The 56233-nt window shown below is 58.8% G+C and carries 51 protein-coding genes and 9 pseudogenes (2 of these 60 only partly in view); 23 read left to right on the top strand and 37 right to left on the bottom strand.

The genetic code is table 11. The features are described 5' to 3' along the window. The 5 genes from PSQ19_RS08510 to ygfZ all read right to left on the bottom strand — a co-directional run. Nucleotides 1–49: the beginning of an HD family hydrolase gene (locus tag PSQ19_RS08510; RefSeq protein WP_282220650.1), read on the bottom strand. Its footprint begins 536 nt before the window's first position; 49 of the gene's 585 nt are visible here — the first part of the coding sequence; the start codon lies at nucleotides 47–49; its stop codon lies beyond the left edge, outside the window. Between the two features lie 148 nt (nucleotides 50–197). After that, on the bottom strand, nucleotides 198–2507 hold the full coding sequence (locus tag PSQ19_RS08505) for an autotransporter outer membrane beta-barrel domain-containing protein (protein WP_282220421.1): 2310 nt from the start codon (nucleotides 2505–2507) through the stop codon (nucleotides 198–200). Between the two features lie 488 nt (nucleotides 2508–2995). Further along, on the bottom strand, nucleotides 2996–5539 hold the full coding sequence (locus tag PSQ19_RS08500; RefSeq protein ID WP_282220420.1) for an autotransporter outer membrane beta-barrel domain-containing protein: 2544 nt from the start codon (nucleotides 5537–5539) through the stop codon (nucleotides 2996–2998). An 82-nt stretch (nucleotides 5540–5621) separates the two neighbouring features. Beyond that, entirely contained in the window at nucleotides 5622–5825 is a 204-nt protein-coding gene (locus tag PSQ19_RS08495) for a hypothetical protein (RefSeq protein ID WP_282220419.1), read from the bottom strand. Between the two features lie 117 nt (nucleotides 5826–5942). Beyond that, a complete protein-coding gene (gene ygfZ, locus PSQ19_RS08490; protein ID WP_282220418.1) occupies nucleotides 5943–6761 on the bottom strand; it encodes a CAF17-like 4Fe-4S cluster assembly/insertion protein YgfZ in 819 nt (272 codons plus the stop codon). Between the two features lie 74 nt (nucleotides 6762–6835). Here ygfZ and PSQ19_RS08485 point away from each other — a divergent pair, with 74 nt between their 5' ends. Next, nucleotides 6836–8170 carry a dihydroorotase gene (locus PSQ19_RS08485; RefSeq protein WP_282220417.1) on the top strand — a complete coding sequence of 445 codons (1335 nt, stop codon included), beginning with the start codon at nucleotides 6836–6838 and terminating at the stop codon, nucleotides 8168–8170. Nucleotides 8171–8178: 8 nt separating this feature from the next. On the opposite strand, the gene PSQ19_RS08480 is transcribed toward PSQ19_RS08485, so the two are convergent. From PSQ19_RS08480 to PSQ19_RS19800, 4 genes and pseudogenes are all read right to left on the bottom strand, one after another. After that, a complete protein-coding gene (locus PSQ19_RS08480; RefSeq protein ID WP_282220416.1) occupies nucleotides 8179–8457 on the bottom strand; it encodes a hypothetical protein in 279 nt (92 codons plus the stop codon). 107 nt (nucleotides 8458–8564) lie between these two features. Then, complete coding sequence (locus PSQ19_RS08475) at nucleotides 8565–8927, bottom strand: TIGR02301 family protein (protein WP_282220649.1); 363 nt, start codon at nucleotides 8925–8927, stop codon at nucleotides 8565–8567. A 48-nt stretch (nucleotides 8928–8975) separates the two neighbouring features. Continuing rightward, a complete protein-coding gene (locus tag PSQ19_RS08470) occupies nucleotides 8976–9194 on the bottom strand; it encodes a hypothetical protein (protein ID WP_282220415.1) in 219 nt (72 codons plus the stop codon). A 55-nt stretch (nucleotides 9195–9249) separates the two neighbouring features. Beyond that, a pseudogene (locus tag PSQ19_RS19800) lies at nucleotides 9250–9399 on the bottom strand (NUDIX domain-containing protein); the annotation flags it as partial. 65 nt (nucleotides 9400–9464) lie between these two features. Here PSQ19_RS19800 and PSQ19_RS08460 point away from each other — a divergent pair. Next, nucleotides 9465–10271 carry an SOS response-associated peptidase gene (locus PSQ19_RS08460; protein ID WP_282220413.1) on the top strand — a complete coding sequence of 269 codons (807 nt, stop codon included), beginning with the start codon at nucleotides 9465–9467 and terminating at the stop codon, nucleotides 10269–10271. Here the strand turns inward: PSQ19_RS08460 and PSQ19_RS08455 are convergent. The 4 genes from PSQ19_RS08455 to PSQ19_RS08440 form a co-directional block, all read right to left on the bottom strand. Continuing rightward, nucleotides 10194–10757, bottom strand: a complete 564-nt coding sequence (locus PSQ19_RS08455; protein ID WP_282220412.1) for a hemerythrin domain-containing protein — start codon at nucleotides 10755–10757, stop codon at nucleotides 10194–10196. The two genes, PSQ19_RS08460 and PSQ19_RS08455, sit on opposite strands and share 78 nt — an antisense overlap. A 117-nt stretch (nucleotides 10758–10874) precedes the next feature. Beyond that, nucleotides 10875–11375: an SRPBCC family protein gene (locus PSQ19_RS08450; RefSeq protein WP_282220411.1), complete on the bottom strand. Its 501-nt coding sequence runs from the start codon at nucleotides 11373–11375 to the stop codon at nucleotides 10875–10877. Next, nucleotides 11368–11739 carry an ArsR/SmtB family transcription factor gene (locus PSQ19_RS08445; RefSeq protein ID WP_282220410.1) on the bottom strand — a complete coding sequence of 124 codons (372 nt, stop codon included), beginning with the start codon at nucleotides 11737–11739 and terminating at the stop codon, nucleotides 11368–11370. The genes PSQ19_RS08450 and PSQ19_RS08445 overlap by 8 nt, the downstream gene beginning before the upstream one ends. 55 nt (nucleotides 11740–11794) lie before the next feature. Beyond that, entirely contained in the window at nucleotides 11795–13333 is a 1539-nt protein-coding gene (locus PSQ19_RS08440; protein ID WP_328517749.1) for an FAD-binding oxidoreductase, read from the bottom strand. Here PSQ19_RS08440 and fabI point away from each other — a divergent pair. From fabI to aroC, 3 genes and pseudogenes are all read left to right on the top strand, one after another. Continuing rightward, nucleotides 13308–14115, top strand: a pseudogene (gene fabI / locus PSQ19_RS08435) (enoyl-ACP reductase FabI). The gene PSQ19_RS08440 and the pseudogene fabI overlap by 26 nt on opposite strands. A 61-nt stretch (nucleotides 14116–14176) precedes the next feature. After that, nucleotides 14177–14812, top strand: a complete 636-nt coding sequence (locus PSQ19_RS08430) for a histidine phosphatase family protein (RefSeq protein ID WP_282220409.1) — start codon at nucleotides 14177–14179, stop codon at nucleotides 14810–14812. A gap of 58 nt (nucleotides 14813–14870) precedes the next feature. Next, a pseudogene (aroC, locus tag PSQ19_RS08425) lies at nucleotides 14871–15993 on the top strand (chorismate synthase). Nucleotides 15994–16137: 144 nt separating this feature from the next. On the opposite strand, the pseudogene PSQ19_RS08420 reads toward aroC, so the two are convergent. The 6 genes and pseudogenes from PSQ19_RS08420 to PSQ19_RS08395 all read right to left on the bottom strand — a co-directional run. Next, nucleotides 16138–16695 (bottom strand): annotated as a pseudogene (locus PSQ19_RS08420) (SH3 domain-containing protein); the annotation flags it as partial. 155 nt (nucleotides 16696–16850) lie between these two features. Beyond that, nucleotides 16851–17441 carry a peptidase inhibitor family I36 protein gene (locus tag PSQ19_RS08415; RefSeq protein ID WP_282220408.1) on the bottom strand — a complete coding sequence of 197 codons (591 nt, stop codon included), beginning with the start codon at nucleotides 17439–17441 and terminating at the stop codon, nucleotides 16851–16853. 112 nt (nucleotides 17442–17553) lie between these two features. Next, nucleotides 17554–18186, bottom strand: a complete 633-nt coding sequence (locus tag PSQ19_RS08410; protein ID WP_282220407.1) for an SH3 domain-containing protein — start codon at nucleotides 18184–18186, stop codon at nucleotides 17554–17556. 224 nt (nucleotides 18187–18410) lie between these two features. Further along, nucleotides 18411–19052 (bottom strand): SH3 domain-containing protein, encoded by a 642-nt coding sequence (locus PSQ19_RS08405; protein WP_282220406.1) that lies wholly within the window; start codon nucleotides 19050–19052, stop codon nucleotides 18411–18413. Between the two features lie 86 nt (nucleotides 19053–19138). Beyond that, a complete protein-coding gene (locus tag PSQ19_RS08400) occupies nucleotides 19139–19531 on the bottom strand; it encodes an acyl-CoA thioesterase (RefSeq protein WP_407649119.1) in 393 nt (130 codons plus the stop codon). Continuing rightward, nucleotides 19528–20125 (bottom strand): annotated as a pseudogene (locus tag PSQ19_RS08395) (thymidine kinase). The gene PSQ19_RS08400 and the pseudogene PSQ19_RS08395 overlap by 4 nt, the downstream one beginning before the upstream one ends. Nucleotides 20126–20477: 352 nt before the next feature. Here PSQ19_RS08395 and PSQ19_RS08390 point away from each other — a divergent pair. Then, nucleotides 20478–20879 (top strand): DUF2147 domain-containing protein, encoded by a 402-nt coding sequence (locus PSQ19_RS08390; RefSeq protein WP_282220405.1) that lies wholly within the window; start codon nucleotides 20478–20480, stop codon nucleotides 20877–20879. Nucleotides 20880–20886: 7 nt separating this feature from the next. On the opposite strand, the gene PSQ19_RS08385 is transcribed toward PSQ19_RS08390, so the two are convergent. Next, complete coding sequence (locus tag PSQ19_RS08385) at nucleotides 20887–21801, bottom strand: DMT family transporter (RefSeq protein WP_282220404.1); 915 nt, start codon at nucleotides 21799–21801, stop codon at nucleotides 20887–20889. Nucleotides 21802–21925: 124 nt separating this feature from the next. Here PSQ19_RS08385 and PSQ19_RS08380 point away from each other — a divergent pair, with 124 nt between their 5' ends. Both PSQ19_RS08380 and PSQ19_RS08375 read left to right on the top strand, forming a co-directional pair. After that, complete coding sequence (locus PSQ19_RS08380; RefSeq protein WP_282220403.1) at nucleotides 21926–22303, top strand: MerR family transcriptional regulator; 378 nt, start codon at nucleotides 21926–21928, stop codon at nucleotides 22301–22303. Continuing rightward, on the top strand, nucleotides 22290–22673 hold the full coding sequence (locus PSQ19_RS08375) for a carboxymuconolactone decarboxylase family protein (protein ID WP_282220402.1): 384 nt from the start codon (nucleotides 22290–22292) through the stop codon (nucleotides 22671–22673). The genes PSQ19_RS08380 and PSQ19_RS08375 overlap by 14 nt, the downstream gene beginning before the upstream one ends. Nucleotides 22674–22713: 40 nt before the next feature. Here PSQ19_RS08375 and PSQ19_RS08370 read toward each other — a convergent pair whose 3' ends face one another. The 3 genes from PSQ19_RS08370 to PSQ19_RS08360 all read right to left on the bottom strand — a co-directional run bounded on the left by PSQ19_RS08370 (nucleotide 22714) and on the right by PSQ19_RS08360 (nucleotide 24840). After that, the gene (locus PSQ19_RS08370) at nucleotides 22714–23736 is read right to left on the bottom strand and encodes an aminotransferase class V-fold PLP-dependent enzyme (protein ID WP_282220401.1); all 1023 of its coding nucleotides are present in this window, start codon (nucleotides 23734–23736) and stop codon (nucleotides 22714–22716) included. Continuing rightward, a complete protein-coding gene (locus tag PSQ19_RS08365; protein WP_282220400.1) occupies nucleotides 23723–23953 on the bottom strand; it encodes a hypothetical protein in 231 nt (76 codons plus the stop codon). The genes PSQ19_RS08370 and PSQ19_RS08365 overlap by 14 nt, the downstream gene beginning before the upstream one ends. A 194-nt stretch (nucleotides 23954–24147) precedes the next feature. Further along, nucleotides 24148–24840 (bottom strand): Spy/CpxP family protein refolding chaperone, encoded by a 693-nt coding sequence (locus PSQ19_RS08360; protein WP_282220399.1) that lies wholly within the window; start codon nucleotides 24838–24840, stop codon nucleotides 24148–24150. Nucleotides 24841–24966: 126 nt separating this feature from the next. Here PSQ19_RS08360 and PSQ19_RS08355 point away from each other — a divergent pair, with 126 nt between their 5' ends. Further along, nucleotides 24967–25353, top strand: coding sequence for a GNAT family N-acetyltransferase (locus PSQ19_RS08355; RefSeq protein WP_282220398.1), 387 nt, complete (start codon nucleotides 24967–24969; stop codon nucleotides 25351–25353). Nucleotides 25354–25371: 18 nt separating this feature from the next. On the opposite strand, the gene PSQ19_RS08350 is transcribed toward PSQ19_RS08355, so the two are convergent. Further along, nucleotides 25372–25800 (bottom strand): CBS domain-containing protein, encoded by a 429-nt coding sequence (locus tag PSQ19_RS08350; protein WP_282220397.1) that lies wholly within the window; start codon nucleotides 25798–25800, stop codon nucleotides 25372–25374. 116 nt (nucleotides 25801–25916) lie between these two features. Next, nucleotides 25917–26216, bottom strand: coding sequence for a hypothetical protein (locus PSQ19_RS08345; protein ID WP_282220396.1), 300 nt, complete (start codon nucleotides 26214–26216; stop codon nucleotides 25917–25919). A gap of 156 nt (nucleotides 26217–26372) precedes the next feature. Here PSQ19_RS08345 and PSQ19_RS08340 point away from each other — a divergent pair, with 156 nt between their 5' ends. From PSQ19_RS08340 to PSQ19_RS08330, 3 genes and pseudogenes are all read left to right on the top strand, one after another. Continuing rightward, a complete protein-coding gene (locus tag PSQ19_RS08340; RefSeq protein WP_282220395.1) occupies nucleotides 26373–26792 on the top strand; it encodes a DUF4864 domain-containing protein in 420 nt (139 codons plus the stop codon). A 26-nt stretch (nucleotides 26793–26818) separates the two neighbouring features. After that, complete coding sequence (locus PSQ19_RS08335) at nucleotides 26819–27640, top strand: hypothetical protein (protein ID WP_282220394.1); 822 nt, start codon at nucleotides 26819–26821, stop codon at nucleotides 27638–27640. Between the two features lie 66 nt (nucleotides 27641–27706). Next, nucleotides 27707–28910 (top strand): annotated as a pseudogene (locus PSQ19_RS08330) (pyridoxal phosphate-dependent aminotransferase). A gap of 1105 nt (nucleotides 28911–30015) precedes the next feature. On the opposite strand, the pseudogene PSQ19_RS08325 reads toward PSQ19_RS08330, so the two are convergent. From PSQ19_RS08325 to PSQ19_RS08310, 4 genes and pseudogenes are all read right to left on the bottom strand, one after another. After that, nucleotides 30016–30909: pseudogene (locus PSQ19_RS08325) on the bottom strand (LysR family transcriptional regulator). A gap of 95 nt (nucleotides 30910–31004) precedes the next feature. Continuing rightward, entirely contained in the window at nucleotides 31005–31955 is a 951-nt protein-coding gene (gene trxB / locus PSQ19_RS08320) for a thioredoxin-disulfide reductase (protein WP_282220393.1), read from the bottom strand. Nucleotides 31956–32107: 152 nt separating this feature from the next. Then, nucleotides 32108–32581: a transcription elongation factor GreA gene (gene greA, locus PSQ19_RS08315; protein WP_282220392.1), complete on the bottom strand. Its 474-nt coding sequence runs from the start codon at nucleotides 32579–32581 to the stop codon at nucleotides 32108–32110. 262 nt (nucleotides 32582–32843) lie between these two features. Next, nucleotides 32844–33053, bottom strand: a complete 210-nt coding sequence (locus PSQ19_RS08310; RefSeq protein WP_282210666.1) for a cold-shock protein — start codon at nucleotides 33051–33053, stop codon at nucleotides 32844–32846. 305 nt (nucleotides 33054–33358) lie between these two features. Between PSQ19_RS08310 and PSQ19_RS08305 the strand changes: the two genes are divergently transcribed. Both PSQ19_RS08305 and ltaE read left to right on the top strand, forming a co-directional pair. Beyond that, nucleotides 33359–34282, top strand: a complete 924-nt coding sequence (locus tag PSQ19_RS08305; protein ID WP_282220391.1) for a methyltransferase domain-containing protein — start codon at nucleotides 33359–33361, stop codon at nucleotides 34280–34282. Nucleotides 34283–34359: 77 nt separating this feature from the next. Next, nucleotides 34360–35382: a low-specificity L-threonine aldolase gene (ltaE, locus tag PSQ19_RS08300; RefSeq protein WP_282220390.1), complete on the top strand. Its 1023-nt coding sequence runs from the start codon at nucleotides 34360–34362 to the stop codon at nucleotides 35380–35382. On the opposite strand, the gene PSQ19_RS08295 is transcribed toward ltaE, so the two are convergent. Continuing rightward, nucleotides 35379–36167 carry a sulfite exporter TauE/SafE family protein gene (locus PSQ19_RS08295; RefSeq protein ID WP_282220389.1) on the bottom strand — a complete coding sequence of 263 codons (789 nt, stop codon included), beginning with the start codon at nucleotides 36165–36167 and terminating at the stop codon, nucleotides 35379–35381. The genes ltaE and PSQ19_RS08295 overlap by 4 nt on opposite strands. Before the next feature lie 156 nt (nucleotides 36168–36323). Next, a pseudogene (gene carB, locus PSQ19_RS08290) lies at nucleotides 36324–39638 on the bottom strand (carbamoyl-phosphate synthase large subunit). 297 nt (nucleotides 39639–39935) lie between these two features. Between carB and PSQ19_RS08285 the strand changes: the two are divergent. Next, a complete protein-coding gene (locus PSQ19_RS08285; RefSeq protein ID WP_282220388.1) occupies nucleotides 39936–40811 on the top strand; it encodes a methyltransferase domain-containing protein in 876 nt (291 codons plus the stop codon). Nucleotides 40812–40875: 64 nt separating this feature from the next. Next, the gene (locus PSQ19_RS08280; protein WP_282220387.1) at nucleotides 40876–41049 is read left to right on the top strand and encodes a DUF1328 domain-containing protein; all 174 of its coding nucleotides are present in this window, start codon (nucleotides 40876–40878) and stop codon (nucleotides 41047–41049) included. A 6-nt stretch (nucleotides 41050–41055) separates the two neighbouring features. On the opposite strand, the gene PSQ19_RS08275 is transcribed toward PSQ19_RS08280, so the two are convergent. The 3 genes from PSQ19_RS08275 to PSQ19_RS08265 form a co-directional block, all read right to left on the bottom strand. Then, nucleotides 41056–42690, bottom strand: coding sequence for a PilZ domain-containing protein (locus PSQ19_RS08275; protein ID WP_282220386.1), 1635 nt, complete (start codon nucleotides 42688–42690; stop codon nucleotides 41056–41058). A 198-nt stretch (nucleotides 42691–42888) separates the two neighbouring features. Continuing rightward, nucleotides 42889–44403, bottom strand: a complete 1515-nt coding sequence (locus PSQ19_RS08270) for a hypothetical protein (RefSeq protein ID WP_282220385.1) — start codon at nucleotides 44401–44403, stop codon at nucleotides 42889–42891. Then, on the bottom strand, nucleotides 44400–45152 hold the full coding sequence (locus PSQ19_RS08265) for an ABC transporter ATP-binding protein (RefSeq protein ID WP_282220384.1): 753 nt from the start codon (nucleotides 45150–45152) through the stop codon (nucleotides 44400–44402). The genes PSQ19_RS08270 and PSQ19_RS08265 overlap by 4 nt, the downstream gene beginning before the upstream one ends. 204 nt (nucleotides 45153–45356) lie before the next feature. Between PSQ19_RS08265 and PSQ19_RS08260 the strand changes: the two genes are divergently transcribed. The 3 genes from PSQ19_RS08260 (at nucleotide 45357) to PSQ19_RS08250 (ending at nucleotide 47573) form a co-directional block, all read left to right on the top strand. Continuing rightward, nucleotides 45357–46841, top strand: a complete 1485-nt coding sequence (locus PSQ19_RS08260; RefSeq protein ID WP_282220383.1) for a hypothetical protein — start codon at nucleotides 45357–45359, stop codon at nucleotides 46839–46841. A 74-nt stretch (nucleotides 46842–46915) separates the two neighbouring features. Continuing rightward, nucleotides 46916–47110, top strand: coding sequence for a hypothetical protein (locus tag PSQ19_RS08255; RefSeq protein WP_282220382.1), 195 nt, complete (start codon nucleotides 46916–46918; stop codon nucleotides 47108–47110). 151 nt (nucleotides 47111–47261) lie between these two features. Further along, nucleotides 47262–47573, top strand: coding sequence for a hypothetical protein (locus PSQ19_RS08250; protein ID WP_282220381.1), 312 nt, complete (start codon nucleotides 47262–47264; stop codon nucleotides 47571–47573). Nucleotides 47574–47618: 45 nt separating this feature from the next. Here the strand turns inward: PSQ19_RS08250 and PSQ19_RS08245 are convergent, their stop codons facing one another. Continuing rightward, nucleotides 47619–49598: a bifunctional 2',3'-cyclic-nucleotide 2'-phosphodiesterase/3'-nucleotidase gene (locus tag PSQ19_RS08245; protein ID WP_282220380.1), complete on the bottom strand. Its 1980-nt coding sequence runs from the start codon at nucleotides 49596–49598 to the stop codon at nucleotides 47619–47621. 237 nt (nucleotides 49599–49835) lie between these two features. Between PSQ19_RS08245 and ypfJ the strand changes: the two are divergent. After that, a pseudogene (gene ypfJ, locus PSQ19_RS08240) lies at nucleotides 49836–50764 on the top strand (KPN_02809 family neutral zinc metallopeptidase). Nucleotides 50765–50839: 75 nt separating this feature from the next. Here ypfJ and carA read toward each other — a convergent pair. Further along, entirely contained in the window at nucleotides 50840–52045 is a 1206-nt protein-coding gene (gene carA, locus PSQ19_RS08235) for a glutamine-hydrolyzing carbamoyl-phosphate synthase small subunit (protein WP_282220379.1), read from the bottom strand. A 194-nt stretch (nucleotides 52046–52239) separates the two neighbouring features. Here carA and PSQ19_RS08230 point away from each other — a divergent pair, with 194 nt between their 5' ends. Continuing rightward, entirely contained in the window at nucleotides 52240–52695 is a 456-nt protein-coding gene (locus tag PSQ19_RS08230; protein WP_282220378.1) for a GatB/YqeY domain-containing protein, read from the top strand. Here PSQ19_RS08230 and PSQ19_RS08225 read toward each other — a convergent pair. Then, entirely contained in the window at nucleotides 52681–53880 is a 1200-nt protein-coding gene (locus tag PSQ19_RS08225; RefSeq protein WP_328517748.1) for an MFS transporter, read from the bottom strand. The genes PSQ19_RS08230 and PSQ19_RS08225 overlap by 15 nt on opposite strands. A gap of 181 nt (nucleotides 53881–54061) precedes the next feature. On the opposite strand from PSQ19_RS08225, the gene PSQ19_RS08220 reads away from it, so the two are divergent. Both PSQ19_RS08220 and dnaG read left to right on the top strand, forming a co-directional pair. Next, nucleotides 54062–54625 carry an HdeD family acid-resistance protein gene (locus tag PSQ19_RS08220; RefSeq protein ID WP_282220377.1) on the top strand — a complete coding sequence of 188 codons (564 nt, stop codon included), beginning with the start codon at nucleotides 54062–54064 and terminating at the stop codon, nucleotides 54623–54625. A 45-nt stretch (nucleotides 54626–54670) separates the two neighbouring features. Continuing rightward, on the top strand, nucleotides 54671–56233 hold the 5' portion of the coding sequence (gene dnaG / locus PSQ19_RS08215) for a DNA primase (RefSeq protein WP_282220376.1). The gene runs 396 nt beyond the window's last position; only the first 1563 of its 1959 coding nucleotides appear in the window; the start codon lies at nucleotides 54671–54673; its stop codon lies beyond the right edge, outside the window.

The raw sequence follows: 56233 nt of genomic DNA, 5'->3' as shown, positions 1-56233 counted from the left end.
CATCAAGCGGGGAGGGATCGAGAATATCGAGCCGCCGACCCGACAACATGCGTTGCCAGGCGCGGGTTTTTTCGCGTGCCACAATCAGCCCCCTATCACTGCGCTGCTGGAGATTGAGGCTAAAGCGCGGGCGGCGATTCGCCAAATGGCTTTGGTGGGCGAGGGGTTACCCGACCGGCTTCCCGGTCGGATAAAGCCTAGAAGTGACCCTTGGCACCGACATTGGCAGAGACGGTGAAGGCGTTGGTGGTGGAATAACCGGCTTCGACCCCGGCGGTGAAGTTGATACCGTTATAGGCGTTAAAGGCAGTGTCGAGACCGACAAAGCCACGTGCTTCGCTGGTATTGGTGCTGCCCGCGAGCGTCAGGCCAGTGCCCAGCAGATTGGCGGTGATGGCGTCGCCTCGGGTGAAAATGCCATCAACACCAGCGCGAACCGAGGTATTGTGATCGCCATTTTCAGTGTGGCGGGTGTCGAGCGCTGCATTGACCTGAGCCCGCACTTCAAACACATGGGTGTTTTGATTGCCAATTGTCAGATTGGCGATCGAGCCGGTTTCGCTATAGCCGTTCTGGAACAGACCCGCATAGCGCAGGCGCAGGCTGGGGGTGATGACCATGCCCTTGACCTGCTGGTCGATCCCGACGGTAACCGAGGGGCTGATGAAGAAGCCATTGAAATTGGCGCTGGCGGTATCAACGCCGCCGGGAGCCAGATTGTTGAGCACCTGCCGGTTGCTGTTGTTGAGCATGACGCCACCGGTAACGGCGAATTTGGCGAACAGGGCTTGCACCCGCTGATCGAGATAGGCACCGCCAAACAGGCTGGTGCTGTCGATGCGGGTGGCGGTGCCCTGAGGGCGGCCGGTTGCCGCACCAACAAAGACGCCTGCAGTGGTGTTGGGCGCCAATGATCCATCCAGACCGGCAATGACGCCGCCCTGTACATAATCGCTATTGCCCTGATGACGATAGCCGCCAAAGACGTCGCTCCACCAGGCCAGACCGTTGGCGGTGGGCTGGCCAGCGATGGCCATGACGGCAGCCGCGTTAGTGGCCTGATTGTCGTTGCTGGCGGCATAGCCAAGAGCCGAGGACGGGCCGGTGCCGCCGCTGGCCGGGGAGGCTGTGTGATTATCAATCACATCGGCAATGGCGCGGGTGCTTTGGGTCAGCATGGTGCTGGCGCCATCAAAGCCGGTGGGATCGACCAGCGCCACAATATTGCCGCTGACCACATAGGGCTGGCCATTGGTATTGATGGTTGTCGGCATGCCGGTCAGGGTAAAGGCAGCATTGGCAAAGCCGGGACCGATATCAAGGGTTGCCGTGCCGGGATCACTAAATGCGATGCCGCCCTGAATGAGGGTGCCGGGCAGCAGGTTCAGCGTGCCATTGTTGCTGTCAAATCTGACGGCATTGGACTGCTGGCTGATGAGCGTGCCGCTATTGGTGACGGTGGCGTTGAGGTCGGTGGCATCAATGCTCATGGCGTTGAAGCCCGTCGCTTTGATGGTGCCGCTATTGGTAATGGTGACAGTGTCGCGGTTGGAACGGATGCCGGCGGCGTTGTCGCCGGAGGTGCTGATGGCGCCGCTATTGGCGACGGTGGCGGTGCTGCCGTAGGCATAAATTCCACTGGCGGCCTTTCCGGTCGTATTGACGGTGCCGTTATTGGTGATAACCGAGTTGCTACCGGCGGAATAGAGGCCCAAGGCGCCGATGCCGGACGTATTGACGGTGCCATTATTGACAATGGTGGCGGTGGCGCCGTTGGAATAGACGCCCAAGGCGCTATCGCCTGAGATGCTGATGGTGCCGTTATTGGTGATGTTGGCGGTAACGCCGGCGGAAAAAATGGCGTAGGCGTTATCGCCCGCGGTGCTGATGGTGCCGCTATTGGTGATGGTGGCGGCGGGGCCGTTGGAATAGATGGCGTTGGCGTACTGGCCCAAGGTGCTGATGGTGCCACTATTGGTGATGCTGGCAGTGACGCCGGCGGAAACAATGCCGGCGGCGTTATTGCCCGCAGTGTTGATGGCGCCACTATTGGTGATGGTGGCGGTGGCGGCGGTACCGCTGGAATAAATGCCGTGGGCGGCGGCGCCCGAGGTGCTGATGGTGCCGCTATTGCTGATGGTGGCGGTGGCGCCGCTGGAATAGATGCCGTTGGCGCTGTTGCCGGACGTATTGACGGTGCCACTGTTGGTGATGGTGGCGGTGGCGCCGCTGGATGAAATGCCGTAGGTGGCGGCGCCCGAGGTGCTGATGGTGCCGCTATTGGTGGTTGACTGGCCAGTACTGAGCATTAGGAGAGCGGGGTTAGCGCCGGTTGCAAGGGTGCCGCCCGCCTCGATCGTACCGGTGTCGTTGGGATCGCTGAGGGTCTGCGTGGTGGTTTCGGTTTGGCCGTTGATGATGGTGAAACTGGCGGCCAGCGCGGTGGCGGTGAGCAATAGCGGCAGGATTGCGGTGCCGATTAACAAATTGCGCTTGGACAGAACCATTGTGCGTAACCCTTAAAATGCAGCGACCAAGGGCGGCGTACCAATTGCCAGCCTGCCCCCAAGCGGCCCAAAACAAAATCAAATAATTTCTTATATAATCATTAGTATGCAAAACCGCTGACATTGCAATAGATGCGGCTAAAATGAGGCGAGAAAGGTAAATGGGTGCGGCCTAAAGATTAAGCGTCGACGGCGAGACTATTTATCTGATTTCTATAGTTTTTTTGAACAGGCGCGTACTGGCGCGGCAAATTAATGCCAAACGCGCCAGCAGCGGTTGGATCAAAATTCGTCGATGCGTGGCGATTAAGCAACAGTATATTGGTGTTGTTTTTCAGAAATCTGAAGAGGTTAATGCCGATATCGGGATCAATACTGCAATATTGGGCGAGTCCGCCCGTAAACTATTGTTCGGCGGCGATGTTTTGGCTGGCGTTATATTTAGCAACGAAGCTGCCCGACCGGTTTTCCGGTCGGGTCTGAATGCTTTAGAAGCGGCCTTTGGCACCGATATTGGCGGAGACGGTGAAAGCGTTGGTGGTGGAATAACCGGCTTCCACCCCGGCGGTGAAGTTGACACCGTTATAGGCATTAAAGGCAGTGTCGAGGCCGACAAAGCCGCGTGCCTCGCTGGTATTGGTGCTGCCGGCCAGGGTGAGGCCAGTGCCCAGCAGATTGGCGGTGATCGCGTCGCCTCGGGTGAAAATGCCATCAACACCGGCGCGCACCGAGGTATTGATATCGCCATTTTCGGTGTGGCGGGTGTCGAGCGCGGCATTGAGTTGGGCGCGCACTTCAAGCACGTGGGTGTTTTGATTGCCAATTGTCAGATTGGCGATCGAGCCGGTTTCGCTATAGCCGTTCTGGAACAGACCGGCATAGCGCAGGCGCAGGCTGGGGGTGATGACCATGCCCTTGACCTGCTGGTCGATCCCGACGGTAACCGAGGGGCTGATGAAGAAGCCGTTGAAATTGGCGCTGGCTGTATCAAAACCACCGGGGGCCAGATTGTTGAGCACCTGCCGGTTGCGGTTGTTGAGCATGACGCCACCGGTAACGGCGAATTTGGCGAACATGGCTTGCACCCGCTGATCGAGATAGGCACCGCCAAACAGGCTGGTGCTGTCGGTGCGGGTGGCGGTGCCCTGAGGGCGGCCGGTTGCCGCACCAACAAAGACGCCTGCAGTGGTGTTGGGCGCCAATGATCCATCCAGGCCGGCAATGACGCCGCCCTGCACATAATCGCGATTGCCCTGATGACGATAGCCGCCAAAGACGTCGCTCCACCAGGCCAGACCATTGGCGGTGGGCTGGCCAGCGCTGGCCATGGTGGCGGTTGCGCTGGTGGCCTGATTGCCGTTGCTGGCGGCATAGCCAAGAGCCGAGGACGGGCCGGTGCCGCCGCTGGCCGGGGAGGCGCTGTGACTATCAATCACATCGGCAATGGCGCGGGTGCTTTGGGTCAGCATGGTGCTGGCGCCATCAAAGCCGGTGGGATTGACCAGCGCCACAATATTGCCGCTAACGACATAGGGCTGGCCATTGGTATTGATGGTTGTCGGCATGCCGGTCAGGGTAAAGGCGGCATTGGCAAAGCCGGGACCGATATTGAGGGTGGCCGTGGCGGGCTGCTCAAAGGTCATGCCGCCCTGAATGAGCGTGCCGGGCAGCAGGTTCAGCGTGCCATTTGCGGACCCAAAATGGAACGCGTCGCTTTGCTGGCTAATGACGGTGCCGCTATTGGTGACCGTGGCGGTCACGCTTCCGTCTGCATCGATGCCGATGGCGTCGACGCCAGTCGTGCTGATCGTGCCGGTATTAATGACTGTGGTGTTGGCAGAACCCTTGGTGCTGACATCGATGCCGTGGGCTCCCTCGCCGGTGGTGCTGATGCTGCCACTGTTGGTGATACTGGCGGAATTGCCGGTATAGATGCCTCTAGCAGATTGACCCGCAGTGCTGATGCTGCCGCTATTGGTGATGGCGGCGTTGGCGCCCGAGGAATTGATGCCGTAGCCATACTTGCCGGTGGCGTTGATGCGGCCACTGTTGGTGATGCTGGCTGTGGGGCCCTCGGAATTGATGCCGATGGCATCCTCGCCGGTGGTGTTGACGGAGCCACTATTGGTGATGGTGGCGTTCAGGCCATCGGCATAGAAGCCGTAGGCATCCTCGCCCGCAGTGCTGATGCTGCCGCTATTGGTGATGGTGGCGTTCAGGCCATCGGAATAAATGCCGTAGGCATAACTGCGCGCAGTGCTGATGGTGCCGCTATTGGTGATGCTGGCGGTGTCGCCGGAGGAATCGATGCCGCGGGCACTGTTGCCGGTGGTGTTAATGGCGCCGCTATTGGTGATGCTGGCGGTGTCGCCCTCGGAACGGATGCCGTAGGCATCCTCGCCGGTGGTGCTAATGCTGCCGCTATTTGTGATGCTGGCAGTGGCGTCGGTGGAATAAATGCCGCTGGCATCGTCGCGCGTGGTTCTGATGGTGCCGCTGTTGCTGATAGTGGCCGTGGCACCGTTGGAAGCAATGCCGAAAGCGGAGTTGCCTTTGGTGCTGATGGTGCCACTATTGGTGATGCTGGCGGCGAGGGCGCTGGAATAAATGCCGCCACTGCTGTCGCCGGTGGTGGCGATAGTGCCGCTATTGGTGATACGGGCGGTGGCGCCGCGGGAGTAAATACCGAAGGCGTTTTCGCCCGTGATGCTGATGCTGCCACCATTAGTGATGGTGGCGGCGGAACCGCTGGAATATATGCCGTCGGCGTTTCGACCCGTGGTGCTGATGCTGCCACTATTGGTGGTGGACTGGCCAGTATTGGACATTTGGACAGCGGGGTTGTTAATACCCGTGGTGCTGACGGTGCCGCCAGACTCGATTGTTCCGGTGTCGTTGGGATCGCTCAGGGTCTGCTGCGTGGTTTCGGTTTGACCATTGCTGATGGTAAAACTGGCGGCCAGCGCTGTGGCGGTGAGCAGCATGGGCAAGATTGCAGCGCCAGCGAACAAATTGCGCTTGGACAGAACCATTGTGTAACCTTTAAAATGCAGCGACCAAGGGCGGCGTACCAATTGCCAGCCTGCCCCCAAGCGGCCCAAAACAATAAATCAATCAGATTTCTATCCGATCATTAGCATGCAAAACCGCTGACATTGCAATAGATGCGGCTAAAATGAGGCGAGATAGTAAAAGAGCGCGGCTTAAAGATAATGTGCCGGTGGTGAGCCAATTTCTTTGATTTTTAGGATCATTTTTGAGCGGACGGGTGCTGGCGCGGCAAACTAATGCCAAACGCGCCAGCAGCGGTTGGATCAAAATTCGTCGATGCGTGGCGGTTTAGCAACAGATTATTGGCGTTGTTTGCTGCAACCCGAAGATGTTGTTGCCGATATCCAGAATGATACTGCGCTTTTGGGCATATCTACCGCCGATCTATTGTTCGGTGGTGGAATCGCCCAACTGGTATGTGGCCCAATCGGGGACGGCGAGGGCAGTGGGCGTGTCGGCGGCGGTGATGGCGGTGGGATCGGTCAGGCGATCAAGGCGAAGGATGGCGACGGCCTGATGGTTGAGGACGCGGCCGAGGGTGCCCGCCTCGCGACCATTGGCCATGACCGGGGTACCGCTGGGGGCGGTGGTATTGGTGATCAGAACCGGGCGGCGGCGGGCGGTGCCGCGGTGTTTCATGCGGCTGACGACTTCCTGACCGACATAGCAACCCTTGGCAAAATCGATGCCGCCCAGAATATCCATGGCGATATCATGGGCGAAAAGCTGGTTGGGTTCGAAATCCTGACCCAGTTCGCAAATTCCCGCTCTGATGCGGGCGCTGGCATAGGCTTTATCGTCGGCCCAGTCGGTGGTTTGCTCAACCGGGGCGATGAGACGCCAGCCGAGATTGACCGGGCCGATCTGCTGGCGGTGGGCAAGATGGCTCGGGCCTTCGGCATAACCGAGGCGGTGGGTCACGCGCAGATCCTCAATCTCGGCCTTGGCGCGGAGGCGGTACATTTTCAAGCGCTTGAAAAAATCGTCGGCGACGGCGGCGTGCACATCAAGCCAGAGGGCGTCATCAGCCCAGCCGGCCATGCCTTCGGCCAGAATTTTACCCTGTGGCGACAACAGCGCCCACCAGGCGGCAATGTCGCTTGAAGTGGGGATATGGCCCGTGACCACATCGTTGAGCAATTTGTGGGCTTCGGGGCCGGAAAATTTGAAAATGGCGCGATCGGCACGCAAAGAAATACTCATACTCGCTTGCCCCTTTGGCGCAGCATCCGCTAAACCGGCGCCACAGCCCCACTATTTGCGAACGGACCCCAGACATGGCGCACTATGACGTGATTTTCAAGAACGGTACGCTGGTCAATCACGATGGTGAAGGGTTGGGCGATGTCGGGGTGCGGGGCGGGCGGATCGTGGCGCTCGGCGCGCTTGGGGACGACAGCGCCGACCGGGTCGAGGATTGCACGGGGCTGCATATTCTGCCGGGCGTGATTGACAGCCAGGTGCATTTTCGCGAGCCGGGTGGTGAATATAAGGAAGATCTGCAATCGGGATCGCTTTCGGCGGTGATGGGCGGGGTGACTGGCGTTTTCGAAATGCCCAATACCAACCCGCTGACGGTCACCAAGGCGGCGTTTGACGACAAGATTGCCCGGGCCAGCAATCGCATGCACTGCGATTTTGCGTTCTATATTGGCGGCACGCACGACAATGTTGGCGAACTGGCGATGCTGGAAAAGCTGCCGGGGTGTGCGGGGGTCAAGGTTTTCATGGGGTCGTCCACCGGTTCTCTGCTGGTGCAGGACGATGATGGGGTTGAAGCGATATTGAGCGCGATTTCGCGGCGGGCAGCGTTTCATTCCGAGGATGAATATCGGCTGGAGGCGCGCAAGCAATTTCAGGTCGCCGGGGATGTTTCGAGCCACCCGGTGTGGCGTGATGCGGAAGCGGCGATGCTGTGCACCAAACGGCTGGTGGCGCTGGCGCACAAGACGGGCAAGCGCATTCACGTGCTGCATATTTCGACTGCCGAGGAAATGGTGTTTCTGGCTGAAAACAAGGATGTGGCCAGTGTTGAAGTCACCCCGCACCATCTGACGCTGGACGAGACGGCTTACACCAGATTGGGCACTTATGCGCAGATGAACCCGCCGGTGCGCGACGCGGCACATCGGGCCGGGATATGGGCGGGGGTAGATAATGGGGTTGCCGATGTCTTGGGGTCCGATCATGCCCCCCATAGTCGCGCGGACAAGGCCAAATCCTATCCATCTTCGCCATCGGGCATGACCGGGGTGCAGACGCTGGTGCCGATTATGCTGGATCACGTCAATGCCGGTAGAATGAGCCTGGCGCGGTTTGTCGATATGAGTTCGGCAGGACCGAACCGGCTGTTTGGCATTGCCAAGAAGGGGCGGATTGCCGTGGGTTATGATGCGGACCTGACCATTGTTGATCTCAAACGCACCGAGACGATCACCAATGATTGGGTGGCGAGTAAAACCGGCTGGACGCCCTATGACGGGGTGTCGGTTACCGGCTGGCCGGTGGGCACGATTGTGCGCGGACAGACCGTGATGTGGCAGGGCGAATTGGTGACGCCGTCAATCGGCCAGCCAATGCGATTTCTGGAAGCGCTATCGGCTGAGGGCTGAAACCGCGACTATTGCAGGACGCGATCCAGGTTGTATTCGCCGGCGCGGATGCGATCAGGCAATTGCTCGACCAGGGCAGCGGTTGCGTCATCACCATGCATTTTGACAAAGGTCGCCAGCGCCGCAAACAGGGACGCATGGGCCAGCGCCAGGGTTTCGACGCCCTCGTCTTCAGCCGTATTCCAGGCTTCGGCCAGATATTCGAGCGCCAACTGGCGTTCGGACTGGTCCTGATCCAGCGGGCCATCGACGGGCGATGATGGTGGTGTTGGTTTTATGACGCTCATAAGGACTGGGTAGCATGGCTCCCGGCGGCAGGCCCGCAAGAAGTCACTCAAAGGTTAACGCCGGTCGGCAAATTGCTTCCTGCTGTGGAAAACCGCGTGGTCGGGCATCATTCGGCGTAGCGGGCATGAATGGTGCGCGCCAGCTTTTCCGCCTCGCTCAAGAGCCGGGTCAGCGCCTCACGGGCGGACGGTGTGCAGCTGTGATGAAAGCGGGCATAGGCGGTATAGCCCTGATTGAAAGCGCCGGCGAGGCGCTGGCGCCGGTCTTCGTCGGGTTCATCGAGATTGATCAGGTCGGCCATCTGAGCGCGCCAGTCGTCGGCGTCGGGCTGGCAAAGCGGTTGCAGAAAATAGAGGCTGCCCATGATCTCGGACAGCCGCTCCATCTGGCGCTGATAGAGCGGATCAAGGGCGGTGGCGGGGGCGGCGAGGGCAAGAATGATGGCCACAGGCAACAGGATTTTTGACATGATGGGCAAGGCGGTTTCCGGATATTGGGATCAAGACTGTCTAGCAGGTCAGCGGCTGAGCGCGAAGGCCGCTTGGAGCACAGAATCGAGACGTGTTGTGGTGCGCAAAGCGCCGATGACCGACGGGGCGATCCATTGATGGGCCTTGATTTCGTTTGAAGGCAGGATCCGGCCTTCGAAGCTGGTGGTGGTAAAAACTGCCAGTTGGAATTGCTGGTTTTGCCCCAGGGCCTGCGTCAGGACCGGGGTGAGGTTGAAAACGGTCAAACCCAGTTCCTCCTTGAGCTTCCCGGGCGGCGCACTGCTCGATGGTTTCGCCGGGCTCGATGCGGCCGCCGGGCAGGGTCCAGAGGTTCTGATAGGGAGCGAAGGCGCGTTGAATCAGCAAAACCTTGTCGAGCCGGATCAAGGCGACACTGGCGGCGCTGGGAACGGCTGAGACGGGTGGGGTGGCAATGTACGGGCTGGACATGGGCGATCCATTTGCGATTTCGATACCGACAGATTAGCGCTAAAAGATGAACGAAGGAGCCAGATATGTGCGGACGCTATGCCTCGACGCTGTCACCAGAACTGATGGCAAAGCTGTTCAGGCCGCTCAACATGATTCCGCTGGTGTCGCGCTTCAATATCGCGCCGACCCAGCCGGTGCCCGCGATCTGGGAAATTTCGGGCGAGCGGCAGGTGCATCTGGCCCGTTGGGGATTGATGCCGCGCTGGGTCAAGGACCCGCGCGACTTTCCACTGGTGATCAATGCGCGCAGTGAAACCATGGCGGAAAAACCGACTTTTCGCGATGCGCTCAAGCACGGTCGATGCATCCTGCCAGCCAGCGGCTATTATGAATGGCACACCGGACCGGACAAGAAAAAGCAACCCTATTATATCACGCTGGCCAATGATGAGCCGCTGGCGCTGGCTGGGCTTTATTCGACATGGGTCGGGCCAGAGGGAGAGGAAGTGGATACGGTGGCCACCATTACCGTGCCCGCGAACGCCGATCTGGCGCATATTCATGACCGGATGCCGGCCATTCTGGACCAGCAAGGGGTTGATGAGTGGCTCAATGTGCGCGAGGTCAATGCCAAGCGCGCGGTGCAGTTGGCGTTGCCGCTGGGACCGGGACTGGTCAAGTTCCACCCCGTATCAAGCCGGGTCAATTCAGCGCGCATCGATGAGCCGGGGCTGATCGAGGCGGTGACGCTCGACCGGCCCGAGCCATCGCCCACAAAGCGGGTCGGGGGCGGCGGGCAGGCTCGACTTGTTTTAGACGCCGATTTCGAAATAGCCCAAAGCGTCGCCGATGGACTCTTCCTCGTAGCCGAGATGGGAGAGCAGGACTGATTCCAGCTTGTGATAGTGATCGCGGGCGGCAGTGAAATTGGCTTCGTCCGGGTCGCGGGCCAGCGCATTGAGGGCGTCGACCAGCTTTAGCAATAGTTGATGTACAATGACATGTTCTTCCTGCAAGCGATTGGCGATTTTAGAAAAAATATCGCCCTGTTTGGCCAATTCAGGAAAGATGGCATAGTCTTCGATGGAATGGTGGGTGTTGACGATCTGGCAATGCTGGCCGCACAGATTACCGAACCGACGATAATTATGGACCATGCTCAGCGCTGCTGTTTCGGCTTCGATCTCGGCGGGCGTCACGGTGCCGGCGCTGGCGCGTTCGATCATCTTGCCGAGCACGTCCATATTCTGGCGCAAATGATCGTGGATCATTTTGAGATGCTGGCCGGGCGCTTTTTGCGCTTCGGTCAGACCCTCAAGTTTTGGCGGCTGGGGACGCGTGGCGTCGTCCAGATATTGGATTTCATCGTCGTGCATGAAAATTCTCTCAGATCCGGTGGATGCGAGATGGGACGTCGGAAGGGCATGATCAAGGGGTGACACGCCCGCCATGGCGGCGGACGCTTGTTTGGCGCTGTTGAGCGTCGTGGTCTGCTATTTGCCGGATGCGAGTTCGGCAAGCATCTCATCGATGATCTTGTAGCCGCTGGCCCAGCCATTATCCATGCCGGACATTTTTTCGGCAAAGCAGGCGATTTCGGCCTCGGTCGGATCAATGGGGATCTGGGTGAGGCGTACCTTGGTCTGGGCGTCAGCGTCCGAGAAAGTGACGGTGGTCAACAGGGTGCGCGGCCAATCCGGCATCATCGGATTGGCAGCAATATTCCAATCGGCATCGGTTGAGGAATGGTGCCAGACCAGCTTTTGTTCGGTCTGGACTTGCTTGAACAGGGCCTTGCTCTTGATGGATTTGTCGGCCCATTTCATTTCGTTGAGCCAGACCCCGCCGGGTTCGAGATCGAATTGGTGAATGATGGTTTCCACCCCCGGACCGTACCAGCGCGCCAAAAGTTCCGGCTCGGTCCAGGTGCGCCAGACAAGGGCGCGGGGGGCGTTAAACAGACGGTCGAGCTGATATTCCGGGAGCTTACTCATGGTTTTGTTCCTCGGTGGGTTTTGATTGCAGGTCGACCAACACATCGTCCAGCCGATCAAAGCTGGTGCCCCAAAAGGCTCTGAATTCGTCGAGCCAATTGACCGCCAGCGCCATATTGTCGGCGCGCAAGCGGGCGGGGCGGCGTTGTTCGTCGACTTCGCGCTGGATCAGGCCGGCTTTTTCAAGAACTTTCAAATGGCGCGAAACGGCAGGCTGGCTCATCTGGAAGGGAGCGGCCAATTCGTTGACCGAGGCCTGACCGGTGGCCAGACGCGACAATATTGCCCGCCGGGTCGGATCGGCGAGGGCGCCAAATATGATGTCGAGGTCGGGCTGTTGGTGTGTATAACCGTTTTCTTCCATAACAAAAAGGTTATATAAATTGCAACGCCGAGTCAAGACTTGGCCAGTCTGGCGATCAGGTCAGCATCTTGCCGGGGTTGAGGATGTTGTTGGGATCGAGCGCCTGTTTGATGGCGTGCATCATTTCGAGCGCGACCGGGTCTTTGACTTGTTTGAGCAATTCGGTCTTGAGCTGGCCGATGCCGTGTTCGGCCGAAACGGAGCCGCCGAGTTTGAGCACGATTTCGTAAATGGCCGTGTGGATGGGATCAGCACCGGCCCTGAAGGTTTTGGGATCGGCCCCAACGGGCTGGCTGAAATTGAAGTGAATATTGCCATCGCCCATATGGCCGAACGGCACGGCGCGAATGCCGGGGACAAGGTGTTCGACGGCCTTTATGCCCTCGGCGATCAGGGCGGGGACATTGGCGATGGGCACGGACACATCGTGCTTGATCGAGGCGCCTTCGCGGGACTGGCATTCGCTCATCTGTTCGCGGAAGGCCCACATGTGGGTGCGGTCGGCCAGCGATTCAGCCAGCACGGCATTGGTGATCCATTCCTGCTCAAAGGCGGTTTCAAGCGCTGCCTGCAGCGTGCCGGTGGGGCCGCCTTTCATGCGAGAGACTTCGATCAAGCCGTACCAGGGTGATGTGTCGGCGGTTGGATCGGCGTCGAGCATCTTGTGGCGCAACTGGATATCGAGGCCGATCCAGGGGATCAGTTCAAAGGCATTGAGGCGCGCGCCGGTGCGTTCGCGCATGGCCTGAAACAGGGTGAGCGCCGCGTCGGGCGAAGTGAGGCTGACGAGCGCTGTTTCATAATCTTCGGGTTGGACGAAAATCTTGAGGGTGGCGGCGGTGATGATGCCAAGGGTGCCTTCGGCGCCGACCAGAAGGTCCTTGAGATCATAGCCGGTATTGTCTTTTTTCAGGGAGGTGAGACCGTTATAGAGGCGACCATCGGCCAGGACCGCTTCAACGCCCATGCAGAGTTCGCGGGCATTGCCATAGGCCAAAACGTTGACCCCACCGGCGTTGGAGGAGAGGACACCGCCAATGCGGGCTGAGCCTTGCGAGGCGATCCACAGGGGGAACATGGCCCCTTCGGCTTCGGCGGCCTTGTGGGCTTCTTCAAGGATGAGACCGGCCTCAACGGTCATGGTGCCGGCAGCGACATCGATGTTGCGCACGCCATTGAGGCGGGCGAGGGAAATGATCACCTCGTGTCCGCTCAAGGGGACCTGTGCGCCGACAAGGCCGGTGTTGCCGCCCTGGGGAATCAGCGCAACGCCATTGGCGTTGGCATAGCGGGCGATGGCCTGAACTTCGGCGACGGCGCCGGGCAGAACGACCGCCAGGGCTGGTTGGTGGAAGCGCTTGCGCGGTTCGTTGAGATAGGGGCCCATCTGTTGGGGCTGCGAAATCAGGTGGGCGGGGCCGACAATGGCGGCGAGCGCGGCAATAATCTGGGAAGGGGGCAATGACATGGGCGCACCATAATCGCAGGCGGAGATTGGGAAAAGCGAAACCTTGCCGGTCTGGGCGGGCTGTGGCACAAGCGAGACAAACAGGAATGAGGAAATTACGATGACCAACGGTTTGATGGTGGGCAAGCGCGGCTTGATCATGGGGCTGGCGAACAATCGGTCAATCGCCTGGGGCATTGCCAAGGCCCTGCACGCGCAGGGTGCGGAAATGTGTTTTTCTTATCAGGGGGAGGCGCTCAAGCGCCGGGTTGAACCACTGGCAGCCGAAGTCGGGTCGGATTTTCTGGTCGAGTGCGATGTCAGTGACGAAGCGGCAATGGACAAGACATTTGCCGAGATCAAGAACCGTTGGGGCAATCTGGATTTTGTCGTTCATGCCATCGGTTTTTCCAACAAGGAAGAGCCTTGAGGGGCGCTATATCGACACCAGCCCCGACAATTTCGCGCTGACGATGAATATCTCGGTCTATTCGTTCACGGCAGTGGCCAAGCGGGCTGAAGCGCTGCTCAATCCGGGCGGATCGCTTTTGACGCTGACCTATTATGGCGCGGCCAAATATGTGCCCAATTACAATGTGATGGGCGTGGCCAAGGCGGCGCTGGAAGCATCGGTTCGCTATCTGGCGGTCGACATGGGCAAGAAGGGCATTCGCGTCAATGCGATTTCTGCGGGTGCGATCAAGACGCTGGCGGCATCCGGTATTTCGGGGCTGCGCGACATGTTGCACTGGCAGGAAGCCAATTCGGCGCTGCGCAAGAATGTGACGACCGACGAGGTCGGCGGTTCAGCGCTTTATCTGCTCAGCGATCTGTCGAGCGGGGTAACTGGCGAAATCCATTATGTGGATGCCGGTTTCAATGTCGTGGGCATGAAACTGATGGATCAGGACGCCCCCGCAACTGAATAGTCGTATCGCTGCCATACCGTTGCGGTAAACGCACCAGACATCAACCAAGTGAGCCCGTTAAATGACTGCCCTGGTCTGGCCCGAAATCTATTTCATTCGCCATGGGGAAACCGCTTGGAACGCGGAGCGCCGCTATCAGGGGCGGCGTGATATTCCGCTGAACGAAAAAGGACAGGGGCAGGCCAATCAGAACGGACGCACGCTGGCAGCGCTCTTCGCGGCGCGGCAAATTGATCCGGCGGGGCTGGAATGGCACGCATCGCCTTTGGGGCGGACGCGCGAAACCATGGAGCGGGTGCGCGCATCGTTCAAGACGGATTTACCCGAGGTCATCATTGATGAACGGCTGGTGGAAATATCCTTTGGGGCGCTCGAAGGGCTGCTGCACGAGGAACTGGACCAGCACCTTGCGGTTGCCCCGGGAAAACGCGATGCCAGTTACTGGGAATTTCGCCCCCAAGACGGCGAGAATTACGTCGATGTGGAAGCCCGGATCAGTGATTTTGCACTGGGCATGGGCGGTCCATCAGTGGTGGTGGCCCATGGCGGGATTGCGCGGGTGTTGCGCGTATTGATCGAGCATGCGTCGATCAAAAAAATTCTGAACTGGTCGCCGCCTCAGGATGTGATCCTGCATTTCAACGAAGGCAAGGTCGAATTCATCGGCTGGGATGATGTGGCGGGCACCAAGGGCTGATTGACCTTGGCGGTGGCGGTGCCTAGAAAGCCCTATCGCGCGCAAAGGGTTTTTTGCCATGTCGTTCAATACATTTGGCCAGATGTTCCGCTTTACCACCTGGGGCGAAAGCCACGGACCGGCGCTGGGCGTTGTGGTGGATGGGTGTCCGGCGGGCCTGACGCTAACGCCGGAGATCATTCAGCGCGACCTTGACCGGCGCAAGCCGGGGCAATCCAAATTCACCACGCAACGACGCGAGGCCGACGCGGTCAAAATCCTGTCGGGGGTGTTTGAAGACGAGCGCACCGATGGCCCCCGCACTACGGGGACGCCAATTTCGCTGGTAATCGAAAACACCGATCAGCGCTCCAAGGATTATTCGGAAATCCGCGACAAATATCGGCCTGGGCACGCTGACTATACCTATCACCAGAAATATGGCATTCGCGACTATCGCGGCGGCGGGCGCACATCGGCGCGCGAGACGGCGGCTCGGGTGGCGGCGGGTGCGATTGCACGGTTGGTGGTGGGGGACGTCAATATCCGGGCAAGCCTGGTGCAAGTTGGACCGCACAAGATCGATTATGCCAATTTTGACTGGGAACAGGTTGGTCAGAACCCGTTCTTTTGCGCCGATGCCACGGCGGCGACGCTGTGGGCGGATTATCTCGATGACATTCGCAAGGCCGGCAATTCAGTCGGTGCCGTGATTGAAATTGTGGCCGAAAATGTCCCTGCGGGCTGGGGGGCGCCGATTTATGGCAAGGCTCAGTTCCGACCTGGCGGCGGCAATGATGAGTATCAATGCGGTCAAGGGCGTGGAAATTGGCGCGGGGATGGAAGCGGCGAGCCTGACGGGCATTGAAAATGCCGACCAGATGCGAGCCGGGCAGTCAAAGCCCTATTTTCTGTCCAATCAGGCTGGCGGCATTTTAGGCGGGATTTCTAACGGCGATCCCGTGGTGGTTCGGTTTGCGGTCAAGCCAACGTCATCGATCATCACGCCGCGCCAGACGGTCACGACCGAGAATCGGGACACCGATATTGTCACCAAAGGGCGGCACGATCCGTGTGTGGGCATTCGCGCGGTGCCAGTAGGCGAGGCGATGATGGCGTGTGTTCTGGCCGACCATTTTCTGCGGCATCGCGGCCAGACCGGGCGCGAGGGCGCGGTCGGATTTAATCACGAGGATATCTAGCCGGTCACAACAAAACGCCGCCCACAAGGGACGGCGCCGTTGTTTTAAGTACTGAAAATCTACCAGGTTTGATAGCTGGTGATCTTGTTGTTGAATGTTCCCAGATGGGCTTTCGAGCCTGCTCAGTGTGCGGCAACCGGCGGCATAACCGACACCCTTACAGACCTGAACCTGTGCGCCGCCGAATAGTTTGATCGACGAAATCTTGTTGTTCCAGCCGGCGCTGAGATGGCCCTTTACCTTACCGGCCTGGACGCAATAGTTGGCGCCGCCGAAGTTGGAATTCTTGTAAAAGCAAACCTTGGCAGCAACCGGGATGGGCGCTGGTGGTGGCGCATCGCCCAGGCCGAAGGAGAAGGACGGTCCGCCGGGGCCAACTGTCACCCCGAAGTTGAACGGAATGTCGGGCTCTGGTGCTGGTGCTGGTGCTGGCGCGCCGCCACCTGTGGCAGCAAGGTAGTTGCCGGAGACCCAGCCATCGGGGCCAACATGCTGGATTTTACACCAGGAGCCGTTACAGCCTTCGACATCGACGGTTTCACCGGCGTAGAGGCTATCTACAATGCCGTAGCCGGTGCCGGGGCCCGTGCGAACATTGACAGCTGAGGTTGCCACTGCGGCGGCAGCAAGCGCTGCGCCGGTTGTGCCCAGAATTGCGATGGCGACGATGGTCGAAACGATAGTCTTGCGATTGTTGATCATTGTTCAAATCCCTGTTTTGACTGTTCGAGGCTCATCAGCGAGCCAAGTTGATGAACAGCATTAAACAGGAATTGGGCTGAACTCGTTCTGAACGCGGTGTTTATCGGGACCAGCATTTCATTCAGATTGACGCTGGCCCGGCGTTTTATTTGGGATCAATAGACCCGGATCGAGGAGACGTTGTTATTGAGGTAGGAATTTAGCACCGGCTGACTTTTGACGATCCGGGCGCAATAGCTGGAAAAGTGGGCGTCGCGACAAACCGTGGCGCCAGCGGTGCCAGTGACCTTGATCGAGGAATAGCGATTGTCGTTGCCCCAGAACACGAGGTCGCGGAACACCTGGCCGGTGCTGGCGCATAGCGAGGCACCGGTATAGTTGGTGCCGGTATAAAGGCAAACGCTGCCGCCGGTGCCGTAGTTCAAGCGGGGACCAGACCAATGATCGGCGGAGGTCTGGCCGAATGTGATGGCGTGTTGAGGGGCCCAGCCATACTGGCCATTGCCGCGCACCTTGCACCAACGCATGGAACAGCGTTCGACGCGGATGGCGCTATCTTCGGGAATGGTGCCGACGGCGGCATAGCGATTGCCGGGGCCGGATTGCAAGAGAAGCGGTGTGGTGCTCCAGGCGGCGGACCCGTATGGAGGGGCCGCGCTTGCGGGCTGGCTCATGAGTAATGGAGCCAGGAGCACCAGTATAGAGAAAAGGATTTTGGCCGAACGGGTGAATACGCGGTGCATCATCTTGGCTCCATATTGCAGCTTTGGGGCCAGAGTAGCGGCAGGACTGGGCTTCTCCAAGCGCTAAATTGGATGAAAGGCGCCGCCGAAGCGACGCCTTTTTCCGGGAGGAAGACTAACGGACGCGAGCCGATACGATGGTATTGTTGAAGTTGCGCAGATTGGAGGCGCTGGTGGTGTAGGTTCGGCAATCGCGGAAGCGCGGGCGCGCACAAACATCGACGCGCAGACCGTCGGGATTTCGAATCGAGGAGACGCGGTTGGCGAAATCACCCAGATTGCGCAAGCTTTCACCGCGGCTGAGGCAGAACCGCTGGCCGCGATAACGATTGCGATCATAAAAACAGACGTCTCTTGCGACCGGACGAACGACAGGCGGGCGCTGGTTGCCGGTGCCGAAACTGAAGGATGGGCCGTCCGAGCCTACTGAAAAGCCGAAACTGAAATTGGGTTGGCTAGAATTGCTGCCGCTGGTGCGGCTGAGATAATTGGCTGATACCCAACCAGAGGTGCGGCGGTTGCGTACTTCACAGAAATTGCCACGACAGGAGCCGACATCGACGCTGGTGCCGCGCATCAAAGTATCGACAACGCGGTAATTGGTGCCCGGCCCCGAGCGCACATTGACATTTGCCGTTGCCTCGGCTGGTGCGGCCTGAGTTGCGGGCAGGAAAACAACCGTGGCGGCCATGGCTACGGCGATCCCGGTGGCAATATTGAGCAGCAGTTTACGGGTCTGGCGTCTCATTGTTGGCTCCCTGATGTGCTGCCTGCGCCAATTAAACCATGGCAGAATTGCAGCATCGTTTCTGTGAGGGTAGCAACGGGGATATGCGGGAAATAGTTCCGGTGGCATGGATGGCGTTGGCCGCCAGCATAACACTGGCGGCCAAAATAACGTGTTCAGATCAATAGACTTCGAGCGAGGAGATCTCCCGATCTACCTGGCGAGCCAAGCGGCTGCGGCTGCGATTAAGGGTCTGGCAGGTACCAAACAGGTCGCGGTCGGTGCAGATGTCGACGGTGGCGCCATTGAACAGGCTCGACCGAGCGAATGCGATCATTCCAGTTGGGCCGTAGGGCGCGAACGCTTTCGCCTTCCTCGACGCAGAAGCTATTGCCGGAAAAATTCTGGCCGCTGTAGAAGCAGGCCTGGGCGATATCATCCACGGGCGGTGGCTCGGGCAGGGGCAGAGGCTGTGGACGCGGCGGCCGTGGGCGCTGGGGCCGCTGTGGTTCGGGCTGGCTCGGCGGATTGACGCCAAAATTGAAGCTGGGCTCGCCGTCAGGGCCGATCTGGATGCCGAAATTGAAACCCGGTGTTGTCGGCTGGGTCGGCGTTGGCCGTTGCGGGCGCGGCTGGCCGATATAGTCAGCCGAAACCCATCCAGCGGTCCGATTGGCCGAGACATAGCACCAATTGTCGCGACATTGAGTGACCTCGACACTGGTGCCGATGCGCAGCATGTCAACGACGGCATAGCTGGTGCCGGGGCCGGTGCGGACATTGACGTTGGCGGTGATCTGGCCGGGGGCTGCAAGGGCGGCAGCGGCGCTGGCCAAAAGAGTAGCGGTGGCAAGAATGGCGGTGATGGCGTGGCGGAAAGTTTTCATAGGGATCCCCAGAGACGGCCGCATGGTCGGGCACTGCGCCAGATATGACGCAGGTCAGCTGAACGCTGGCTGAACAGAAACCAGAATCACGCCGAAGGTATGGCGCGCTTTTGTCCGTTCTCGCCTAGAGCCACATAGACGAAGCGGCCATCGGTGACCTTGACCCGGTCCGCAAGACGTTGGCGGCGGGCCCAGGCCTCGACGGCAATGGTGATGGAGGTGGTGCCGGTGCGTTCTACGGATGTGTAGACGCACAAAATGTCACCGACCTTGACCGGGGCAATAAAGGTCATGGCTTCGACAGCAACAGTGACGACGCGGCCCTGGGCACGCTCGACCGCCGCGATGGCGCCGGCAATGTCCATCTGGCTCATGACCCAGCCACCGAATATGTCGCCGGCGGGATTGGTATCGGCGGGCATCGCCAGGGTGCGGATGGTCAATTGGCCGGTTGGCTCGGTGCTATCGGCAATCATCATTCGGGTCCTTTTACCGGCCAGCGGCCAATGGCTTCTTCCCAATGTTTGCGGCACAGGGACACATAGGCCGATTTTTCGACCGACACTTGTTCGCCCTCGGTCAGAACGCGGCCATCCAGACTCTGACGTACCACCATGGTGGCCTTTGCACCACAGGTGCAGATGGTGCGGATTTCGCGCAATGTGTCGGCAACGGCGAGCAATTCAGACGAGCCGGGAAATAATTGTCCGCGAAAATCGGTGCGCAGGCCAAAGCACATGACCGGTACCTTGAGCCGGTCAGCCACGCGGGCGAGCCTGCCAGACCTGGTTGGGGTCGAGAAACTGGGCCTCGTCAACAAAGACGCAATCGACCTTGGCTTCAGCAATGTGATCCTTGATCACCTGATATAGATCGACGCCTTCGTCATAAAGCTCGGCGACCTCGGAAATGCCGATACGCGAATGGATGCGACCGACGCCGCCTTCGGCATATTTGGCACTGGTGAACAGCAGCGGGCGCATACCGCGTTCGCGATAATTGTAGGCGGCCTGCAGCAAAAGCGTCGACTTGCCCGCGTTCATTGTGGAATAGGAGAAATAGAGTTTTGCCATGATCGTCCGCCAGCCGTGTCGGTTCTGTTATCGCGGAGCAGGGACGAGGTGGCGAGGACAAAGCGCGCGGGTCCACAAAAAAGACCGCCAAGGGCGCGGGCGGTCAGAAGCCGGTCAATGCCGGACAAAAGGCGGGATGGCGACCCGACCTCGTGGAAATTGCCATGCGCGGCATCCCTTGGGGCGTGCGGGGCAGGCTATCGAACCCGACGTCTGGGCAACGTTCAGGATCGGTTCATACGCTAGCCATTATCTGTGACGGCTGCGTGACGCCGCCGATTTGGCCGGGGGTTTCATAGCGGTGCCAAAATTGGTTGCAAGGTTAGCTGCCAAAAGCCGGAGAATTTGAGTGATGAAGAGATTGATTATTGCCGCCATGGCCGTGATGGGCATTGCCATGGCCAGCCTGCCGGTTACGGCGCAAACGCTGAACCCCGAGGGGCGCTGGGAAATTGAAAGTCGCGATTCACGCTATGATGTGAAGCTGTGCGGTGATGATGGCACCAGACTATGTGCAACGCTGGTGTGGCTGGGCAATGGCGGGGATTCGCCGGAAAATCGGCCCTATCTCAACACGATGATTTTGGACACAATTCCGCTGGTTGGCTCGGCCAAATGGCGGGGTACGCTTAGTCTTTATGGCCATCAGGCGCGCGGGACCGTGACCATGGTCGGGCCTGACCAGATGAGCCTGCGTGGTTGCTTTTTGGGCATTATCTGCCGGACCTACCAAATGTATCGCTATAACGGGTAGGGTCGCGTCAGGGGTGCATGATTTCGGCGGCGGACACGCGCAGCCGCCGTTTTTCGAGTATTGCAGGCACGGTTTCGACCACAACGATGGCGATGAAAAGCACGGCAGCGCCGAAATAGCCGACCAGCGGCAGGCGTTCGCCCAGCACCACTGCTGCACCGAGAGCCGCAAACAGGCTTTCGGCTGACAAGATGATGGCGGCGTTGGCCGAAGGGACATATTGCTGACCGATGGCCTGGAAGGTGAAGGCAACAGCGGTGGACAAAATGCCGGTATAGGCGATCTGGACCCAGCCTGCCTGAAGTGCCGCAAGGTTGGGTTGTTCAAGCACCAGCGCGAAGATGAGCGCCATCAGGCCGGCAGCCAGAAAACTGATGGCGGAAACGTAAATCGGCAAGCCGGTGGCGCGGGCAATGTAGCCGAGCATGAGTACATGACAGGCCCAGAAAACCGCGCTGCACACGATGATTCCGTCACCTAAATTGAAGCTGTCGAGGCCGCCGCCGTTCAGATAGTAAATACCCACCAGCGCCAGCGGTACGCAAATCAGCACCACGGGATGTGGTTTGGTGCGCATGACAATAAAGGCGATTGCCGGCACGAAGAATACATAGAGCCCAGTGAGAAAACCGCCATTGGTGACGGTTGTCGAAATCAAGCCTTCCTGCTGTAGCCATGAGCCCAGGAAAAATACCACGCTCAGGACCATCACCAGACCCCAGTGGCGGCGCGACAGCGGGGTTTTCTTGCGCTTATGTTCGAACAGGGCCAGCGGCATGATAACAAGGCCGCCCAACAAATAGCGGGCGGCGGCAAAGGTCAGCGGCCCCATGGAATCCATGGCGGATTTTTGCGCGACAAAGGCAAACCCCCACAGCATGGTGCAGGCAAGGAGCAGGAGAGTGGCAAGGGGGCGGGTCATGGCGGCTCTGATTGGTATGGTTTGATAGACCACAATTTCAGTCGTTGCGCAAAGGGAAGAAAGCACTTGACTTAGAGTGTACTCGAACCCGTAACTTGACTGGCGTGATGACGAAAGGGGTGGCATGAAAATTGGGGAACTGGCCCGGCGTAGCGGTCTGACGACCCACACCATCCGCTATTACGAGCGGATCGGATTGTTGGCTTATGCTGATCGCGACAGCAGCGGGCAGCGCCGTTATGGCGCCGATATTCTGGTGTGGATTGAATTCTTGCACCGGCTCAAGGAAACCGGCATGCCCATTCGTGAAATGATGGACTATGCCGCCTTGCGGGCCAAGGGGTCGCAATCGGGACCGGCGCGTCGCAGAATGCTGGAGCAACACCGGGAAATCGTGCGGGCTCGGATATCCCAACTCAGTGCCAACCTTGTCGTTCTTGATCAAAAAATTGCTGGCTATGCCAGCGCTGAACAAGGAACGCTGGACGATGACGAAAATTGAAACTGAAAGCCGCCGCGCTCGCGGGGCCCGCCTACTGGCCGCCATCGATGGTGACGGCGGGGAACGGGTTGTGGAGAGCCTGAGCGATATTGCCCCGGACTTTGCTGATTATCTTCTCGAGTTTCCATTTGGGGATATTTATGCGCGGGAGGGGCTTGATGTGCGGGCTCGCGAGATCGCGACAATTGCCGCGTTGACGGCTATGGGAACGGCCCCGGCGCAGCTGAAGGTGCATATTGCGGCGGGCCTCAATGTGGGGTTGAGCCGCGACGAGATTGTGGAAATCATCATGCAGATGGCGGTATATGCGGGGTTTCCTGCGGCACTGAACGGCCTGTTCGGCGCCAAGGAGGTGTTTGCGGCCCGCTGAATCTGAGGCGCGCGGGGTCAAACCCGCGCGCCGCTGGCGTTCAGGCCAATTCAGCATCCAGTGCTTTAATCAGCTGATCGATTTCGGCCGGGGTTGTGTAATGAGTGAAGGACAGGCGCAGGATGCCATGATCGGGTGCAATGCCGAGGGCTTCGAGCAGGCGGTAGGAATAGAAATGGCCAGCTCCAGCCATGATGCCATGTCGGGCCAATCGTGTTGCCACATCGCGGCCCGGTTCGCGCAGGACCATGGAAATGGTTGGAGCGCGGTCGGCGGCATTTTTCGGGCCGATCAGACGCACCGAATTCTTGTTGGCCAGATAGTCCAAAAGCGGTGTCGCCAGAGCAATTTCCTGGGCGCGCATGGCGGTGTGAGCGCGACGGAACGGATCGGCCCCCGTAGTGTCAGGACCGGCGAGGTCGGCGACGGCTTCGAGATAATCAACGATACCAGCGCAGGCGGCGATCTGGGCGTGATCGGGCCCGGCAGGCGTCAGGCGGTAGCGCGGTTTGTCATTGTTGAAATAATGCCCCTGATTGGGCAGTTGGGCGGCCAGCTGGGGGCGAATGGCCATGACGCCCTGATGCGGCCCATAAACTTTGTAGGCGGAGAAGAAATAGATATCGACGCCGAGCGCCTGAAGATCTGGCAGGCCGTGGGGCGCATAACTGACGCCGTCGATGATCGTGAGGGCGCCAACAGTTTTGGCGCGGGCGGCAATATCGGCGACGGGATTGATTTCCCCCACAATGTTGGAACAGTGGGGCGCTGTGACCAGTTTGACGTCCTTGTCGAGCAGCCTGTCGAGATCGGCCAAATCGAGGTGACCGGACCGGGGATCGACCTGCCATTCGCGCACGATTATGCCGCGATCGGCCAGACGCCGCCACGCGCCGGTATTGGCCTCGTGGTCCTGATTGGTGACGATGATGGTATCGCCGGGCTTGAGCCAGCCGCCAAAGGCCTGACCGAGCACATAGGTGTTGGCAGAACTGGAGGGGCCGATGTGAATCCAGTCGGCGGAGACGTTCAAGGCCTGGGCGATGCGCTCAAATGCCAGCATCCATGGCTTTGCCTGCGGCGATCGAGGCGGGAAAGACCCCATAGGGCTGCAGTTTGGTGCGGCGATAGTATGTGTCGAGCCGGTCGAGCACCTGCCGGGATGTGTAGGAACCGCCGGCGCATTCGAAGAATGCCTGACCGGCCAGAGACGATTCGTCAAAGGCAGGAAAATTGGCGCGAATGCGGGCAGAATCAAGCGGCAGAGCAGGATGGGTCATCGGTTGGTTCCCTTGAACGATGACCGATTGGTAGTCGGTGCGCCCGTATGAGGCAACCCGGATGCAGCGATCCCCGGCCGTTGAGGGCCGAGGACCGTTTTGCGCACTGGCTGAGGGGGACGTTCAGCGCGCGCAGGGTGACGGCGTGCCGGGTCCGCAGGAGGGGACGAAACCGGCAGCCGAACTATTGTCAGTTAGCCGTTGATGACTGGGGCATCAGCGGGAGCGACGGTATTGGTTTGTTCAGGGGCACCCCGACGGTCACCGTCATGCTGGCGGTTGCTGCCTTCGTGACGCTGGTTGCCATCGCCGCGACCCATCTGGCGGCCATTGTCGCCACCCCGACGCTGCGGCGTGAGCTTTGCCTTCTGCTCGTCCGTCAGGCTATCGGCGAAGGCCTCAAGCCGTGGCAGCACTTTAGTCAGTGCATCGGCATGGGCCGTTTCAATCGCGGCGCGGGATTTGATCCTGTCAACCATGTCGGGTTGCGTGGTGGCATCGGCGGCAGGTCGGGCAGCGCTGACTGTGGCGGCGAAATTGCCTTGAGCGGTCAGCGCTGTGGTCTTTAGATCGTCCAGCAAGGTCTTTTGCTGATCGGTCAAATCTATGGCGTGGGATATTTTGACTACCGCAATTTCAATGCCTTCGGCGCCGCGGCGGAAGTTGAGCAGGCCACCAAGGGCACCGCCACGGGCATTGCGATTGTCCATGTTGCCATGTTGACGCTGGCCATTGCCGCGCTGGCCCCTATCGGCCATTTTGGTGTTGTCGCCAGCTTTGGTCTGGGCGACGGGAGTTGCCGTCTGGGCGGCGACCGGGGCGACGGCGGAAAGGCCTAGTGCAGCTGTCATCAAGGCGATGATGGCGGTTGATTGAATGGTCTTCATCGGGGTCGTTCCTTTGCATGGGATGCTGGTTTGTCCAGCACGAGAACGACATTAGAGGAGGCAAGTTATACCCAGCCTTGCGGCCAGATGAAGGTTTGGACAGGATGGTAAGATAAGCGAGGGACAATGATCGAGATTATCGCCAACCCCTTTCCAACGCATGCGGCCTTGCGGGCACTTTGGTCAGACGCCTGGGGGAGGGCGGGCCCAGACAGTTTTGAGCCGGTTTTAAAGCGCAGCCTGGCGCATTTTGGCGCTTTTGACGGACCGGCTCTCATCGGTTTTGTCAATGTGGCGTGGGACGGGGGAGGACATGCTTTTGTCCTCGACACCTGCGTGGCTCCCGCCTATCGGCGTTTGGGCGTTGCCACGCGATTGATCGCGGCGGCGCGACAGGCCGCATTGGTCGCGGGCGCTGAGTGGTTGCATGTCGATTTTGAGCCGCACCTGGCGACGTTTTACGCCAAATGCGGTTTTGTCCCGAGCGCGGCGGGATTGATAAAGCTGCGCTAGAATCGGCCTCGCGCGTCCCTACGAGGCGATATAGTCGCGCAGTGCCTCGGCATCGCGTTCGGCCTGTTCGATCTTGTATTTGACCACGTCACCAATCGAAATGATGCCGATCAGCTTGTTATTTTCGATGACCGGCACATGTCGGATGCGGCGACTGGTCATGCGTTCCATGATGTCGTCGATGCTGGTTTCACGGGTGCAGGTGACAACGCTGGTGGTCATCAGCGCCGAAATCGGCCGCGCCAGGGCGTCGACTGATTTTTTGCTGATGTGGCGCACCACGTCGCGTTCGGAAAAAATGCCGATCACGGTGCCATCGTCACTGGCGACGACGACGGCTCCGATATTGTAGGTGTTGAGCATATCAATGGCGTCAGCTACGGCGGCGCTGGCGGGAAGAGTTTTGACGTCGCTGCCCTTGGCGCCCAAAATGGTGTCTACAAGCATGATGCGGTCCTCCACATGTTCAATGATGAGTTTGCACCGCTACGGGCGCGGCGGCAAGCCCACGAAAAAAGGGCTGGCGTGGCACCAGCCCTTTGTAGATCGAAGGAGTGTGGAGGTCAGCCCTCGCGTTGTCCAGGTTTCCAGTAGTGACGGACATCGCGTTGGGCAGGAACCTGTTTGGGGATGGTGCCGTGCCAACAAATGCGCGCGGTTTCAAACAGGATTGCGAACACCAGCATGGTCAGTGGCGCCATAAAGGCGGCAACCTGCGGATCAATGGTTTTTGCCATGTTGGCGGCGCTGGTGGGGGTGACCCCGGCCAATAGTGCAACAATGGTACCGGATACGACAAGTGCCGAGATGGTTATGGCGTAAAGTCTGAAACTTTTGCGCTGGCCAGACGTAGTTTTGTGCATGGGATCGTCTCAACTCGCGTTCACAATGATGCCATCTAGCGCCCTAAATGCGGATGGAGTTTGTGTTGAACGGGGTGAAGCGCGTACCATTTGAGGGCAAAACTGTGGCAGGGCCACCGTTATAGCCGTCAAGACATCAACTGGCAGGAGGCCGGGATGCGCTACGTGCTCGCAATTGTAATGATGATTTTTTCGCTTACAGGACTGGCCATTGCCCAGGAGGCGATGGACGATGCGCCGTGGCAGGCGGTGGTAACCCGGCAGGTCGAGGCGTTTCGCAGTGGCGACGGCGCTGCCGCGTTGGAAATGGCGGGTGTCAAGTTCAAAGAGAATTTTGATAATCCGGATGATTTTTATGCTGCCATCCTGGGCTCGGGTTACGAGCCGATCATCAATTCACGCTCCCACAGCTTTGGTGAATACGAGAAGGTGAGCGACAATTTGGTGGTACAAGTGGTCAGGTTTGTTGGGCCGCAGTACGGACTTTATGAGGCGCTTTACCAAATGGGTAAGGAAGATGACGGTTGGCGTGTGCTTGGTGTAGCGCTAAAGCGCGAGCAAGGCGTTGGTGCCTAGCATTGGACCATTGGGGTGGGTTTGTCATGAAATTACCGATTGCGGGGGCGTTGGCGCTATTGGCCATGAGCCTGCCAATTGCGGCCGCGCAGGAGCGATTGCCGGACGGCGGCGAGGCCCGAGCGCGTGGGCAAGGGGCGGTCAAGGCCTGGTACGCCGGCCCGACTGATCGCTATGATCATGCGATATTGGGTGATGCGATTGAGGCCGGTAGTCTGGTGGCGGTTGACGCAGGCGGCCAACAATATCGGCTGGATCTGCCTAAAACCCAGGTATTTGAAGATATTACCCCGCGACTGGTCGATTTGGATGGGGACGGGCGCAGTGAAATCGTTACTATCCGCACCACCATCTTGGCGGGCGCGGCAGTGGCGGTTTATCGGATCGGTACATCGGGACTGGTCCAGGTGGCGACAACAGCCCCGTTGGGGCGCACGCACCGTTGGCTCTCGATTGCCGGGATCGCTGATTTTACCGGCGCGGGTGGCGCCCAGATTGCGATTGTCAAAACACCCCATATTGGCGGGATCGTTGAAATACTGGCGTTGCGCGGCGGCAAGCTGGCGCGGCTTTTTCAGCCGATTGGTGGCTATTCGAGCCACTTTATCGGCTCGCGTGATGTGAGCCTGGCGGGCGTTGGTGATGTCGACGGGGATGGCATTGTCGATCTGGTGCTGCCGGATCAGGCGCGTCGGGGGCTGGCTGTGTTCAGTTTTGCCAACGGCATGCATCAAAAATTTGCCACGGCAGTGCCTGGCACGATCAGTTTGCCGATGCAGGTCGATGGTGCCGGGCGTATCCGGGTGCCGATGGAACGCGGCAAAATTGTCGAAATTGGTTTTCGCTGATCGGGTTGGCATGTCTTGCCCGGCGGTCCGGCACGTTCTATCAGAACCCATTGTCGGGAGGCGTTGATGGGTTTGTTGTCGGAAGCTTTGAGTCGGGTTGAGCCATCGGCCACCATCGCCATCAGCCAGAAGGCGCGGCAGTTGGCGGCAGCGGGGCGCGATATCATTGCGCTATCGGCTGGCGAGCCGGATTTCGACACGCCCGAGCATGTGCGCAATGCGGCGATTGCGGCGATCAATGCGGGCAAGACACGCTATACCAATGTCGATGGCATTATCGAACTCAAGGAGGCGGTTGCCGCCAAGTTTCGGCGCGACAACGGACTTGAGGTGACGGCTGCGGACTGTTTTGTAGCCTCGGGCGGCAAGCAGATCATTTTCAATGCGCTGATGGCGACGCTCAACCCCGGCGATGAAGTCGTTGTGCCGGTGCCCTATTGGGTGAGCCTATCCTGAAATCGTGCGGTTGTGCGGGGCCGAGCCGGTGTTTGCCGTGGCCGATGCGTCCACGGGTTTCAAGCTGTCGCCCGAGGTTCTGGACGCAGCAATTACGCCCAAAACCAAGTGGCTCATACTCAATACTCCATCGAATCCCACCGGGGCGGCCTATTCGGCCGATGATCTGCGCGGGCTGGCCGATGTGCTGCTCAAGCATCCACAAGTGCATATTCTGACCGACGATATTTATGAGGCGCTGGTCTATGACGGGGGTGAATTTGCCACCATCGCGCAGGTGGAGCCCAAGCTGATCGCACGGACGCTGACCATGAATGGGGTGTCAAAGTCCCATGCAATGACCGGGTGGCGGATCGGCTATTGCACCGGGCCGCGGCAACTCTTGCAGGCGATGACCAAGTTGCAGGGCCAATCGACCAGCAACCCAACCTCGATTTCGCAATGGGCGGCAGTGGAAGCGCTCAACGGGCCGCAGGATTTTCTGGGCGAATGGCGCAAAGTGTTTCAGGAACGGCGCGATCTGGTGGTCAAGGGGCTCAATGCCAATACCGGTCTTGATTGCCTGACCCCGCAGGGCGCGTTTTATGTGTTTCCGTCGTGTCAGCGCCTATTGGGCAAGACCAGCGCGGGTGGCGCGGTGCTCAAGACGGACGAGGATTTCGTGATGGCGCTGCTTGAGGAAACCGGGGTAGCGCTGGTGCATGGTACAGCGTTTGGCCTGCCGGGTCATTTTCGTCTGAGCTATGCGGCCGCTACCAGCGAACTGGAAGCGGCGGTTGGCCGTATTCAGGTGTTCTGCGCCGGGATCAGCTAAGGGGCGGCCATAAAATAGGCCCCGCCCGAGGGGATGGGCGAGGCCATAGGGTCCGATGCCTGAGCATCAAACCTTTTCGGTCCGGCGCCAATGGCCGCCAGGAATGTCAATTCGACTATCGTTGAGATCATCGCCCGGCACAAACGCGCAATGGGAAGATCAGCTATGCGGATCGGGCGGGGGCAGGGCAAAAAAAAGCCCTGCTCGAAAGCAGGGCTGGTGATCGACAGAGCCGATCAAAAGTGGCGGCATCGGGCAAGGGAGGAGGATATGCCGTCTGCCGAGTGGGTCCAAGTCGAGGGAGGAGGATACGACTTAAACCCGGTCGTTGGGCAACGTGGTCCGCGGGAGGAGGATGCGGAGGACGTCGCGTCAACAACGGCAATATAGATTTTGACCAAACGGTCAGCAACAGGGCTATGGGTATGCCAGCCATGCGTTTTTTGCAGCGACAACATGTCATGTCTGGCCAAGAGATGGTCGGCGGCGCAAAAAAAGGCCCCACTCTGGGAGTGGAGCCTGCTGAGCGGCCTAAGCCTAATCTCAAAGTAGTGGTAGTGCGCACGGGAGGAGAATGTCCGCCTTACCAAACGGGCCTTGATCGAGGGAGGAGGATACGATCGCGGCCCGGTGTTGCGATATTGCGGCCCGAGGGAGGAGGATACGGGGCGCGTCTCAGCAACACGACCTAAATGGGCCTTGACCCGAAAAGTTGCAAGAGGTGGTTGGTCATGTCAGCCATGCATTTTTCGCGGGGCGATGGCAGTAGTTTTTAAGTCACTGATAAACATCGGTTTATTGCGAAAGTCATGATCTGTTATCTGGCCCTCGCACCGAAAATGATCATTAAACATTGAACGCCGAAGCCGGTTGCCTGGGAGTCGGTATTTGACGCCACCAAATGAAAAGGCCTCGCCCGAGGGGGACGAGGCCTCTTCTATATGGAGCAAGGCTCCACAGGAGGGAACGCAACGAGCCAAAAGGAGGGAGGGACAACTCGTTGTGTTAGCGCGGATATAGCGCTGGCGCCCGACCGCTTCAATGGCGGTGCGTGTATGGCAGCCATGCAGCGAGCGGGCGGCAGTTTTGGCGCAAATCGGCGTCGCTAAAGGCTCCACTCGCGCGCCTTGGACACGAGGAAATCGCGGAATACGCCAACCCGCTTTGAGCCTTTTCAGCGCCGGTGGATAAACGAAAAATGCCTCATATTCGGGTATTTCAATCTCATTGAACACCTGTACGAGATTGTTTTGATTCTCCGTTACGTAGTCGGGCAGCATCGCAATACCGGCGCCAGCGCTGGTCGCCTGCATCATGCCATAGATGGCATTGACCTTGAGGGCGGCGCGGCGGGGATTGTTGTCGGCGCGGCCAAAGCGTTCGAGATGATTGATATCGCCAAGGTAAGAAGGCACCGGCTCGCCGAAACTGATGATGCGGTGATTGTCGAGATCTTCGACATCCTTGGGCATGCCATGCTCGGCGATATAGTCCTTGGAGGCATAGAAGTGGTTGTGCACGGTGAACAGCTTGCGCAGAATCATTTCGGACTGGTTCGGGCGGTGCAAGCGAATTGCGACGTCGGCCTCACGCATGGCCAGATCCAGTTCGGCATCGTTCAGGCGGATTTCGAGTTGGATCAGGGGGTAGAGATTCAAAAATTCATCGAGGCGCGACGAGAGCCACGCTGAACCGATGCCAACCGTGGTGGTGACAACTAGCGGGCCGGTGGGATCATCCTGGCTCTCCGACATCTGGGTTTCGACCTGTTGGAGTTCCCAATGCATGCGGTGGGCCGTGCGGAAAAGCTGTTCGCCCACTTCGGTCAGCACCAGACCGCGGGCGTGGCGTATGAACAATTTTAGGCCAAGATCGTCTTCCAATGCCGAAATCTGCCGACTGACGGCAGACTGGCTCATGCCCAGCTTTTCAGCCGCGTGGGTGAAGCTCCCGACTCGGCGGCCGTATGGAAGATGCGGAGCTTGTCCCAATCCAGCATTTTGACGCTTTCCCCTCATTGAAGCGCGTCGACATGGTGCGGCGCGTCATCCTTTGTATCCCCGCGCCGCTTGTAGCGGTTCTTGCGCAGAATGGCTATTCGGCAGCTTCGGCCAGTTCGTGTTCAGCCAGAAAGCGCTCGGCGTCCAGAGCCGCCATACAGCCCATGCCTGCGGCGGTGACGGCTTGGCGATAGATATCGTCAGTGACGTCGCCGGCAGCGAAAACGCCGGGGATATTGGTCTGGCAGGTGCCGGGCTCTACCAGCAGGTAGCCACCCTGTTTCATGTCAAGTTTGCCGGCAAAGATCGAGGTGGACGGTGCATGACCAATGGCAACGAATACCCCATCGATGGGCTGTTGGGATGTCTCGCCGCTAATGGTGTCACGCAGGGTGATTGAATTTACCGATGGCGGCATAGCCGCACCGCCGATTTCGACGACTTCAGTATTCCAGCGCACTTCGATCTTGGGGTTTTTGAACAGGCGATCCTGGAGGATTTTTTCGGCGCGGAATTCGTCCCGGCGATGCACGACAATGACCTTGGAGGCAAAATTGGTGAGGAACAGGGCTTCCTCGACCGCTGTGTTGCCGCCGCCGACGACGACAACTTGCTTGTCGCGATAAAAGAAACCATCGCAGGTGGCGCAGGCGGACACACCAAACCCCTGGAACTTTTCTTCCGATGGCAGGCCAAGCCACTTGGCTTGGGCACCGGTCGAGATAATGACGCTATCGGCAGTGTAGCGAGTGCCGCTGTCGCCCGTCAGTACGAAGGGGCGCACGTCGAAATCCACGGCCACGATCAGATCGTTGACGATTTTGGTGCCGACATGTTCGGCCTGTTTCTGCATCTGCTCCATCAGCCAGGGACCCTGGATGACATCGGCAAAGCCGGGGTAATTTTCGACATCGGTGGTAATGGTGAGTTGGCCACCGGGCTGCAGGCCCTGGATCATGACCGGTTCGAGCATGGCCCGAGCGGCATAGATGGCTGCGGTGTAACCGGCGGGACCAGAACCGATAATGATGACTTTGGCGTGCATCGCAACGCTCTCCGAATAACAAGAATATCCTTCCCGCCAATAAAGAGGGGAAGGGGGACGGATTCAAGACAAAGTCGTGATCTTGCGACTTTGTGACGGCGTAACGCACCGAAAACTCACCTTGGGCCAATCGTTTGCCCAAAGATTGGGCGCTAGAGGTATTTTATCTTGATGATTTCATAGCTTTTCGAGCCGCCCGGTGCGGAAACCTCGAACGAATCGCCTTCTTCCTTACCGATCATGGCGCGGGCGATGGGCGAGGAAATCGAGATACGACCAGCGCTGGCGTCGGCTTCGGGATCGCCTACGACCTGATAGGTTTTTTCTTCTTCGGTGTCTTCATCAATATAGGTCACCGTGGCGCCGAACTTTACACTCTTGCCGGTCAACTTGGCGACATCGATGATGTCAGCCAACGCCAGGGTCGATTCAAGTTCCTGAATGCGGCCTTCATTGAGGCTCTGCTGCTCCTTGGCGGCCGAATATTCGGCGTTCTCGGACAGATCGCCATGGGCGCGCGCTTCGGAAATGGCATCGACGATTCGCCGACGCTCATTGGCCGTGCGGTGCTCATATTCGGCACTGAGGGCCTTGTGCCCTGCAATCGTCATTGGGATCTTTTCCATTCGTCTGGCCTCCATCGGCACGGCATATAGGTTTACTTCCTGCCAAATTCCGTTCGGCATTACCGCGACGATATTTTTGGGGGAAGTTTTGATTAGACTGCCCGGCCAAACCGTTTCGGTCAAGCGGGTGGCTTACAGTGAACATGGGGATTGGCGCTGGACTTACAAGGAGCATCGATTTTGCAGGCACATCGACGGCGAGAGAACAAGGATCGGGCGCGGCGCTCGAGACGCCGCGCCCGATCAGATAGTGTCAAATTGGTCAGGAGGCCGTCAGATTGTCAGCGGTGGATTTGCCCGTCCGCTTGTCCTGAACGATCTCGTAAGTTACCTTCTGGCCTTCGTCCAGGCCGTTAAGGCCAGAGCGCTGAACTGCAGAAATATGGACGAAAACGTCCGCCCCGCCCTCGTCAGGTTGAATAAATCCGTAGCCCTTTTGACCGTTGAACCATTTTACGGTGCCAGATGCCATGATGCGCGTTCCCTCGTGCCGTCTGCTGTTTGTCGACTGAAAACTATTTGATTTCAGCCGGTTGCCTATCGAAATTCGCTAATCACTTCAGCAAGCAGACTATTCGTCAGCACGCATCTATCGATCTGTCGCAAAGTCCGACCGTAAATTTCTAGCTTGAAACATCGCGTTCATCAATATGGCACATTGGTGTAGGGCGTTACTTACCCTGGGGTCGCCAGTGAAGAAGATGATTGATTTTTTCCCCAGAACGGTGGAGATGGTGTCGCCGGTGCCTGACCGGTGTTTTTCCGGACAGTTTCGTCTTGCTCAAGGCGTTTTTATCTTCTGGCGACATGATCGCTGATCGGCGGGCGGATCGCGCACGCCAGTATGCTGATGCCGGCGAGTTTGCGGTGGCGGCTGACTTGATGGAACAGGCCCTGAGCCTGACCCCTTATTGGACGGCTGGCTGGAGCCTGCTGGGCGAGTTTCACGAAAAGGCAGGGGCAATATCCCATGCGATATCGGCCTGGCGTTCGCTTGAGGCCCACGATGACGAGGGCGTGTTCGGGGCGGCACTGAAACTTGCGGCCTATGGGGCCGGTAGTGCCGGACAGGGCACGGCGATCGGCTATGTCGAGGCGCTGTTTGACCAATATGCACCGCACTTTGAAACCGCGCTGATTGACCGGCTTGGCTATAGCGTACCGACGATGCTGGCGGCGCTCTTGTCGACAACGATGCTGGAACTGGACATTGCCCGGTTTGATCTTGGGCTGGACCTTGGATGCGGCACCGGCCTGATGGGCGATCGGGTTCGGTCGGTGGTCGAGCGGCTAGAGGGCGTGGACCTGTCGGCGGCGATGATTGCGGAATGCGCGGGCAAAGGCGGTTATGACGCGCTGCAAAAGGGCGAGCTGGTTGACTATCTCAATGGCTTTGAGGGTCAGGCCGATCTGGTGACAGCGGCGGACGTCTTGATTTATTGCGGGGCACTGCCGCCGATATTCGTTGCAGCGCACAAGGCTATGGGTAAAGGCGGGTTGCTGGTGTTTTCGCTTGAGGAGCATGAGGGCAGCGAACCTCAGTTCCTGCGCCCGTCGCTGCGATATGCCCATAGCGCTGAAGCAACGCGACAGGCGCTGGTGGCGGTCGGGTTTGAGGTATTGCGATTGGAGCGCGATACTTTGCGCCAGGATCGGGGTACCCCGATCAAGGGCATCTTGATCGTGGCACGGCGGCTCTGATTTTTGACTGAAAGCCGGGGTGGTGTTGAGGATTGGTTGGGGGTATCGAAGGCGACGATTCGGCCTGAGGACCTGTAATGCAATCGATCCGCCATGATTTTCGTTCCGACACCGTGACCCGCCCGACCCCGGCAATGCGCGCGGCCATGGCCGACGCAGTGGTGGGGGATGATGTCTATGGCGAGGATACCACGGTCAATGCCCTGCAGCAGAGGGTGGCGACGATGCTCGGCAAGGTCGCAGGGCTGTTCGTGCCCTCGGGCACGCAATCGAACCTGCTGGCGCTGATGAGCCATTGTGGGCGCGGCGACGAATATATTGTGGGGCAGATGGCCCATTGCTATCGCTGGGAGGCCGGGGGCGCGGCGGTGTTAGGCTCGATCCAGCCGCAGCCGATTGCGCATAAGAATGACGGCACCATGGCGTTGGCGGACATCGCCGCCGCTATCAAGCCTGACGATATGCATTTTGCGCGCACACGATTGATTGCGCTGGAGAATACTATTGGCGGCAAGGCCTTGCCAATGTCCTATATGGAGGCGGTCGGAGCACTGGCGCGCAGCAAGGGGCTGTCGCTGCATCTGGACGGGGCGCGGGCGTTTAATGCCAGCATGGCGCTGGGCGTGGATATCGACAAGATGGTGGCGCCGTTCGATACGGTGTCGATCTGTCTTTCAAAGGGGCTGGGGGCCCCGGTTGGATCAGTGCTTGTTGGCGGGCAAGCGCAGATCGACAAGGCGCGACGGCTGCGAAAGATGCTGGGTGGCGGGATGCGGCAGGCCGGGATTTTGGCGGCAGGCGGGCTTTATGCACTGGAACACCACGTCGCGCGGCTCGCTGAGGACCATGAGCGGGCGCGTACATTGGCGGCGGGTCTGAGCCGGTTCGAGCCATTGTCGGTCGATATGCCGGATACCAATATCATCTTTGTACGCACCGAGCCTGATCTCGGATCGCGGCTGGTGGCGTATCTCGGGACGCAGGGGATTGCCGTTAGCGGGCTTTATGGCACCCAGCGCTGGGTGACGCATCTGGATATTGACGATGGTGCCATTGCGGCGGCGCTCGCGGCGGTTGAAGGATTTTTTGCCGAAAACTAGGAAAACAGCAGTCGGGTGCCGACCAGTATGAGCACGCAGCCGAGCAGTGTGCGCAGCAGGGTTTCGTTGACGCGGGGCGCAAAATGACTAGTGATCAGAACGCCGGGGATCGAGCCGATCAGCAGTGAAATGAGCATGTGCCCGTCAATCGAGCCGATGGCCCAATGACCCATGCCCGCGACCAGCGTCAGCGGGACTGCATGGGCAATGTCTGACCCTATGATGCGCACCGTGGGCATTTTGGGGTAGAGCAGCATAAGGGCGACGACACCGCCGGCACCGGCGCCAACCGATGAAATCGACACCATGACCCCTATGATGAGTCCGGTGGTAATGGTGAGCACGACTTGCCGTTTTTTGCCCATATCCGGGCGACTGGCCGCCAGTTTTACCAGTTGTGGGCGAAAAAACATGCTGAGTGCGGTCAGCAGCAACATGACGCCCAAAGCGATGGAGATCACGCGCGAGACATCATCGCTCTGGATACCGGTGTTGGAGAGTATCGACACGGTCACAATTGCTGCGGGGACGCTGCCGCTGGCGAGAAGACCGACGATGCGCCAGTCGATAACCTGGTTGAAGCCATGGGCAAGGGTGCCTGCGGATTTGGTGGCGGCGGCATAGAGCAGGTCTGTGCCAACGGCCGTGGCGGGGTGTACGCCAAATAGAAGGATCAGCAGCGGGGTCATCAGCGATCCACCGCCGACGCCCGTCAGCCCGACAATGGCGCCAACGATCAGACCCGAGAGCGTGAACAATGGGTCGATAAAGCCGAATAACGCCATGAAACCCTCGCCGCCGCGTTCACGTCAAACTAACATATTCGGGAAATGGCGCAGGGACCAAATGGGAAAAGCAATTGCGTTGGCCGCGGCGGGAGAAGAATCTTCATCCTCCCGGCGCTGGCTTTTCGCACATTGCGGTTTTCGTCTGTTGGCGGATTAATCGGCGAAATAATCCTGCAGGGACCGCACGCCAAGATTGCCACGCTGATAGGCAATGATGCCATCAACAGCGGCCATGGCGCCGGGCACAGTGGTATAATAGGGGATCTTGGCCAGAAGCGCGGTGCGCCGAATATCGCGGCTGTCGGAAATCGATTTGGCACCGTCAGTGGTATTGATCACCAATTGCACGCCGCCGTTTTTCATTGAGTCAACGATGTGGGGACGCCCCTCGAGCACCTTGTTGATCTTGGTGGCCGGAACGCCATTTTCAACGAGATATTTCTGGGTACCGCTGGTGGCGAGAATTTCGAAACCGGCGCCAACAAGATGACGGATGCTGTCGACGACATTCTCCTTGTCGGCGTCGCGCACCGAGACGAAGGCGACACCGGAGACCGGCACTTTCGAGCCAGCCCCAATTTGCGACTTGGCAAAGGCCATGGCAAAATCTGTATCCAGACCAATGACTTCGCCCGTCGACTTCATTTCGGGGCCGAGTACGGTATCAACGCCGGGGAAGCGATTGAAGGGGAAGACAGCTTCCTTGACGGCGATGTGCTTGAAGGTTTTTTCAACCAGTTCGAAGCTGGCAAGGCTTTCGCCGGCCATGATGCGGCTGGCGATCTTGGCGATGGGTTGGCCGATCACCTTGGCAACGAACGGCACGGTGCGGCTGGCACGCGGATTGACTTCGAGCAGGTAGATGACGCCGTCCTTGAGGGCGTATTGGACATTCATAAGGCCGCCAACCTTTAGGGCGAAGGCGAGTTCGGCGGTCTGACGCTTAAGCTCGGTGATAATTTCGGGACTGAGGTTTTGAGGCGGCAGCGAGCAGGCGCTGTCGCCCGAGTGAATGCCCGCTTCCTCGATATGTTCCATGATGCCGCAGACAAAAACGTCCTTGCCATCGCAGAGGCAGTCGACGTCGATTTCGATGGCGTCGGAGAGATAGCCGTCAAACAGCAATGGATTGTCCGAGAGGACCGAATTGATCTGGCCGGTCTTGTCGTTGGGGTAGCGATGCAGGATATCGGGCGGTACCAGACCGGTTAGCGTGTCCTGCACATAGCGCTCGAAATCATTGGCCGAATGGGCGATGGCCATGGCGCGGCCGCCCAGAACATAGGAGGGGCGAATGACCAGTGGATAGCCCAAGCGCTCTGCAACAAGGCGAGCCTTGTTCAAGGGAATAGGCGATTCCGTTCTTGGGTTGAGTCAAGTCGAGCCTTGTTGAGCAATTTTGAAAACAGGTCGCGGTCTTCGGCCAGATCGATGGCGTCGGGCTGGGTGCCGAGGATCGGCACGCCGGCCTTCTGGACGGCTTCGGCCAGATTGAGCGGCGTTTGGCCACCGAACTGAACGATGACGCCGTGGAGCGTGCCCTTCTGCTTTTCGGTTTCGAGAATTTCGATGACGTCTTCTTCGGTCAGCGGCTCAAAATAGAGGCGATCGGAGGTGTCGTAATCGGTCGAGACGGTTTCGGGATTGCAGTTGACCATGATGGTTTCATAACCAGCATCGGACAGTGCGAACGCGGCATGGCAGCAGCAATAGTCGAACTCGATACCCTGGCCGATGCGGTTGGGGCCGCCACCCAAGATGACGACTTTCTTGCGCTCGGAGGGAAAGGCTTCATCGGCCAGCTTGCCGGCAAAGGGGGTTTCGTATGTTGAATACATATAGGCGGTCGGCGACGCGAATTCGGCGGCGGAGGTATCGATGCGCTTGTAGGCCGGGCGCACGTCGAGCGCGCGGCGCAGCTTGCGCACCTCGCCTGCGCGCTGGCCGGTCAGTTCGGCAAGGCGAGCGTCAGAAAAGCCCATGGCCTTGAGGCCGCGCAGGGCCGCAGCATTGTCGGGCAGGCCGAGCCTGTCGCACCTTGTCCTCGGTATCAACAATGCCTTTCATCTGCTCAAGAAACCAGGGGTCGATCCTGCAGGCTTCGTGGATGTCCTCAAGGCTCATACCAAGGCGCATGGCTTCGGCGACGTGAAGCAAACGATCTGGCGTCGGCGTGCCGATGGCGGCCTTGATGGCGTTCTTGTCTTCGCCTTCACCCAAACCGGGAATGCCGATTTCATTGAGACCGGTCAGGCCGGTTTCAAGCGAGCGCAGCGCCTTTTGCAGGCTTTCCTGAAAGGTGCGGCCAATGGCCATGGCTTCGCCGACAGACTTCATCGAGGTGGTCAGGCGATTGTCGGCGCCGGGGAATTTTTCGAAGGCAAAGCGGGGAATTTTGGTGACGACATAGTCGATGGTCGGCTCGAACGAGGCCGGGGTGGCGCCGCCGGTAATGTCGTTTTCCAACTCATCAAGCGTGTAGCCAACGGCCAGCCGCGCGGCAACCTTGGCGATGGGGAAGCCGGTGGCTTTTGAAGCCAACGCTGAGGAGCGCGAGACGCGCGGGTTCATCTCGATAACGACCATGCGCCCGTCAGCCGGATTGATGCCGAACTGTACGTTGGAGCCGCCGGTCTCCACCCCGATTTCGCGCAGCACCGCCAATGAGGCGTCGCGCATGATCTGGTATTCCTTGTCGGTCAGGGTCAGGGCCGGGGCGACGGTAATGCTGTCGCCGGTATGCACGCCCATCGGATCGACATTTTCAATCGAGCAAATGATGATGCAGTTGTCTTTCTTGTCGCGGACAACTTCCATTTCATATTCTTTCCAGCCAAGAACGCTTTCCTCGACCAGAACTTCATTGGTGGGGGAGGCGTCGATGCCGCTTTCGCAGATGGAAAGATATTCTTCGCGGTTGTAGGCGATGCCGCCGCCGGTGCCGCCAAGCGTGAAGCTGGGGCGAATGATGCAGGGCAGGCCGATGACTTCGAGCGCCTGAAGCGCTTCAATGGTGTTGTGGGCCAGCATCGAGCGGGGCGTGTCCAACCCGATCTTTTTCATGGCGTCGCGGAACAGTTCGCGGTCTTCGGCCTTGTCGATGGCGTCGGCAGTGGCGCCGATCATTTCAACATTGTATTTTTCGAGAATCCCCATCTTGCGCAGCGACAGGGCGCAGTTGAGCGCTGTCTGGCCGCCCATGGTGGGCAAGAGCGCGTCGGGGCGTTCCTTTTCGATAATCTTGGCGACAACTTCAGGGGTGATCGGCTCCATATAGGTGGCATGGGCCAGATCGGGATCGGTCATGATGGTGGCGGGATTGGAATTGACCAGAATGATCCGGTAACCCTCTTCCTTGAGCGCCTTGCACGCCTGGGTGCCCGAATAATCGAACTCACATGCCTGGCCAATGATGATCGGCCCGGCACCGATGATAAGGATCGATTTGATGTCGGTGCGTTTTGGCATGGCTCACTCAATTTGGTTGTCGAGGCGCGGCCACGGCGCAGGAGAATCGCCGGGCCAGTTCAACCGCCCTGCGCCAGTCCGCGCGGCATCTGGCGCTGCGGCGCGTGGATCAGGCTTGGGCATGGCGGTTAAGTGGGCTGTCTAACCGAAGAGTGGCGCAAAGGGAAGGGGGCGCGAGCCGGGTGTGGCGCTTTGCTGTGGGTGGCGGCGTGGTGGGCAATGCTCAAGCAGCTGAGCGTTACGAATTTGATTGTCGGCGGCAATTGCAAAGCGCAAGGATGCTGTTGGCGTCGGCTCATGGCGGCACGATTGTCGTGGCGAAAGCCGGTCGCGATGGAGTGTCTGGAAATGGCGCTGTCGGTTCAGGAACATTACGGCTCAACCCACATTGTTGAAAAAATTCTGGCGGCGGTGCCCTGGTCCAGACAGGACGGGCGCAAACTCGGACCCGAGGCGCTTTACCCGTTTGATCAGTTCCATGGCGGGGAACTGTTGGCCACCCAGGAACATGCGCGACGGCTGGAGCCGGGTGCGAGAGAGCATATATTGGATGTGGGGTCGGGCATTGGTGGCCCCGCGCGGTACATGGCCAGCACGTATGGCTGCCGGGTGAGCGGGATTGATATTACCGAGCGGTTCGTAGCGGCGGCCAATGAACTGACCGCCCTGTGCGGCATGGAGGGTCAGGCACGTTTTGTCAAAGCGGATGCCGCAGCGCTGCCCTTTGATGATGATGGTTTCGAGCGCGGTTATTGCCTTTATGTCGGCATGAATTTGCCGGACCGGGCAAAAGTGATGCACGAATGCGTACGTGTCGTGCAACCGGGTGGGCGGTTTGTGTGGAGTGAAGCGGTTTTGAAGGAGGGGGATCCGCTCTATCCGTTGCCATGGTCATTAACGCCCGAGGGTAGCCATCTTGCTAGTAAAGAAGAACTGGTATCCGTGATGGTAGGGGCAGGCTTTGAAATTCTGACTGTCGATGACGACAGCGCCGAGCAATTAGAATTGGTTGCGCAGATGAAGGCTGCAGGCAAAAGCATGTCGAGTGGCCAACATCAGGCCAATGAGGTGGTATTAGGCCCAGACTTTGCCGAACGACGGATGAATTATGTGCAAAGCCTTGCCCGCAATAATCTGGCGGCACTGGTGATTGTGGCGCAGGTGACAAAGTGATTGTCGGGAACCAGTCGCGTGACGTCTCGTTGTGACCCGAGTTTAAACACGGGAGCGTCACGTCATGTTTGGTTTGCTGATTACTTTGGTTATTATCACCCTGATTGCCGGGGCACTGGGTTTTACGGGGATTGCGCGGGGCGCGGCGGGCCTGGCAAAAATTGTTTTTGTGTTGATGCTCATTGCCATCGTCATCATGCTGCTTCTCGGTGCCATGGGTTTGGCGGTAATCTTTTAGCCAGGCTTATTGGAACGTTTCGAGCAAGGCGCTATCTACCAGCGGTGTAACCAATGCTGCACCGGCGGTGTCGGGCGTTTGAATTTCGAGAAACCTCACTGCAATGCCCGTCTCCAACACCCTGATCACTTCGGCCGGAATGGAGCCGATCGCTACGATGGTGCCCGGGCTGGGGCGCTGCGCGGTGACGATTGCGGCGCCGGACGCGGAGACATTGAGGATCCGGCAATCAACCGGTCGTCCGCCGGGCAAGGTGAGCGTCGAATTCGGATTGCGGGGTGCAAAGCGGGTGTGGGCGCGCAGACTGGAGGAATTGCCCGACTTTCGCAGCCGGGTGACGCTCTCGCCAAAAATCGGATTGAAACGCGAGTCGGGACGCGGGGTGGCAACAGTGGCGTGCACGGCAGCGCCACTGATATATTCTATCCCGGATTCGAATGCATTGATGGCCTTGCCCATAGTGTTGGCGCCGTAGGCAAAGCTATGCAGGCCCTTGTTGGCCGCGCCCCTTGAAAAGCGCATCAATTCCCGATTGAGTTTGGTTTCGTCAAGCTCGAACTCGGCGATGTTGATCGAGACGCCCCATATCTGCTTGAGCAAGGTGGAATCGATGCGACGATCCTGCGGCGAAGCCTGCAGGATTATGGCGTCGGTTATCTGGTGCGCCAAGCCAACCGTGCGGACAAGCGCATCGGTTTCGCCGGTAACCGGGATGCCGACAATGTCGAGCATGACGAATTTTTTGTAAGATGGTGGCAGGGTCGCGCCGAGCTTTAGAAACCCGTCAGCGTGGGCGCTGTTCAAGGTCAGATAATTGACCGGCACGATAATCGTTGCGCGTTTGAGAACCTTGAGAGCATCGTGCAGCGACTCGACGGATTTGGTAAACAGAACGCTGTCCAGCCGCGCCAGAATTTCAATCAGGCTTTCGGTTTCGTCGGCCTCGCTGATATGCTGCGCGGCGGCGGAACCGGCAATGGGGTCGAGCAGACAGCGATTGCTGGTATGGCCGTAATCCTGGGCCGACCAGATTGGTTGAAACAGGGCGCCGACTTGCAGCAAATTGGGCATGTCGCTCTGGCGTCTGCTATTGGTTTCGGCATCGGCCCGAATGCGCTCCAGTGAATTTTGAAGCGCCAATGCCGGGTTCGTCGCATTGCGGATCGGCTCGATATCGACACGGGAAACGAACGCCTTGACAGCGCGCGGCCCTTCGAGATCGAGCAATTCGGTGAGCAGACGCACTTCGATAGCGCTGGAAATGCGCTCGGCGCATACGCGTGCGTAGCTTTCATCGGTTGAGTCAAAGCAAATCAGATAGCCGCTTTCGCCGTCCGGCTTATAGACGTCTTGTGGATCGATGAGTGAATCGATCTCGGCCTCGGCGATTGTCGCCGCTCTGTCAGCGACGGCCTGCCATTTGTCACCTAATCGCTGCTTGAGGTCGGCAAAACCGACAAATTGAACCGACCCGGCCAACAGGTTTGGTGAAGCGAGTTCATCCATGTGACCAATGATGCGCCGAATGCCCCCGGCGTAGCCACCTGGGTCGGAGTCGGTGCCTCGACCGGAACTCCCCGTCGCCTCTTTGTCACCCAATATCAGTCTGGCGACCTTGCCAAACAGGGAGTTGGTACGCATTTCGGTGCTCAATCGGTTTTCGCATCCCTTCTGTTGATCGACCATATCATTATGTGCGTGACCGGAACATTAAACCGGTGCGCAGGTCGCTGAAACCATCGGGAGTGCGGCCAGTTGGGTTAGCACAGGCAACGTCGCAGATAGATAATGGTTGCGCGCCGTGGGTTGATGGGCGGGATCAGGGGTGTTTGGGACTGATCAGCCTGGCAAAGGCGAGCACGAGCACAGCCAATGTTGCGGGGGCCAAGGCGAGCCATGAAGCCGAGGCCCACAGGGCGCCAGTGCCCGCCCACATGATGGACGCAAAGGCTTCGGACAGGGTTGCAGCGCGCGAGGCAACTTGACGGCGGCGGAACATGGAGCGTCGGGCGACCACCCGGAACCAGAGCCTGGATGGCGGTGGCCGAGCCGGCCGAGAGGAGCGCGCAGGTCGCCGTTACCAGAGCGACTTCGATTGATGACAGTGCGAGCAGCGCGATGAGCGGCAACAGGATGATGGCGATGATCGCCAGAACCGCCTCGATTTTCGCGGCCAGGACCATGCGCGGGGATATCGGGGCGGTGACCACCAGATCGTGGGCGTCTTCGCCAGAAATAGCGAGCCACGCCAGGCCGCCGGCCAATTGGCCCGCGGCCATGACCAGCACCGGCACGACAACGACATAGGCGCCTGAATGTTCGCCATAATTGATCCACAGCATCAGGGCGGGGGGCGCCAGATAGAGGATTTGCATGAGCGTTTGCGACAAAAGCCATGGGTCGCGCTGAAGCAGTTTCCACTCCTTGAGGCGCAGGACATGTTTTGGCGAACCGTTCTTGAAGGCGCGGGTGGCGGGACGGCGCTCGGTGCGGATGTGGCTGACACTGGCGGTTGAAATGGCGTGGTGACCATAGGCTCGAAGCGGTGGCGATGATGATAAGCGCCAGCGCCCCAAAGCCAGTCAAGGCGACGGGCACAAGCGCTGCCAGATCGCCCATGGCGGCGCGGGCTGGTAACCAGAGGATATTGGCCAGATCGGGGGCAGCGGCGACTATTTCGCTGGATTGCAGCAGGGTGAAGCGAGAAAACTTGCCATAATAGATAATGGCGGCGGCCTGAATGCCGATGATAAAGCCGGCTCCGACAACGGCCGCGATGATCTGGGCGATGAGGCGGGTACGCTTGGCGCCAACAGTATGGAACAGGGCAATGGTCACCGCGACAGCAATGGCGGCCGAAAGGGCAGAGATTGCCGCCAGAACGGCAAATGCGGCAAGCCAGCGTGGTCCATCGAGCAGCACCAGCACATTGACCAACGGGCTGGCGAGCAGGCAGGACATGGCGAAGGTGGTGAGGGCCACGGCGCCGGTTCGAACGGCAAACAGGCGCTTTGCCGAGGCGGGTGAGGACAGGATGAGATCAAGGTCGGCGCGGGCATAATAGACACGGGTGACCGATTCCAGGGCCTGGGACAGCATGACCGACCAGAACAGCAATCCACCGCCGGTGAGCATGACAAGGGTTGGCTTATCCGGACCAATGCCAGTGGCCAACCAGGACGAAACAACGCCATAGGCAATGAGGTGCATGATCGCCGCTGCGGCGACAAGCACAAGGCCGAGGACGATGCCACGCGTGCGGCGGCCGCCTGTCATCATGGCGGTCCAATCGCGCCAGGCCAGGCCGATCTCGTGGCGGGCGAACCAGGCAACGCTGGCGGGCTGCGTCATCACGCTGCAACGCTTTGCGCATCGATCTGCACCAGATCGAGAAAAATTTCCTCAAGGCTGGTGTTGCCGCGACCAATGCGGGTACGCAATTCAGCCAGCGTGCCTTCGGCGATCAGACGACCGTTGGAAATGACGCCGATGCGCTCGGCCATGCGTTCGGCAACTTCAAGAATATGGGTGGTCATGATGACGGTGACACCGTTGCGGACCTTGTTGAGCAGTACATCCTTGACCTGACGGGCCGACCCTGCGTCGAGACCGGTCAGCGGTTCATCGAGGATGATCAGGCGCGGTTCATGCACCAGCGCGCCGGCTAGGGCGACTTTTTGCAACATGCCCTTGGAAAAACTGCCGCAAAGGGCATTGGCGTGGGGCGCGAGGCCGAGCCAGTCGAGCAGATCGAGCGCACGTGCCTTGGCGGTCGTCGCATCGATTTGCCAAAGGCCGGCGACAAATTCCAGATATTCCAGCGGGGTCAGGCGGTCATAGACCATGGGTTCATCGGAAACCCAGGCGATGATTTTCTTGGCGGCGATCGGATCCTTGCGCGCATCAATGCCCAAGACCGAAATGGCGCCTTCGTCAGGCTGCAACAGACCGGCAACCATGCGCAAAATCGTGGTTTTACCAGCGCCATTGGGGCCGAGCAGCGCATAGAATTCGCCAGATCGAATGGTCAGGTCGAGCGCATTGACGACGGGCTTGTCAAAACTTTTGGACAGGCCGGAAATTTCAAGGGCGGCGTTGGGCATGGCGGGCTCGCAGGTCGGAATTGATGATCAGCCTAGCGGGCAGGCGTTGAAGGGGGTGAACGAGTAGCGTTAACAATTTGGCCGCGTCACGGCGTCGGGGTCGACCAGAATTTGAATATTCGCGATAGATAAAATGCAATGTATTTTACGCAGCTTTTTCTCAGTTCCGGCCCTGATATTGGCAAGCCCAAGGGAGGTAGACCGATGGTCGGGATTACGAGCGCTCAGAGATTGCAGTTGTCGCGGGCAGATTTTTTTGCTGCCCTGCAGAACTATGGTCGCCCCGCCACATTGCCGGTACCCACGGTAAAACAGCTTAGCGCTCGACCCGAAGTTGCACGCGAAGCGGCGAGCCTCTCGGGATTGAAAAAACTCGATGCAGCGTTGGGCAATGCGCGGTTTCTTGAGCAATCGCGATATGGCGTGACCTCATTTGAAGAGCGTTACGACAGCGTTCCCAAATACAAATTACAAGCCAGCTATCGCACCGAGCCGGTAACCCAGTTGGTACCGATCTATGAAGCGCGCGATGTTACCGAGCAACGGGCGATCTTTGAGCAGCGAGATGTGTTTGAGACCCGGGATGTGTTTGAAGAACGCGACGTTTTTGAGGATCGTCCGATTTATGAAACGCGCAATGTCTATGAGACGCGGGATGTTTTTGAGGATCGCCCGATCTATGAGACCCGCGACATTTACGAAACCATTGTTGATGGTACGCGCGATCTTTCCAGTTTTTCCAATCGCAGCGCGTCGGGAGTCGATAGCGGCGCCGACTTTTCGGTAAAAGTTGGCGATGGTTCGTTGGCGGTGGTCAAGTTCAGCACCAATAATCGCATCGCGGTGACCAAGGATGGCACGACCACCAATTTCAATTTCAGCACCGGCACAGGCGAATTCGGCAAGGCGCTGGTTTTGGCGCTCGACAGTATCGAGGGGTTGGACGCCAGCCTGTCCGGCGACGGCAAGTTGCATTTGCAGACGGCGGATGCCCAATCGCTGACGCTTGCCAGTGTTGCCAATGGCTTTCTCGACTTTTCCGGCGATCCGTTCACCGATCTCGGCTTGCAGGCGGGAACAACCGAAGCCAGTGTTACGGGCACTGAGCAAGTGCAGATTGGCACTGAGCAGGTCAAAACCGGCACCGAAGACGTGCTGGTGGGGACCGAAGAGGTGCAGGTGGGGACCGAGCAGGTCAAGATTGGCACAGAGCAGGTCAAGACCGGTACCGAACAGGTCAAGATTGGGGAAGAGACAGTGCAGACCGGTGTTGAAACTGTCGTGGTCGGCACTGAGCAGGTGCAGGTGGGTACTCAAACCATCACCACCGGAACACAGCAGGTCGAGAGTGGGCGCAGCTATGTTCGGGATGGTGAGCAGCAGATATTTCGGGGCTATCGCACCGTAAGTGAGCGCAGCGATCCCGATGAGGCACGTCTGACCACGGAAAGCCGCCGGGCCATTGTGGCAGCGGTGCAGGCGCTCGACACGGCAATCGGACCCGACAAGTTGGCCAACGGCACTGACAACCGATTTGCGAGCTTGCGCGATCAGTTGGACCTTGACAAGGTCCGGTTGGCCTTTAGCCGTGGTGATCTGAATACGCTGGGGCTCAAGCTGGCGGTGGCGCTAAAGGCTTATGGCGACAAAGCGGCTGCAAGTGCGGCGGCGGCCGGGCGATACGCCTGAGTCGAGCCATTGCGGCTGCGGGAACAAAATCAAACCGGACTCGTTGGTGTGCCAAGAGACACCGGAGACTACTCATGCCAGAACCAGTACGTGAAACAGTCGTTGTGGACCGGAGCCGCGGTCCGCTTGGCCCCATTATCGGCATTCTGCTTGTCGTGCTGGTGGCCATCGGCATCTATTTCCTGTTTTTCAACGGGCAGGGCGGTAGCGGCACCGTAGATATCGATGTTCCTGCGGTAAGTGTCGATGTTACCCCCGACGGCCAGTAGTGTCCGATAGAATGAGGACGGAATTGCACGATCTCGCCTTATATTCTTGCGCGAAGAAATCTTCACGACCTGCGTAGAGCAGGCGCCGGTGGCGACTGTAACCAGACGGTAGGGAGTTGCGAATAGCATTGCCGTATTGTGTGAGGCACAAATGGCGATCAGCACCGACTATCCGCGGCCAATTATTGTAAATGGCTACCAATGCCGCAATTGCGACGATGTTGCAGAGGCAAAGAAGTTCATTGATCCCGCCCATCCAGACGCGGCATTGTCCGGGACGGATGTGCGACAGGATAATTTGGTGACGGACATCCAGAACAGCAAATCTGGCATTGAACCCAGCCAAAATGCCGTCAGTTTCGGTGGTTCATTGAGCCAGCGCCAAGGCGATAGCGGCCGTGGGGCGGTGAGTACGCCGAACCCGCCATCCGGTTTAGGGTTGGTGTTTGACAAGTCGGCCTGATGTATCGGAGGCGGCACCAAGAGATGCCGCCTCGATTTTTGTCGGCTAGAGCGTAATGCGGTAGATGCCGAACCCATCGTCGCTGGTCTTGCCGGTCGATTCGATTTTTACCGCCGAAACGTCAGCAACATGATCGGCGGCCTTGGGGCCGGTTTCGAACAACACCGTTGTGTCCCCAATTGGCGCAAGCGCCCAATTGCTGTCGGCTGACGGATTGATGGTGCCGTTTTCAACGATGAAGCGGACCAACAAATCGCGGTTGGTGTCCGGTCCCTTGAAGATGATGACGTCGGGGCCGATGCCGGGGAAGTTGCCACCGCCACCGGCGCGATAATTGTTGGTCGCGATGATGAATTCTGCGGCTGGATCAATCGGCTTGCCATCATACATCAGATCGACAATGCGGCTGGCGTCCGGATTTGGCTCTTCCTTGCCGTCGGCAGAGAAGCGCGAGGGCTGGGTGAGGTCGATCTTGTAGGTGACCCCGTCGATGACGTCGAAATTGTAGGACGGGAAATCATTGTTGATCAGCGGCGCGTCGACGGCGCCTTTTTCGACCTGATTAAAGATCCCCGCAGAGCGTTCCAGCCAGTTCTTGACGTCGGCGCCGGTGATTTTAACCGCCTGAATGGTGTTTGGATACAAGTACAGATCGGCGACATTCTTGATGGCGACGGGACCAACCGGCACGTCAGTGTAATAATCGGCGCCACCGCGACCGCCGGCCTTGAAGGGGGCCGCTGCCGACAGGATGGGCAGGGCTTCCCATTGGGTGCCCTTCATCATCTGTTTCAAATACCAGGTCTGGGCCTGTGAAACGATCTGAACGGATGGGTCATCGGCGACCAAGGCGAAATATGAATAGAGTGGCGCGGAGGTTTCACCAACCGGGCGGCGCACATATTCAATGGTTTCGTCGTGATCGGTCTGGGCAGCGGCGGCAACCGTGGCTTCGTTTTCAACCAGAGGCTGAACCTTGCCATCGACACGCTCGAAAATCGGGCGGGCTTCGGCAGTATGGGACAGTACCGTCCATTTGCCCTCGGCATCCTGTTCGAGCAGCAGATCGATCAAGCCCATATGGGAGCCCCAGAAACCGGCCATAACCGCAGGTTTGCCGTTCAAGGTGCCAGCGTCCGTATCGGCGCCAGGAATGTCGGCATAATCGGGGCCGGGGAAGACGCGATGCTGGTGGCCGGTCAGGACGACGTCGATGCCATCCACGGCGGCGAGTTGAAGCGAGGCGTTTTCCGCGCCGGGGGTGTCGTCGTCAGCAATGCCGGAGTGCGACAGGGCAATCACCAGATCAACGCCCATAGCGCGGATTTTGGGAATATAGGCCTTGGCGGTTTCAACGATGTCGCGGGTGCTGACCTTGCCCTGCAGATGGGTTGCGTCCCAAGTCATGATCTGAGGTGGCAGGAAGCCGATAAGTCCGATCTTGACGGTGGATTTGGCACCGGCACCGTCGGTTACTTCCTTTTCGATGATGCGGAACGGCTCGAGATAGGTTTCGTCGTCCAGCGGATCGGCGGCAAGCGTGTCGCCCTTGACCAGATTGGCGGAAACGAACGGGAAGTTGGCACCCGACAGGGCCTGATCGAGGTAATCGAGACCATAGTTGAATTCGTGATTGCCCAAGGTCGCGGCTTCGTAGCCCAGCGTGTTCATGGCTGCGATCATGGGGTGAACATGGTCGGTGAGGCCCTTTTCATAGGCGATATAGTCGCCCATGGGATTGCCCTGAATGATATCGCCATTATCGATCAGCATGGAGTTGCCCGCTTCAGCGCGGATCGAGTCGATGATTGAAGCGGTACGCGCCAGACCCATGGTGTCGTTGGGCTTGTCAGCGTAATAGTCATAGGGGAAGACCGCGACGTGCAAATCGGTTGTTTCGATGATGCGCAAATGGGCCTGATTGGCCTGCGCGCTGGCAGCAAAAGGATGCAATACAGCCATCGCACCGATGCTGGCCGAGCCGGCAAGGAACGTACGACGGGATAGTTTAGGATCAAATTTCATCACATTTCTCCACGACAGATTACTGGTTGAAACGGGCAGAACGGAACCTAGCCGATTATATTCGATTAGGCTTGGGTGAGCGCTGTTGGGGCTCACGTGCCGCTGCATGGTGACGCTGCGATGACGGCGGCGCCCAGAGTGTTAGGATTTTTGGACCATATGGTCAAATATTTTTACATTACGATTTTGCGGCACACCAGATAAGGGTGTTGGGGACAGCGAAATGGAGAGAAATCCATGAAATGGCGCGGGCGGGAGCGCAGCTCCAATATTGACGATCGACGCGGTGCGGGGGGCGCACCGGCGGCTTGAGCGGTGGTCTCGGGCGGGGTGGTTTTCGCATTCCGACAGGTGGGGGCCGTGGCGGCGGCGGTCGTGGTGGCGGGATCGGCCTGGTTGGTATTGTCGTGATTCTGGGCCTGATCTGGGTCACGACCGGGCAAAATCCGATTGATATCATTTCCGGTATGAACGGGGCGCCGACCAGTTCGAGTTCCGCCGCGCAGCGTCCGTTGCCATCAGCCGGGCAGGATGAACTGGCCGATTTTGTCGGCGTGGTGGTCAAGGAAACCGAAGATTTATGGACGCAGAAATTTGCCGACGCCGGGGCGCAGTATAGTGCGCCGATGGTGGTGCTGTTCAGCGGCGGCACCCAATCAGGGTGTGGCGTGGCGGACGCGAAAACCGGGCCGTTTTATTGCCCAGAGGATCAAAAGGTTTATATCGATCTGGCGTTTTATGATCAGCTGCGACAGGAGTTCGGGGCACCGGGCGATTTTGCCCAGGCCTATGTGCTGGCCCATGAAGTGGGGCATCATGTGCAGAACCTGACTGGTGTATTGCCCCAGTTCAACCGGGCGCGGGCAAGCATGAGTGCCACCGAGGCCAATGCCTATTCGGTGCGGGTGGAGTTGCAGGCCGATTGCTATGCCGGTATTTGGGCAAATTATGCCGGTGAGCAAAATCTGGTTGAAACCGGTGATTTCGAGGAGGCCTTGAACGCCGCCGATCAGATTGGCGATGATACAATGCAGAAGCGAATGCAAGGTTATGCGGTGCCCAAGACGTTCAATCACGGCACATCCAAGCAGCGCCAGACCTGGTTTGCGCGCGGCTATCAAAGCGGCGATGTCAGCCAGTGTGATACTTTTTCAGGCTCGGTCTGAACAGGACAGCATGAATTGAAAAAGGCCGCTCCCATCGCCGGGGCGGCCTTTATTTTTTTGGATATGGTGTTTCAATCAGGCCGCAGGCGCGACATATTCCGGTTTCTGGTCCATGCCCTTTTGAGCCCGCACATAATTGAGGAACCGGGTGAACAGGTAATGGCTATCGCGCGGGCCGGGGCTGGCCTCGGGATGGTACTGGACCGAGAATACCGGCTTCCCCTCCACTGACAGTCCCGCATTTGAGCCATCAAACAGTGAAACATGGGTTTCGGTGATGCCGGGGGGCAGGCTGGCTTTTTCGACGGCAAAGCCATGGTTCATCGAGGTGATCTCGACCTTGCCGGTGGTCAAATCCTTGACCGGATGGTTTGCGCCGTGATGGCCCTGATGCATCTTGGTAGTTGAGCCACCCAGGGCCAGACCGAGCAGTTGATGGCCCAGGCAAATGCCGAACATGGGCTTGCCGGTATCGAGCAGGGTCTTGATGGTGGGGACGGCATATTGGCCGGTGGCGGCTGGATCGCCGGGGCCGTTGGACAGGAAGATGCCATCGGGATTGTGTGACAGAATATCGGCCGCCGAGGCGCTGGCAGGCACAACCGTTACTTTGGCGCCCTGATCGGCCAGACAGCGCAGGATATTGCGCTTGGCGCCGAAATCGACGGCGACGATATGAAATTCGGAGTTTTCAAGGGTGCCATAGCCTTCGCCCAACTTCCAGCCGGTCTGATCCCAGTGATAGGTTTGGGCAGTGGTGACCTCGCGTGCCAGATCCAGGCCGACAAGACCGGGAAAGGCCTTGAGTTCGGCATTGATCGAGGCCTCGTCGAACTGACAGTCAGGAGCATGGGCGATTACGCCGTCAGGCAGGCCCGACTGGCGGATCAGCGCGGTGAGGGCTCGGGTATCAATACCGGTGATTCCGACGATGTTGCGCTTTTTGAGCCAGGCATCGAGCCTTTCAAGAGAGCGATAGTTGGAGGGATTGGTGATGTCGGCCTTGAGCACGACGCCACGTACGCCTGACAAGGCGGCCATGTTGACGGTTTCAATATCCTCATCATTGGCTCCAACATTGCCGATATGGGGGAAGGTGAAGGTGACGATCTGACCGGCATATGAGGGGTCGGTCAGAATTTCCTGATAGCCGGTCATCGCTGTATTAAAGCAGATTTCGCCTGCCGAATGACCGACGGCGCCTATGCCGCGGCCCTCAAGGCGCGTGCCATCGGCCAGTATCAGGAGGGCGGTCGCGGGTGATTGTTCCCAGCCGGTCATGGTGGTTCTCCTTGGTGCAAGGCGTCTTGTGGCAAGGTCGCGAAAAGTGCCTGAGCTCTTTGTCGGTGTCACGCTCTGCGCAATGGTGGTTGAGAGCCTTCTCTTAAAAGGGGCGTCGCCAACACGCAAGTGGCACAGTCGTGTTTGCAGCGCTATATGGGGGTGAAACAGATATGGGCAAGAGGATCAATTAAATGCGCGAACAGTTCAGCGAAAGCCTCAAACTGGCTCTCAAGGCCCGCGATGTGCGGCGCACGTCAACGCTGCGAATGATCAATTCAGCGATCAAGGACAAGGATATTGCAGCACGCGGCGACAATCGTGGCCCGGCAACCAACGAGGAAATCCTGGCGTTGCTGCAAAAGATGGTCAAGCAGCGCGAAGAAAGTTTTGCCATCTTTGCCGAGGCGGGACGCACCGATCTGGCGACGGTTGAGAAGGAAGAGATCGACATTCTCAACGAGTTCTTGCCCAAGGGGTTGAGCGACGCTGAAGTAGAAGCGGCCATTGCCGCAGCCATTAGCGCTACCGGCGCAGAAGGACCAAAGGACATGGGCAAGGTCATTGGCCAACTCAAGGCGGACTATCCGGGGCGGATCGATTTTGGCAAGGCCAGCGGCAAGGTCAAGGCCGCGCTATCGGACAATTAGGCCGGCATGGTGGTCAGCGATGGGGGCGTCGCGCCAATGCGGCGTTCCCAAAAATAGGAAATGAGCGCGATCACAAAAGCCAGGGTCAGCGTGCCCGCGCCGATCCATGGCAGAGCGCGATAGCCTAGCGATGATTCGAGCACGACGCCGCCAAGAGCCTGCACCGATGGCGATGCCGATATTAAAGCCGGTTGGGATCAGGGACGAGGCCAGGTTTGGCGCGTCACCGGCCCATTGCAGCACCCGCGACTGTACCGGGGCGCTGAACGAGAAGTTTATGCCGCCCCAGACGAACATGGCGATCGCCATTGGCAGGGGATAGGGGCTGGCGAGAAACAGCACCACATGGATTGCAGCCAGCAGCGCCAAAATGGTGATCAGCGACGGCATCAATTGCCAGTCAGCCAAACGACCACCGACAAACACCCCGATGGTTGAGCCCAGACCCAAGACCAAGAGGAGCCAGGGAAGCAGATTTGCCTCAACGCCGGTAATGGTAAGCAGGAACGGCGCGATATAGGTAAAAATGCTGGCCTGTCCGATCATGGCCAGAATGACGATGAGCAGGGACAGCATGATCTGCTGGCGCCCCAACGCCTTGAACTCACGACGAAAACTGGACCTAGTGGTGGTGGGGCTGACGGATGCGGGCAAATAGAGGGCGATGGCAGCGGTCGCCAGCAGGCCCAGAATGCCGACGGCCCAGAAGGTGGCGCGCCAGCCCAGAAGATTGCCAATTGCGGTGCCGCCGGGCACCCCCAATATGGTGGACACGGTCAAGCCGGACAGTATGAGGGCGACTGCCGAACCGCGCTTGTGCGGGGGCACCAGGCCAGTGGCAACGATTGAGGCGACGCCGAAATATGTACCGTGGACGGCGGCAACCAGGACCCGCACCGCCATCAGGGTTTCAAAATCGGGTGCCAGAGCACACAGGACCTGACCGAGTGTGAAAATGCTGGCGAGCCAGAGGACCAGGGTCTTGCGACTCAGTTTTTTCGACAGCACCGCCAGTGTTGGTCCGCCCAGAGCGATACCAATGGCATAGCCAGTGACCAGATAGCCGGCGGTGGGGATGGAAATGGTCAGGCCGGTTGCGACCTCTGGCAACACGCCAGCGATGACGAATTCGGCGGTACCGAAAGCGAAAGCGGCGATGAACAGGGCAATCAGGGGCAGTGACATCACAAAACCAGCGGACAGGCGTCAAGAGAAAGCCTGCTCAGACCACAGGGCGGCGGATGACGCAATGCACATTTGTTGTTGATGAGTTGCCAAAATCTTGAATGGCGTACGGTCGGGCTGGACTGGCCGCTATTACCAGCTACATTTGGCAAGGGTTCATGGATGCGGAACGGAGATCAACATGGCGGTATCTACAGAGACCAAGCGCCGTTTTGCGGCGGCGACGGCGCTGCGGGGACTTTTGATGCTCGTGGCCGGGCTTTATGCGCTGATCTGGCCGGGGCAGGCGCTGACGGTGCTGGTGTTGTTTGGCGGCATCTTGCTGATTGTCGATGGTGTGTTGGGGCTTTGGAGCCTGACCTTCGGCGGCGGCAAGAGCGGCAATTACTGGTTTGATGTGGTCGCCAATGCGCTCAGCCTCATTCTCGGGATATTGATTTTCATCAGCCCACTGATCGCAACCATCCTGACCGCGTCGCTGTTGGCAACTCTGGTTGGCATAGTGGCGCTTGGTGTGGGGATCATGCAGATCGTCGTGGTGATGCGGGAGCGAGCGCTCTATGCCCATATCTGGCCCGTCATCCTGTCTGGCGTCAGCTATGTGGTGTTGGGGCTGGTGTTCCTGTTTTTCCCAGTGGTCAGCACGACTGTCATGGTGATGTTTGGCGGGATCATGCTGATCGTTTTGTCGCTCGGTCTTTTTGGCTGGGCGTGGAAACTCTATCAGCGGACACGCTCGGCCTAGTGCTGAACATGGTGACAAAGCCTGAGGTTGGGCTTAGGTAGAGCCATGCGTTTTACCGACCAGTTTCTTGAAGAGATCCGCCAGCGCCTGCCGATAACGCAGGTGGTGGGCGAGCATGTGCTCTGGGACAAGCGCAAGAGCCAGCCGGGGCGCGGCGACATGTGGGCCTGCTGCCCATTTCATGGCGAAAAGAGCCCCAGTTTTCATGCAGACGATAATCGCGGCATCTATCATTGCTTTGGCTGTGGGGTGACGGGCGATCATTTTCGGTTTCTGACCGACAAAGTGGGCATGAGTTTTCCTGAAGCTGTGGAGCGGCTGGCCGAAATGGCCGGTGTGCCGATGCCGGCGCGCGACGAGCGTCAGGAAAAGCGCGAGGCGGCGCAGCGCAGTCTGATTGACGTGATGGAACTAGCGGCCAAATATTTTGAGGCAGCACTGGCGCATAATATCGGGGCCAAGGCGCGTGGTTATCTGTTTGATCGCGGGGTTTCGGCGACGGCACAAACGCGTTTTCGCGTGGGCTTTGCGCCCGACAGCCGCAATGGGTTGAAGGAGCATCTGGCAATCAACGGGGTCTCGGCGCAGGACATGATCGATACCGGGCTGGTGACCAGCCGCGAGGGCGACCCGCTGACTTATGACCGGTTTCGCAATCGAGTGATGTTTCCCATTACCGATTTTCGCGGGCGGGTGATCGCCTTTGGCGGGCGGGCGCTGTCCTCGGATGTGCCGGCAAAATATCTCAATTCGCCCGAGACAGAATTGTTTCACAAGCGGCAGGTGCTTTACAACGGGCAGGCGGCCCGGCAGGCGGCGCGTGATGGCAAAAGCGTCATTGTGGTTGAGGGCTATCTCGATGTGATCGCCGCGGTATCAGCGGGATTTGAAGGCGCGGTGGCGCCGCTGGGCACGGCGCTGACCGAGGAACATCTGGTCTTGCTGTGGCGGATGAGCGACGAGCCGGTGTTGTGTTTTGATGGCGACAAGGCGGGGTTGAAGGCTGCCGAACGCGCGGCCGATATTGTGTTGCCGCATCTCAAGCCGGGGCAGACGGTAAAAATTGCAACGCTGCCAGAGGGGCAGGACCCCGACGATTTGATCAAGGCACAGGGACGCGGTGCCTTTGCTGATGTGATCGAGCGGGCGCGCAGCCTGTCGGACATGGTCTGGAGCATGGAAACCGGCGGCCTGGTGCCTGAAACACCCGAAGCGCGGGCGGCATTGCAAGCCAAGCTGCGCGAACGGGCCAATTCTATCCAGGATCTGTCGGTGCGGTTTCACTATGGCCAGGCGTTCGATGAAAAGCTGAAGGCGTTTTTTACGCCCAGCCGCAGCGGCTATGATCCGCGTGGCGGTGGGCGCAGCAATTATGGACAGGGCGGCTACGGGCAGAAAAATTACGGGCAAAAGGGTTTTTTTGGGCGCGGCAGTCCCAAGCTGGTGTTGTCGGATACGCTGCGCAATTCGCGCATCGTCAAACCCAGCGTGACCAATAGCGATGCGACACCGCGGGAGGCGGCGATCATCATGTCGCTGGTCAATCATCCGGGGCTGGTGGAAGACCATTTTGAAGAATTGGCGATGCTGGATCTGGAAACGCCGACG

It is taken from the genome of Devosia algicola (assembly GCF_028816455.1).
In the GTDB taxonomy this organism is placed as follows: Bacteria; Pseudomonadota; Alphaproteobacteria; order Rhizobiales; family Devosiaceae; genus Devosia; species Devosia algicola.
Note: the sequence above shows the minus strand (reverse complement) of the source record. Positions and strands in the feature narration are given on the sequence as shown.

Coding starts and splice junctions, on each gene's coding strand:
- PSQ19_RS08415 (WP_282220408.1), bottom strand. CDS start 17,441: ATGATGCACCGCGTATTCACCCGTTCGGCCAAAATCCTTTTCTCTATA.
- PSQ19_RS08295 (WP_282220389.1), bottom strand. CDS start 36,167: ATGGCGTTATTCGGCTTTATCGACCCATTGTTCACGCTCTCGGGTCTG.
- PSQ19_RS08460 (WP_282220413.1), top strand. CDS start 9,465: ATGTGCGGACGCTATGCCTCGACGCTGTCACCAGAACTGATGGCAAAG.
- ltaE (WP_282220390.1), top strand. CDS start 34,360: ATGCAATCGATCCGCCATGATTTTCGTTCCGACACCGTGACCCGCCCG.
- PSQ19_RS08475 (WP_282220649.1), bottom strand. CDS start 8,927: ATGTCAAAAATCCTGTTGCCTGTGGCCATCATTCTTGCCCTCGCCGCC.
- PSQ19_RS08480 (WP_282220416.1), bottom strand. CDS start 8,457: ATGAGCGTCATAAAACCAACACCACCATCATCGCCCGTCGATGGCCCG.
- PSQ19_RS08505 (WP_282220421.1), bottom strand. CDS start 2,507: ATGGTTCTGTCCAAGCGCAATTTGTTAATCGGCACCGCAATCCTGCCG.
- PSQ19_RS08220 (WP_282220377.1), top strand. CDS start 54,062: ATGGCGGTATCTACAGAGACCAAGCGCCGTTTTGCGGCGGCGACGGCG.
- PSQ19_RS08430 (WP_282220409.1), top strand. CDS start 14,177: ATGACTGCCCTGGTCTGGCCCGAAATCTATTTCATTCGCCATGGGGAA.
- PSQ19_RS08250 (WP_282220381.1), top strand. CDS start 47,262: ATGGCGATCAGCACCGACTATCCGCGGCCAATTATTGTAAATGGCTAC.
- PSQ19_RS08310 (WP_282210666.1), bottom strand. CDS start 33,053: ATGGCATCTGGCACCGTAAAATGGTTCAACGGTCAAAAGGGCTACGGA.
- PSQ19_RS08230 (WP_282220378.1), top strand. CDS start 52,240: ATGCGCGAACAGTTCAGCGAAAGCCTCAAACTGGCTCTCAAGGCCCGC.
- PSQ19_RS08450 (WP_282220411.1), bottom strand. CDS start 11,375: ATGAGTAAGCTCCCGGAATATCAGCTCGACCGTCTGTTTAACGCCCCC.
- PSQ19_RS08380 (WP_282220403.1), top strand. CDS start 21,926: ATGAAAATTGGGGAACTGGCCCGGCGTAGCGGTCTGACGACCCACACC.
- PSQ19_RS08285 (WP_282220388.1), top strand. CDS start 39,936: ATGGCGGCACGATTGTCGTGGCGAAAGCCGGTCGCGATGGAGTGTCTG.
- PSQ19_RS08405 (WP_282220406.1), bottom strand. CDS start 19,052: ATGAAAACTTTCCGCCACGCCATCACCGCCATTCTTGCCACCGCTACT.
- PSQ19_RS08455 (WP_282220412.1), bottom strand. CDS start 10,757: ATGCACGACGATGAAATCCAATATCTGGACGACGCCACGCGTCCCCAG.
- carA (WP_282220379.1), bottom strand. CDS start 52,045: ATGACCGGCTGGGAACAATCACCCGCGACCGCCCTCCTGATACTGGCC.
- greA (WP_282220392.1), bottom strand. CDS start 32,581: ATGGAAAAGATCCCAATGACGATTGCAGGGCACAAGGCCCTCAGTGCC.
- PSQ19_RS08345 (WP_282220396.1), bottom strand. CDS start 26,216: ATGCACAAAACTACGTCTGGCCAGCGCAAAAGTTTCAGACTTTACGCC.
- PSQ19_RS08485 (WP_282220417.1), top strand. CDS start 6,836: ATGGCGCACTATGACGTGATTTTCAAGAACGGTACGCTGGTCAATCAC.
- PSQ19_RS08445 (WP_282220410.1), bottom strand. CDS start 11,739: ATGGAAGAAAACGGTTATACACACCAACAGCCCGACCTCGACATCATA.
- PSQ19_RS08245 (WP_282220380.1), bottom strand. CDS start 49,598: ATGAAATTTGATCCTAAACTATCCCGTCGTACGTTCCTTGCCGGCTCG.
- PSQ19_RS08275 (WP_282220386.1), bottom strand. CDS start 42,690: ATGCGTACCAACTCCCTGTTTGGCAAGGTCGCCAGACTGATATTGGGT.
- PSQ19_RS08365 (WP_282220400.1), bottom strand. CDS start 23,953: ATGACCCATCCTGCTCTGCCGCTTGATTCTGCCCGCATTCGCGCCAAT.
- PSQ19_RS08255 (WP_282220382.1), top strand. CDS start 46,916: ATGCCAGAACCAGTACGTGAAACAGTCGTTGTGGACCGGAGCCGCGGT.
- PSQ19_RS08370 (WP_282220401.1), bottom strand. CDS start 23,736: ATGCTGGCATTTGAGCGCATCGCCCAGGCCTTGAACGTCTCCGCCGAC.
- PSQ19_RS08500 (WP_282220420.1), bottom strand. CDS start 5,539: ATGGTTCTGTCCAAGCGCAATTTGTTCGCTGGCGCTGCAATCTTGCCC.
- trxB (WP_282220393.1), bottom strand. CDS start 31,955: ATGCACGCCAAAGTCATCATTATCGGTTCTGGTCCCGCCGGTTACACC.
- PSQ19_RS08400 (WP_407649119.1), bottom strand. CDS start 19,531: ATGATGATTGCCGATAGCACCGAGCCAACCGGCCAATTGACCATCCGC.
- PSQ19_RS08335 (WP_282220394.1), top strand. CDS start 26,819: ATGAAATTACCGATTGCGGGGGCGTTGGCGCTATTGGCCATGAGCCTG.
- PSQ19_RS08360 (WP_282220399.1), bottom strand. CDS start 24,840: ATGAAGACCATTCAATCAACCGCCATCATCGCCTTGATGACAGCTGCA.
- PSQ19_RS08390 (WP_282220405.1), top strand. CDS start 20,478: ATGAAGAGATTGATTATTGCCGCCATGGCCGTGATGGGCATTGCCATG.
- PSQ19_RS08350 (WP_282220397.1), bottom strand. CDS start 25,800: ATGCTTGTAGACACCATTTTGGGCGCCAAGGGCAGCGACGTCAAAACT.
- PSQ19_RS08355 (WP_282220398.1), top strand. CDS start 24,967: ATGATCGAGATTATCGCCAACCCCTTTCCAACGCATGCGGCCTTGCGG.
- PSQ19_RS08375 (WP_282220402.1), top strand. CDS start 22,290: ATGACGAAAATTGAAACTGAAAGCCGCCGCGCTCGCGGGGCCCGCCTA.
- PSQ19_RS08385 (WP_282220404.1), bottom strand. CDS start 21,801: ATGACCCGCCCCCTTGCCACTCTCCTGCTCCTTGCCTGCACCATGCTG.
- PSQ19_RS08260 (WP_282220383.1), top strand. CDS start 45,357: ATGGTCGGGATTACGAGCGCTCAGAGATTGCAGTTGTCGCGGGCAGAT.
- PSQ19_RS08265 (WP_282220384.1), bottom strand. CDS start 45,152: ATGCCCAACGCCGCCCTTGAAATTTCCGGCCTGTCCAAAAGTTTTGAC.
- PSQ19_RS08225 (WP_328517748.1), bottom strand. CDS start 53,880: ATGTCACTGCCCCTGATTGCCCTGTTCATCGCCGCTTTCGCTTTCGGT.
- PSQ19_RS08410 (WP_282220407.1), bottom strand. CDS start 18,186: ATGAGACGCCAGACCCGTAAACTGCTGCTCAATATTGCCACCGGGATC.
- PSQ19_RS08280 (WP_282220387.1), top strand. CDS start 40,876: ATGTTTGGTTTGCTGATTACTTTGGTTATTATCACCCTGATTGCCGGG.
- PSQ19_RS08340 (WP_282220395.1), top strand. CDS start 26,373: ATGCGCTACGTGCTCGCAATTGTAATGATGATTTTTTCGCTTACAGGA.
- ygfZ (WP_282220418.1), bottom strand. CDS start 6,761: ATGAGTATTTCTTTGCGTGCCGATCGCGCCATTTTCAAATTTTCCGGC.